At 71.1% G+C, this 57,671-nt stretch carries 46 protein-coding genes (1 of these 46 running past the window's edge); 14 read left to right on the forward strand and 32 right to left on the reverse strand.

Features of this window, described 5'->3' with window-relative positions:
• Positions 1-255: 255 nt before the first annotated feature.
• From ACZ5Y0_RS23115 to thyX, 3 genes are all read right to left on the reverse strand, one after another.
• Positions 256-1,941: a ribonuclease J gene (locus ACZ5Y0_RS23115; protein ID WP_469130582.1), complete on the reverse strand. Its 1,686-nt coding sequence runs from the start codon at positions 1,939-1,941 to the stop codon at positions 256-258.
• Between the two features lie 127 nt (positions 1,942-2,068).
• Positions 2,069-2,968 carry a 4-hydroxy-tetrahydrodipicolinate synthase gene (gene dapA / locus ACZ5Y0_RS23120; RefSeq protein ID WP_469130583.1) on the reverse strand — a complete coding sequence of 300 codons (900 nt, stop codon included), beginning with the start codon at positions 2,966-2,968 and terminating at the stop codon, positions 2,069-2,071.
• A 192-nt stretch (positions 2,969-3,160) separates the two neighbouring features.
• Positions 3,161-3,901, reverse strand: coding sequence for an FAD-dependent thymidylate synthase (gene thyX / locus ACZ5Y0_RS23125; RefSeq protein ID WP_469130584.1), 741 nt, complete (start codon positions 3,899-3,901; stop codon positions 3,161-3,163).
• A 229-nt stretch (positions 3,902-4,130) separates the two neighbouring features.
• Between thyX and ACZ5Y0_RS23130 the strand changes: the two genes are divergently transcribed.
• Both ACZ5Y0_RS23130 and ACZ5Y0_RS23135 read left to right on the forward strand, forming a co-directional pair.
• Positions 4,131-4,367 carry a hypothetical protein gene (locus ACZ5Y0_RS23130; RefSeq protein ID WP_469130728.1) on the forward strand — a complete coding sequence of 79 codons (237 nt, stop codon included), beginning with the start codon at positions 4,131-4,133 and terminating at the stop codon, positions 4,365-4,367.
• Positions 4,368-4,456: 89 nt separating this feature from the next.
• Entirely contained in the window at positions 4,457-5,011 is a 555-nt protein-coding gene (locus tag ACZ5Y0_RS23135; RefSeq protein WP_469130585.1) for a hypothetical protein, read from the forward strand.
• A 60-nt stretch (positions 5,012-5,071) separates the two neighbouring features.
• Here the strand turns inward: ACZ5Y0_RS23135 and ACZ5Y0_RS23140 are convergent, their stop codons facing one another.
• The 5 genes from ACZ5Y0_RS23140 to rpsO all read right to left on the reverse strand — a co-directional run bounded on the left by ACZ5Y0_RS23140 (position 5,072) and on the right by rpsO (position 10,496).
• Positions 5,072-5,530, reverse strand: coding sequence for a hypothetical protein (locus ACZ5Y0_RS23140; protein WP_469130586.1), 459 nt, complete (start codon positions 5,528-5,530; stop codon positions 5,072-5,074).
• 13 nt (positions 5,531-5,543) lie between these two features.
• Entirely contained in the window at positions 5,544-6,296 is a 753-nt protein-coding gene (gene dapB, locus ACZ5Y0_RS23145) for a 4-hydroxy-tetrahydrodipicolinate reductase (protein ID WP_469130587.1), read from the reverse strand.
• A 23-nt stretch (positions 6,297-6,319) separates the two neighbouring features.
• A complete protein-coding gene (locus ACZ5Y0_RS23150; protein ID WP_469130588.1) occupies positions 6,320-7,699 on the reverse strand; it encodes a M16 family metallopeptidase in 1,380 nt (459 codons plus the stop codon).
• Positions 7,696-9,915 (reverse strand): polyribonucleotide nucleotidyltransferase, encoded by a 2,220-nt coding sequence (locus ACZ5Y0_RS23155; RefSeq protein WP_469130589.1) that lies wholly within the window; start codon positions 9,913-9,915, stop codon positions 7,696-7,698. The genes ACZ5Y0_RS23150 and ACZ5Y0_RS23155 overlap by 4 nt, the downstream gene beginning before the upstream one ends.
• A gap of 293 nt (positions 9,916-10,208) precedes the next feature.
• On the reverse strand, positions 10,209-10,496 hold the full coding sequence (rpsO, locus tag ACZ5Y0_RS23160) for a 30S ribosomal protein S15 (RefSeq protein WP_055632174.1): 288 nt from the start codon (positions 10,494-10,496) through the stop codon (positions 10,209-10,211).
• Positions 10,497-10,818: 322 nt separating this feature from the next.
• On the opposite strand from rpsO, the gene ACZ5Y0_RS23165 reads away from it, so the two are divergent.
• Positions 10,819-11,112 (forward strand): DUF397 domain-containing protein, encoded by a 294-nt coding sequence (locus tag ACZ5Y0_RS23165; protein ID WP_356561790.1) that lies wholly within the window; start codon positions 10,819-10,821, stop codon positions 11,110-11,112.
• Between the two features lie 85 nt (positions 11,113-11,197).
• Here ACZ5Y0_RS23165 and ACZ5Y0_RS23170 read toward each other — a convergent pair whose 3' ends face one another.
• Positions 11,198-12,721, reverse strand: a complete 1,524-nt coding sequence (locus tag ACZ5Y0_RS23170) for an outer membrane protein assembly factor BamB family protein (protein WP_469130590.1) — start codon at positions 12,719-12,721, stop codon at positions 11,198-11,200.
• An 89-nt stretch (positions 12,722-12,810) separates the two neighbouring features.
• Positions 12,811-14,316 carry a type VII secretion integral membrane protein EccD gene (gene eccD, locus ACZ5Y0_RS23175; protein WP_469130591.1) on the reverse strand — a complete coding sequence of 502 codons (1,506 nt, stop codon included), beginning with the start codon at positions 14,314-14,316 and terminating at the stop codon, positions 12,811-12,813.
• A 317-nt stretch (positions 14,317-14,633) separates the two neighbouring features.
• On the opposite strand from eccD, the gene eccCa reads away from it, so the two are divergent.
• The 5 genes from eccCa to ACZ5Y0_RS23200 all read left to right on the forward strand — a co-directional run bounded on the left by eccCa (position 14,634) and on the right by ACZ5Y0_RS23200 (position 22,387).
• Positions 14,634-18,605, forward strand: a complete 3,972-nt coding sequence (eccCa, locus tag ACZ5Y0_RS23180; protein ID WP_469130592.1) for a type VII secretion protein EccCa — start codon at positions 14,634-14,636, stop codon at positions 18,603-18,605.
• Positions 18,606-18,655: 50 nt separating this feature from the next.
• On the forward strand, positions 18,656-18,913 hold the full coding sequence (locus tag ACZ5Y0_RS23185) for a DUF6199 family natural product biosynthesis protein (RefSeq protein WP_469130593.1): 258 nt from the start codon (positions 18,656-18,658) through the stop codon (positions 18,911-18,913).
• Between the two features lie 68 nt (positions 18,914-18,981).
• Positions 18,982-19,503 carry a hypothetical protein gene (locus ACZ5Y0_RS23190; protein WP_469130594.1) on the forward strand — a complete coding sequence of 174 codons (522 nt, stop codon included), beginning with the start codon at positions 18,982-18,984 and terminating at the stop codon, positions 19,501-19,503.
• Entirely contained in the window at positions 19,503-21,803 is a 2,301-nt protein-coding gene (locus ACZ5Y0_RS23195) for a DUF6571 family protein (protein WP_469130595.1), read from the forward strand. Before ACZ5Y0_RS23190 ends, ACZ5Y0_RS23195 begins: the two co-directional genes overlap by 1 nt.
• 65 nt (positions 21,804-21,868) lie before the next feature.
• On the forward strand, positions 21,869-22,387 hold the full coding sequence (locus ACZ5Y0_RS23200) for a hypothetical protein (protein ID WP_469130596.1): 519 nt from the start codon (positions 21,869-21,871) through the stop codon (positions 22,385-22,387).
• A gap of 75 nt (positions 22,388-22,462) precedes the next feature.
• Here the strand turns inward: ACZ5Y0_RS23200 and ACZ5Y0_RS23205 are convergent, their stop codons facing one another.
• The 7 genes from ACZ5Y0_RS23205 to eccB all read right to left on the reverse strand — a co-directional run bounded on the left by ACZ5Y0_RS23205 (position 22,463) and on the right by eccB (position 29,948).
• Entirely contained in the window at positions 22,463-22,765 is a 303-nt protein-coding gene (locus ACZ5Y0_RS23205) for a WXG100 family type VII secretion target (protein WP_356561804.1), read from the reverse strand.
• A 76-nt stretch (positions 22,766-22,841) separates the two neighbouring features.
• On the reverse strand, positions 22,842-23,180 hold the full coding sequence (locus ACZ5Y0_RS23210; protein WP_252547269.1) for a WXG100 family type VII secretion target: 339 nt from the start codon (positions 23,178-23,180) through the stop codon (positions 22,842-22,844).
• 93 nt (positions 23,181-23,273) lie between these two features.
• Entirely contained in the window at positions 23,274-24,455 is a 1,182-nt protein-coding gene (locus ACZ5Y0_RS23215) for a S8 family serine peptidase (protein WP_469130597.1), read from the reverse strand.
• 124 nt (positions 24,456-24,579) lie between these two features.
• Positions 24,580-26,289: a WXG100 family type VII secretion target gene (locus tag ACZ5Y0_RS23220; protein ID WP_469130598.1), complete on the reverse strand. Its 1,710-nt coding sequence runs from the start codon at positions 26,287-26,289 to the stop codon at positions 24,580-24,582.
• Positions 26,289-26,723, reverse strand: a complete 435-nt coding sequence (locus ACZ5Y0_RS23225) for a hypothetical protein (RefSeq protein WP_469130599.1) — start codon at positions 26,721-26,723, stop codon at positions 26,289-26,291. Before ACZ5Y0_RS23225 ends, ACZ5Y0_RS23220 begins: the two co-directional genes overlap by 1 nt.
• 445 nt (positions 26,724-27,168) lie before the next feature.
• Entirely contained in the window at positions 27,169-28,407 is a 1,239-nt protein-coding gene (gene mycP, locus ACZ5Y0_RS23230) for a type VII secretion-associated serine protease mycosin (protein ID WP_469130600.1), read from the reverse strand.
• Between the two features lie 14 nt (positions 28,408-28,421).
• Complete coding sequence (eccB, locus tag ACZ5Y0_RS23235; protein ID WP_469130601.1) at positions 28,422-29,948, reverse strand: type VII secretion protein EccB; 1,527 nt, start codon at positions 29,946-29,948, stop codon at positions 28,422-28,424.
• A gap of 198 nt (positions 29,949-30,146) precedes the next feature.
• On the opposite strand from eccB, the gene eccE reads away from it, so the two are divergent.
• The 3 genes from eccE to ACZ5Y0_RS23250 all read left to right on the forward strand — a co-directional run bounded on the left by eccE (position 30,147) and on the right by ACZ5Y0_RS23250 (position 35,843).
• Positions 30,147-31,481: a type VII secretion protein EccE gene (gene eccE / locus ACZ5Y0_RS23240; RefSeq protein WP_469130602.1), complete on the forward strand. Its 1,335-nt coding sequence runs from the start codon at positions 30,147-30,149 to the stop codon at positions 31,479-31,481.
• On the forward strand, positions 31,478-32,239 hold the full coding sequence (locus tag ACZ5Y0_RS23245; RefSeq protein WP_469130603.1) for a hypothetical protein: 762 nt from the start codon (positions 31,478-31,480) through the stop codon (positions 32,237-32,239). Before eccE ends, ACZ5Y0_RS23245 begins: the two co-directional genes overlap by 4 nt.
• A gap of 427 nt (positions 32,240-32,666) precedes the next feature.
• Entirely contained in the window at positions 32,667-35,843 is a 3,177-nt protein-coding gene (locus ACZ5Y0_RS23250; RefSeq protein WP_469130604.1) for an SCO5717 family growth-regulating ATPase, read from the forward strand.
• Between the two features lie 74 nt (positions 35,844-35,917).
• Here the strand turns inward: ACZ5Y0_RS23250 and ACZ5Y0_RS23255 are convergent, their stop codons facing one another.
• The 9 genes from ACZ5Y0_RS23255 to rimP all read right to left on the reverse strand — a co-directional run bounded on the left by ACZ5Y0_RS23255 (position 35,918) and on the right by rimP (position 47,807).
• On the reverse strand, positions 35,918-36,868 hold the full coding sequence (locus ACZ5Y0_RS23255; protein WP_469130605.1) for a bifunctional riboflavin kinase/FAD synthetase: 951 nt from the start codon (positions 36,866-36,868) through the stop codon (positions 35,918-35,920).
• Positions 36,869-37,038: 170 nt separating this feature from the next.
• Entirely contained in the window at positions 37,039-40,470 is a 3,432-nt protein-coding gene (locus tag ACZ5Y0_RS23260) for a trypsin-like peptidase domain-containing protein (protein ID WP_469130606.1), read from the reverse strand.
• Between the two features lie 268 nt (positions 40,471-40,738).
• On the reverse strand, positions 40,739-41,644 hold the full coding sequence (gene truB, locus ACZ5Y0_RS23265; protein ID WP_469130607.1) for a tRNA pseudouridine(55) synthase TruB: 906 nt from the start codon (positions 41,642-41,644) through the stop codon (positions 40,739-40,741).
• The gene (gene rbfA, locus ACZ5Y0_RS23270; protein WP_469130608.1) at positions 41,641-42,093 is read right to left on the reverse strand and encodes a 30S ribosome-binding factor RbfA; all 453 of its coding nucleotides are present in this window, start codon (positions 42,091-42,093) and stop codon (positions 41,641-41,643) included. Before rbfA ends, truB begins: the two co-directional genes overlap by 4 nt.
• A gap of 44 nt (positions 42,094-42,137) precedes the next feature.
• Positions 42,138-42,434: a DUF503 domain-containing protein gene (locus ACZ5Y0_RS23275; RefSeq protein ID WP_469130609.1), complete on the reverse strand. Its 297-nt coding sequence runs from the start codon at positions 42,432-42,434 to the stop codon at positions 42,138-42,140.
• Positions 42,435-42,616: 182 nt separating this feature from the next.
• Complete coding sequence (gene infB, locus ACZ5Y0_RS23280; RefSeq protein WP_469130610.1) at positions 42,617-45,727, reverse strand: translation initiation factor IF-2; 3,111 nt, start codon at positions 45,725-45,727, stop codon at positions 42,617-42,619.
• A 147-nt stretch (positions 45,728-45,874) separates the two neighbouring features.
• Complete coding sequence (locus tag ACZ5Y0_RS23285) at positions 45,875-46,171, reverse strand: YlxR family protein (protein WP_469130611.1); 297 nt, start codon at positions 46,169-46,171, stop codon at positions 45,875-45,877.
• Between the two features lie 128 nt (positions 46,172-46,299).
• Positions 46,300-47,286, reverse strand: a complete 987-nt coding sequence (gene nusA, locus ACZ5Y0_RS23290; RefSeq protein WP_469130612.1) for a transcription termination factor NusA — start codon at positions 47,284-47,286, stop codon at positions 46,300-46,302.
• 2 nt (positions 47,287-47,288) lie between these two features.
• The gene (gene rimP, locus ACZ5Y0_RS23295) at positions 47,289-47,807 is read right to left on the reverse strand and encodes a ribosome maturation factor RimP (protein WP_469130613.1); all 519 of its coding nucleotides are present in this window, start codon (positions 47,805-47,807) and stop codon (positions 47,289-47,291) included.
• Between the two features lie 450 nt (positions 47,808-48,257).
• On the opposite strand from rimP, the gene ACZ5Y0_RS23300 reads away from it, so the two are divergent.
• The 3 genes from ACZ5Y0_RS23300 to ACZ5Y0_RS23310 are packed head-to-tail and all read left to right on the forward strand — an operon-like array spanning position 48,258 to position 50,143.
• Positions 48,258-48,689 carry a hypothetical protein gene (locus tag ACZ5Y0_RS23300; RefSeq protein ID WP_469130614.1) on the forward strand — a complete coding sequence of 144 codons (432 nt, stop codon included), beginning with the start codon at positions 48,258-48,260 and terminating at the stop codon, positions 48,687-48,689.
• The gene (locus ACZ5Y0_RS23305) at positions 48,686-49,222 is read left to right on the forward strand and encodes a ferritin-like domain-containing protein (RefSeq protein ID WP_469130615.1); all 537 of its coding nucleotides are present in this window, start codon (positions 48,686-48,688) and stop codon (positions 49,220-49,222) included. Before ACZ5Y0_RS23300 ends, ACZ5Y0_RS23305 begins: the two co-directional genes overlap by 4 nt.
• 27 nt (positions 49,223-49,249) lie before the next feature.
• On the forward strand, positions 49,250-50,143 hold the full coding sequence (locus ACZ5Y0_RS23310) for an aminoglycoside phosphotransferase family protein (protein ID WP_469130616.1): 894 nt from the start codon (positions 49,250-49,252) through the stop codon (positions 50,141-50,143).
• 179 nt (positions 50,144-50,322) lie between these two features.
• On the opposite strand, the gene ACZ5Y0_RS23315 is transcribed toward ACZ5Y0_RS23310, so the two are convergent.
• The 6 genes from ACZ5Y0_RS23315 to dxr form a co-directional block, all read right to left on the reverse strand.
• Entirely contained in the window at positions 50,323-52,026 is a 1,704-nt protein-coding gene (locus ACZ5Y0_RS23315) for a proline--tRNA ligase (RefSeq protein WP_469130617.1), read from the reverse strand.
• A gap of 107 nt (positions 52,027-52,133) precedes the next feature.
• Positions 52,134-52,664 (reverse strand): GNAT family N-acetyltransferase, encoded by a 531-nt coding sequence (locus ACZ5Y0_RS23320; RefSeq protein ID WP_469130618.1) that lies wholly within the window; start codon positions 52,662-52,664, stop codon positions 52,134-52,136.
• Positions 52,665-52,743: 79 nt separating this feature from the next.
• Positions 52,744-53,592: a GNAT family N-acetyltransferase gene (locus tag ACZ5Y0_RS23325; protein WP_469130619.1), complete on the reverse strand. Its 849-nt coding sequence runs from the start codon at positions 53,590-53,592 to the stop codon at positions 52,744-52,746.
• 289 nt (positions 53,593-53,881) lie between these two features.
• Positions 53,882-55,039 carry a flavodoxin-dependent (E)-4-hydroxy-3-methylbut-2-enyl-diphosphate synthase gene (ispG, locus tag ACZ5Y0_RS23330; RefSeq protein ID WP_469130620.1) on the reverse strand — a complete coding sequence of 386 codons (1,158 nt, stop codon included), beginning with the start codon at positions 55,037-55,039 and terminating at the stop codon, positions 53,882-53,884.
• Between the two features lie 207 nt (positions 55,040-55,246).
• Positions 55,247-56,551: a M50 family metallopeptidase gene (locus ACZ5Y0_RS23335; RefSeq protein ID WP_469130621.1), complete on the reverse strand. Its 1,305-nt coding sequence runs from the start codon at positions 56,549-56,551 to the stop codon at positions 55,247-55,249.
• Positions 56,548-57,671, reverse strand: the 3' portion of a protein-coding gene (dxr, locus tag ACZ5Y0_RS23340; RefSeq protein WP_469130729.1) for a 1-deoxy-D-xylulose-5-phosphate reductoisomerase. Its footprint extends 58 nt past the window's final position; only the last 1,124 of its 1,182 coding nucleotides appear in the window; the start codon falls outside the window, past its right edge — the gene reads right to left on this strand; it ends in the stop codon at positions 56,548-56,550. Before dxr ends, ACZ5Y0_RS23335 begins: the two co-directional genes overlap by 4 nt.

The raw sequence follows: 57,671 nt of genomic DNA on the forward strand, positions 1-57,671 counted from the left end.
TCAGACCGTTTCCCGATCCGATTTCCTCGGTGCTTTCCAGGCCCCCGCTTTTGTTTCGCGGTTTCCTTTCCGGCGGTTCCGACTTTATCAGAAGTTCTGAGTCGGTTTTCCGGCCCCTCCCGGTCACCCCTCCGACACGCGAGGCGTTCGGTGGTTCCCGTTCACGCGGAGCCGTAAACGTACTGGAGCGGGGCGCCCCGATGCAAATCGAGGAGCCCCGCTCCAGGTCGACGCCCACGAGGGGCCGTCGGACGGTCAGACCTCCACGACCACCGGGAGGATCATCGGCCTGCGCCGATAGGTGTCGGAGACCCACTTGCCCAGGGTGCGGCGGATGAGTTGCTGCAACTGGTGGGGCTCGACGACCCCGTCCTGGGCCGAGCGTTCGAGGACCTCGTTGATCCTCGGTACGACGGCTTCGAAGGCGGAGTCGTCGATACCCGAACCGCGGGCCTGGATGTGCGGACCCGCGGTGATCTTGCCGGTCGAGGAGTCCACGACCAGGAAGACCGAGATGATGCCCTCGTCGCCGAGGATCTTCCGGTCCTTCAGTGCCGGCTCGCCGACATCGCCGACGGAGAGGCCGTCGACGTACACGTAACCGGCCTGGACCTTGCCGGAGATCTTGGCCTTGCCCTCGACGAGGTCGACGACGACACCGTCCTCGGCGATGACGATGCGGTCGTGGGGGACGCCGGTCAGGGCGCCCAACTCGGCGTTGGCCCGCAGGTGGCGCCATTCGCCGTGGACCGGCATCAGGTTCTTCGGCCGGCAGATGTTGTAGAAGTACAGAAGCTCGCCCGCGGACGCGTGGCCCGAGACGTGCACCTTGGCGTTGCCCTTGTGGACGACGTTCGCGCCCCAGCGGGTCAGACCGTTGATCACGCGGTAGACCGCGTTCTCGTTGCCGGGGATGAGCGAGGACGCCAGGATCACGGTGTCGCCGTCGACGATGCGGATCTGGTGGTCGCGGTTGGCCATGCGGGACAGGGCGGCCATCGGTTCGCCCTGGGAGCCCGTGCAGACCAGGACCACCTCGTGGTCCGGGAGGTCGTCGAGGGTACGGACGTCCACCACCAGGCCCGGCGGCACCTTCAGGTAGCCCAGGTCGCGGGCGATGCCCATGTTGCGGACCATCGAGCGGCCGACGAAGGCGACCCTGCGGCCGTACTCGTGGGCCGCGTCCAGGATCTGCTGGATGCGATGGACGTGGCTGGCGAAGCTCGCGACGATGATCCGCTTGCCGGCGTTGGCGAAGACCGTGCGCAGGACGTTGGAGATGTCCCGCTCGGGCGGGACGAAGCCCGGGACCTCGGCGTTCGTCGAGTCGGAGAGGAGAAGGTCGATGCCTTCCTCGCTGAGCCGGGCGAAGGCGTGGAGGTCCGTGAGGCGGTTGTCCAGCGGGAGCTGGTCCATCTTGAAGTCGCCCGTGTGGACCACCATGCCGGCCGGGGTGCGGATGGCGACCGCGAGAGCGTCCGGGATGGAGTGGTTGACCGCGACGAACTCGCAGTCGAACGGGCCCAGGCGCTCACGCTGTCCCTCCGCCACCTCGAGGGTGTACGGACGGATGCGGTGCTCCTGGAGCTTGGCCTCGATGAGAGCGAGGGTCAGCTTGGAACCGATCAGGGGGATGTCCGGCTTCTCCCGCAGGAGGTAGGGGACGCCACCGATGTGGTCCTCGTGGCCATGGGTGAGGACGATGCCCTCGATGTCGTCGAGGCGGTCCCGGACGGACGTGAAGTCCGGCAGGATCAGGTCGATGCCAGGCTGCTCCTCCTCGGGGAAGAGCACTCCGCAGTCGACGATCAGCAGGCGACCGCCGTGTTCGAAGACCGTCATGTTGCGGCCGATCTCGCCGAGGCCGCCGAGCGGGGTGACCCGCAGGCCTCCCTCGGGGAGCGGCGGCGGCGGACCCAGTTCAGGATGCGGATGACTCAAAAGACTCTCCTCAAACACGTGCGCCACGTACCGGTCGGGCACGTGGCGCTCGTGACGTTCGTGCAGAAGCAGTTGTCGATGTGCGCAGGCACCGGTGGCCTGCCGTATTCAGTTGTGAAGTCTGGTGTCAGAGCTGTACCCCGCCGGCGGCAAGATCGCTCTTGAGCTGGGTGATCTCCTCCACGGTGAGCTCCACCATGGGCGGCCGCAGCGGGCCTGCGGGCAGGCCCTGCAAGGTGAGTGCGGCCTTGGTGGTCATGACGCCCTGGGTGCGGAACATGCCCGTGTAGACCGGGAGCAGCTTCTGGTGGATCTCCGTGGCCTTCTGGACGTCACCGGCGGTGAACGCGTCCACGAGGGCGCGCAGGTCCGGGGTGACGACATGACCGACGACGGAGACGAAGCCGACCGCTCCCACGGAGAGCAGCGGCAGGTTCAGCATGTCGTCGCCGGAGTACCAGGCCAGGCGCGAGCGGGCGATGGCCCAGCTCGCGCGGCCGAGGTCGCCCTTGGCGTCCTTGTTGGCGACGATCCGCGGGTGCTCGGACAGGCGGACCAGCGTCTCGGTGCTGATCGGGACGCCGCTGCGGCCGGGGATGTCGTAGAGCATGACCGGCAGCTCGGTGGCGTCGGCGACGGCCGTGAAGTGCCGGTACAAACCCTCCTGCGGGGGCTTGTTGTAGTACGGGGTGACGACGAGCAGGCCGTGCGCGCCGGTCCGCTGCGCCGCGCGCGCCAGCTCGATGCTGTGGTGGGTGTCGTTGGTGCCGACCCCGGCCACGACATGGGCCCGGTCTCCGACGGCTTCCAGGACGGCTCGTACGAGGTCCGATTTCTCCGCGTCGCTGGTGGTGGGGGACTCGCCGGTGGTGCCGTTGACGATCAGGCCGTCGTTGCCTGCGTCCACCAGGTGGGTGGCGAGCCGCTGGGCGCCGTCGAGGTCGAGTGCGCCGTCCGCCGTGAAGGGCGTGACCATGGCGGTGAGGACCCGCCCGAAGGGGGTCTGCGGAGTGGAGATCGGAGCCATGGGGAACACGCTACTCGTTGCTCAGTGTGAGGTCTGCCCTCGGGGCAGGCGGCACATGGTGACAAATGCGGAGCCCGGCACTGCCTGCTCGGGGGTTCAAGCAGTGCCGGGTCCGTTTGATCAGGCTAGATGAACTTCTCCAAATGCCGCAATACGGACACTTCACGCGGATGATCCGTACATACGTCTCCGTTACGGGGCGACCCGGCCGTTGGCGTTGAAGGCCGCGTGCGTGAGGGGCATGAGCTTCGCCCACTCGGTCTCCATCTTCTCGCCGACCATTTCGATCTCCCGCTGCGGGAAGGACGGGACCTTGGCCAGTTCGTGCTGGGTGCGCAGGCCGAGGAAGTGCATCAGGGAGCGGGCGTTGCAGGTGGCGTACATCGAGGAGAACAGGCCGACCGGGAGGACCGCGCGGGCGACCTCGCGGGCGATGCCCGCGGCGAGCATCTCCTGATAGGCCGTGTAGGCCTGGCGGTAGGAATCCTCCATCGTGCGGCTGACCAGTTCCTGCTGGTCCTCGCTGCCTTCCACGAAGACGTACTTGCCGGGACGGCCCTGCTGCACGAGCTTGCGCGAGGCGTCCGGGACGTAGAAGACCGGCTGGAGCTCCCGGTAGCGGCCGGACTCCTCGTTGTACGACCAGCCGGCTCGGTGGCGCATGAACTCGCGGAAGACGAAGATCGGGGCGCTGACGAAGAAGGTCATCGAGTTGTGCTCGAAGGGGCTGCCGTGGCGGTCCCGCATCAGGAAGTTGATCAGGCCCTTGGAGCGCTCGGGGTCCTTCTTCAGCTCGTCCAGGGACTGCTCGCCGGCGGTCGAGACACGGGCGGCGAACAGCACGTCGGCGTCGGACGCGGTGTGCTTGACCAGCTCGACGGTGACGTCGCTCCGGAACTCGATCTTGGCCTCGTCATCGGGGGTGGGCGTCACGTTCGGGGGTCCTTCCATCGCGTCTTCGGAGCGGCGCCAACTTTACGGGGGACACGGCCGCGCAGGTGAACGGGGCGTCGCGAAAGTCGTGCGGGACGTCTGCTGACATGGGGCACGTTTTCGGGCGCTCACTCGTCTGTACCCGATGACGGGCGCACCGGTGACGGCCGCACCGGGCGCCGCTGTCGTGACCGCGTCCACCCGACGTCTCCAGGAGGAAGCACCCACCATGTTCCGCCGGCGCGAGCCCGTACCCTTCGCCTTCCTCGCCGAGGCCGACAGGTTCCGTGGCAATGTGACTCCCCCGCCCCCCGAGCCGCCCTCCCTCGGGCAGATGGCGGGGCGCTGGCTCCTGGGGCTCACCATCGTCGCCGCGCTGGTGGGCTCACTGGTCATCGGGATGCCGGCGCTGTCCCTGGATCCCTCCGCCCGGACCCAGCCGTCACAGGCCTCCCAGGGCCGCTGACCCCATCCGGACCCCCGAAGGTGGTGAGCGGGGACACAGGCGGATAGCCTCACCGGCACAGCCCACGCATGGACGAGTGAGGACCAGCCGTGCCCCTGCCCTTCCTGACGGCCGACCGCGCATTCGAGGCAGCGGACGACGTCGCGCTGCCCTTCGACGACCGTGAGCGCTGGCGGCGGCCCTACCGGCCCGGTCCGTGGCGGGTCGCGGCGGCCGCGGTGTGCCTGCTGCTCGCGTCGTACGTACTGTTCGCGGCTGTGGTCATCGCTTTGACCGGCTCGGTGTCCGAGGCCGCGGTGATCTTCGGTGTGTCGCTGCTGGTGATCGCCGGCGCGCTGCGGCTGCTGCGGATGGGGGTGTGGGTGAGTGCCCTCGGGGTGCGCCGGGTGAACTTCTTCCTCACGCGGACGGTGGCCTGGAACCGGGTCGTGGCGGTGCGGACCGTGCAGCAGCCGGTCCGCTGGATGGGGCTGCCGCGGACCGTGCAGGGCCAGGCGCTGACCGTCGTGCGGCAGGACCGGGCCACCGAGGGCGCTGTTCCGCTGCTGACCTCGCACGGGGCCGACTTCCTGGCGCGTCCGGAGGCGTTCGACCGGGCGGCGGACTCCGTGGAGGCGTGGGCGGACGAGTACCGCCGGGCCTGAGTGCACAGATGCGGGGGCCCGGTCCGGCGGTGCGCGGACCGGGCCCCGGCACGTGTGGCCTCAGGAAGAGGCCGGGTGCCGTGTGGTGCCGTGCAGCCTGATCGCGCGTTGCATCGCCTTGCGGGCGCGCGGGGTGTCCCGGGCGTCGTGGTAGGCGACGGCGAGGCGGAACCAGGCACGCCAGTCGTCGGGGGCGGCTTCCGTCTCGGCCTTGCGCCGGGCGAAGACCTCGTCGGCCGAGTCACGGTCGACACGGCCGCTCGGGGTGCGCTTGAGCTCGTCGACGGGCAGACCGCCCTCGGCGTCGAGTTCGGCGGCGAGCTGGTTGGCCCTGCGGACGAACTGGGTGTTCTTCCACAGGAACCAGACGCCGATGACCGGCAGGATCAGCACCGCGACGCCGAAGGTGACGGTGAGGAGCGTGCCGGACTGGATGAGCATGACGCCGCGGCTGCCGACCAGGAGGAAGTAGAAGACGAGGACGGCGGCCGTGAGGGCGTAGGAGAGCTTTGCGCGCATGGCTGTCAGGGGCTCAGTTCAGGTCCAGGAAGTGTTCCAGGCCGAAGGTCAGGCCCGGCGTCGTCACCACGCGGCGGGCGCCCAGCAGGATGCCCGGCATGAAACTGCTGTGGTGCAGGGAGTCATGGCGGACGGTGAGGGTCTCGCCCTCGCCGCCCAGCAGGACCTCCTGGTGGGCCAGCAGGCCCCGCAGGCGGATGGCGTGGACCGGCACGCCGTCGACGTTCGCGCCGCGCGCCCCGTCCAGGGCGGTCGTCGTGGCGTCCGGGGCCGGGGCGGAGCCGGCGGCGCGGCGGGCCTCGGCGATGAGCTGGGCGGTGCGCGTGGCGGTGCCTGAGGGGGCGTCCACCTTGTTGGGGTGGTGCAGCTCGACGACCTCGACCGACTCGAAGTACGGTGCCGCGATCTGCGCGAACTTCATGGTCAGTACGGCCCCGATGGAGAAGTTCGGCGCGATGAGGACGCCCGTCTCCGGGGACCGCTGAAGCCAGCCGGTCAGCTGCGCGAGGCGTTCCTCGGTCCAGCCGGTGGTGCCGACGACGGCGTGGATGCCGTGCCGCACGCAGTAGTCGAGGTTGTCCATCACCGAGGCCGGGGTGGTCAGTTCGACCGCGACCTGGGCGCCGGTCTCGGCCAGCGTCTCGAGCTTGTCCCCGCGGCCGAGGGCGGCCACCAGTTCCATGTCCTCGGCGGCCTCGACCGCCCGGACCGCCTCGGCACCGATGCGGCCCTTGGCGCCGAGAACCGCCACGCGCAGCTTGCTCATCTGTTGCTTCCTTAACGGGAGGGTTAGGCGACGGCCTCGTTCAACCGGGACGCCTGCTTGTCCTTGAGCGGGCCGATGACCGACAGCGACGGACGCTGCCCCAGGATGTCGCGGGCCACCTCGCGGACCTCGTCCGGGGTCACCGCCGCGATCCGGGTCAGCATGTCGTCGACCGACATCTGCTCGCCCCAGCACAGCTCGCTCTTGCCGATGCGGTTCATGAGCGCGCCGGTGTCCTCCAGGCCGAGGACCGTGGAGCCGCGGAGCTGGCCGATGGCGCGGCCGATCTCCTCGTCGGACAGGCCGTGCTCGGCGACGGTGTCGAGTTCGTCGCGGCAGATCTTCAGCACGTCGTGCACCTGGCTGGGCCGGCAGCCGGCGTACACGCCGAACAGGCCGCAGTCGGCGAAGCCGGAGGTGTACGAGTAGACGCTGTAGGCCAGACCGCGCTTCTCGCGGACCTCCTGGAAGAGCCGGGAGGACATCCCGCCGCCGAGAGCGGTGTTCAGGACCCCGAGAGCCCACCGGCGCTCGTCGGTGCGGGGCAGGCCCGGCATGCCGAGGACGACGTGCGCCTGTTCGGTCTTGCGGCCGATCAGTTCCACGCGGCCCGCGGTGCGGATGGTGCGCCGGCCGTCGCGCGGGGCGATGGGGGTGGCGTCGGTCTCCTTGAGCGCGCCGGCCTTCTCGAAGGCGGCGCGGACCTGCCGTACGACCTTGTTGTGGTCGATGTTGCCCGCGGCGGCGACCACCAGATGGGTGGGGTCGTAGTGCTTCTTGTAGAAGCGCCGGATGCGGTCGGCGGTGAGGGCGTTGACCGTGTCGACCGTGCCGAGGACCGGGCGGCCGAGGGCGTTGTCGCCGAACATGGTGTGCGCGAACAGGTCGTGCACGCAGTCGCCGGGGTCGTCCTCCGTCATCGCGATCTCCTCGAGGATCGCGCCGCGCTCGACGTCGACGTCCTCCTCGCGGATCAGGGAGCCGGTCAGCATGTCGCTGACGACGTCGATGGCGAGCGGCAGGTCGGCGTCGAGCACGCGCGCGTAGTAGCACGTGTACTCCTTCGCCGTGAAGGCGTTCATCTCGCCACCGACCGCGTCGAGGGCGGAGGAGATGTCCAGCGCGGACCTGCGTCGGGTGCCCTTGAAGAGCAGGTGCTCGAGGTAGTGGGTGGCGCCGTTCAGCGCCGGGGTCTCGTCGCGGGAGCCGACGTGTGCCCAGATGCCGAAGGTCGCGGACCGGACCGAGGGGAGCGTCTCGGTGACGATGCGCAGGCCGCCCGGGAGGGTGGTCTTGCGGACCGTGCCGATGCCGTTCTCGCCCTTGATGAGGGTTTGGGTACGGGCGACGGCCCGCGCCTCCGAAGAGGGGCGGGCCGTCACCTTGGAGCTACGGGGTGTCACTGCTCGGCGTCGTCCTTCTTGTCGTCGTCGGACGCTTCGCCCTCGACCACGGGGATCAGGGACAGCTTGCCGCGGGAGTCGATCTCGGCGATCTCGACCTGGACCTTGGAGCCCACGGCGAGGACGTCCTCGACGTTCTCCACGCGCTTGCCGCCGGCGAGCTTGCGGATCTGCGAGATGTGCAGCAGACCGTCCTTGCCGGGCAGCAGCGACACGAACGCGCCGAAGGTGGTCGTCTTCACGACCGTACCCAGGTAGCGCTCGCCGACCTCGGGCATCGTCGGGTTGGCGATGCCGTTGATCGTGGCGCGGGCGGCCTCGGCGGACGGGCCGTCGACGGCGCCGATGTAGATCGTGCCGTCGTCCTCGATCGTGATGTCGGCGCCGGTGTCCTCCTGGATCTGGTTGATCATCTTGCCCTTGGGGCCGATGACCTCGCCGATCTTGTCCACGGGGATCTTGACGGTGATGATCCGCGGGGCGTTGGGGGACATCTCGTCCGGCGTGTCGATCGCTTCCATCATCACGTCGAGGATGTGGAGGCGGGCGTCACGGGCCTGCTTGAGGGCCGCGGCCAGGACGGAGGCGGGGATGCCGTCCAGCTTGGTGTCGAGCTGGAGGGCGGTGACGAACTCCTTGGTGCCGGCGACCTTGAAGTCCATGTCGCCGAAGGCGTCCTCCGCACCGAGGATGTCGGTGAGGGCGACGTAGTGCGTCTCGCCGTTGATCTCCTGGGAGATCAGGCCCATGGCGATACCGGCGACGGGGGCCTTGAGGGGCACACCGGCGTTCAGCAGGGACATGGTGGAGGCGCAGACCGAGCCCATGGAGGTCGAGCCGTTGGAGCCGAGGGCCTCGGACACCTGACGGATCGCGTAGGGGAACTCCTCGCGGGTCGGCAGGACCGGCACGATGGCGCGCTCGGCGAGAGCTCCGTGACCGATCTCGCGGCGCTTCGGGGAGCCCACGCGGCCGGTCTCGCCGACGGAGTACGGCGGGAAGTTGTAGTTGTGCATGTAGCGCTTGCGGGTCACCGGGGAGAGGGTGTCCAGCTGCTGCTCCATGCGGAGCATGTTGAGGGTGGTGACGCCCAGGATCTGGGTCTCGCCACGCTCGAACAGCGCGGAACCGTGCACGCGCGGGATGGCCTCGACCTCGGCGGCGAGCGTACGGATGTCCGTGACGCCACGGCCGTCGATGCGCTTCTTCTCCTTGATCACGCGCTCGCGGACCAGCTGCTTGGTGAGCGAGCGGTACGCGGCGGAGATCTCCTTCTCGCGACCCTCGAACTCCGGCAGGAGCTTCTCGGCGGCGAGCGCCTTGACGCGGTCCAGCTCGGCCTCGCGCTCCTGCTTGCCCGCGATGGTCAGCGCGGCGGACAGCTCCGGGCGGACGGCGGCGGACAGCGCCTCCAGGACGTCGTCCTGGTAGTCGAGGAAGATCGGGAACTCGCCGGTCGGCTTGGCGGCCTTGGCGGCGAGGTCGGCCTGGGCCCGGCAGAGCACCTTGATGAAGGGCTTCGCGGCGTCCAGACCGGAGGCGACCACTTCCTCGGTCGGCGCCTCGGCGCCGCCCTCGATCAGCTTGATGGTCTTCTCGGTGGCCTCGGCCTCGACCATCATGATCGCGACGTCACCGTCCTCGAGGACACGACCGGCGACGACCATGTCGAAGACGGCGTCCTCCAGCTCGGTGTGCGTCGGGAACGCGACCCACTGGCCGCGGATCAGCGCGACGCGGACGCCGCCGATCGGGCCGGAGAAGGGCAGACCGGCCAGCTGCGTGGACGCGGACGCGGCGTTGATCGCCACGACGTCGTACAGGTGGTCGGGGTTGAGCGCCATGATCGTGGCGACGACCTGGATCTCGTTGCGGAGGCCCTTCCGGAAGGACGGACGCAGCGGGCGGTCGATCAGGCGGCAGGTGAGCACGGCGTCCTCGGAGGGACGGCCCTCACGGCGGAAGAAGCTGCCGGGGATCTTGCCGGCGGCGTACATCCGCTCCTCGACGTCCACCGTCAGGGGGAAGAAGTCGAGCTGGTCCTTGGGGTTCTTGGAGGCGGTGGTGGCCGACAGCACCATGGTGTCGTCGTCCAGGTACGCCACGGCCGAGCCGGCGGCCTGGCGGGCCAGACGGCCCGTCTCGAAGCGGATGGTGCGGGTGCCGAAAGTGCCGTTGTCGATGACGGCTTCGGCGTAGTGGGTCTCGTTCTCCACTAGTGTTTTCTCCTCGTCTTCGTCCCCTGGGCTGCCCGTGTGGCAGGGGGACGGTGGCGGAGAGGCGCTCCGTGCGGTGCGGGCCGGTCTTCGATCGAAGCACCCGGGGATCGCTTACCCCCGGGGGCCACTACCGAGGACCGGCGGCGGCTACGTGCGCCTCTCCTCGTCTTGTCGTGCGTATTGCGTTCTGCTACCACACTACAAAGCGTGGGCGGCACTCCGCACGTTTGCGTACGTACGGCAAAGGGAGCGGTCCCCGATCATGACGGGAACCGCTCCCTTCAGGCGTGCTACTTGGCGCCGGCCGCACCGCGGCGGATGCCGAGGCGGTCGACCAGGGCGCGGAAGCGCTGGATGTCCTTCTTGGCCAGGTACTGCAGCAGCCGGCGGCGCTGACCGACCAGGATGAGCAGACCACGACGGGAGTGGTGGTCGTGCTTGTGGGTCTTGAGGTGCTCGGTCAGGTCGGAGATCCGACGGGAGAGCATGGCGACCTGGACCTCGGGGGAGCCGGTGTCGCCCTCCTTCTGGCCGAACTCGGCGATGATCTGCTTCTTCGTAGCGGCGTCGAGCGACACGCGTACTCCTCGTAGTCTGTGGTGGCCGCCGAGTGCCCCCGGTCTGTGTCTCGGGGGAGCTTCCGTTACTCGGGAGGCGGGGATCCGCTGGGCGCGGCCTCCAGGGCCATCAGGCTCTCCTGAGGGCGATCCGGGGGTGCGTACACAAACGGCCGTCCATCAGGGTACCAGGAGTCGGCGGGCGCCCTCGCCGCGGGCCGCGAACCGCTGAGGCGACGCCGAGGGGGCCACTAGGGTGAGCGGATCGTTCTTTGACGGAAGCAACGTTGTTCGCCCGGGAACGGGCGTTGTTCTTCCTTACGTCGGAAGGGGTCGCTGCGACATGGCGGAGACGGCAGAGGAGACCAAGGCGCGCAAGGAGCGGGAGAGGGACGAGCTGTACGCCCTCGACATCTCCGGCGTCGAGTGGCACAGCGCGCCCGGCACGGAGGAGCACGAGGAGCGCGTGGAGATCGCCTATCTCCCCGCCGGGGCCGTGGCGATGCGGTCGTCGCTCGACCCGGACACCGTGCTGCGCTACACGGAGGCGGAGTGGCGGGCCTTCGTCCTGGGCGCCCGGGACGGCGAGTTCGACCTGGAGCCGGCGCCGCACAACGGCGGGCTGGCGGCGCAGTAGGCGGTGCGGGGGCGGCTGGCGGCCGGCCGTTGCCGGCCGCCAGCCGCGCGTGGTCAGTTCCGGGCGTGGTCGGTTCCGGGCGCGGTCACTTCTTGGCCGCGACGCTCTGGAGGCCGAGGACGAGGTACGTCCACTTCGGCGTGCCGGCGGCGGGGCCCTCGGCCTTCTTGACGCCGAAGAAGAGGCGGCCGTTCTGGACGACGACGTCGTTGTGTTCCGTCATCGTCATCAGCTCGGCCTCCACCGGCAGGTCGAAGTAGAAGTAGGGCGTCTCCCGGCCGGTCCTGGGGTCCAGGGCGACCAACGCGTTGGGCGCGATGTGGTCGTCGCTCACGCGTACGGCGAGGAGTCGGCCACCGCTGGTCCGCACCGGGTACAGCAGGGAGCCGGGGCCCGACTCGAACTTCCGCGTGGTGTTCCCGGTGGCCAGGCCGAAGCCGATGACCCAGTTGGAGTTGGCCTGCTCGCCCGTCTCCTTGCTGCGCAGGAAGACCTGGCCCGCTCCGACGGCGATGGTCGGGCAGTCGTCGACGACCAGATAGTCCTCGTACGAGCACTCCCCCACATAGGCGCCGTTCTCGAGGCGGATCGTGGCGCGGTTCTCGCCCTTGTCGTCGAGGGACAGCATCTCCGAGATGCCGATCTCGCCGGCCTGGACGGCCAGGAGGGCCGGCTCGGCGGAGGGGATGTCCAGGTCCCGGATGCCTTTGGCGGCGGAGTAGGTCCACAGCACCTCACCCGTTCTCGGGTCCACCTTGCGCGCCTTGTAGGCGACCCGCTCCAGTGAGTCGATGGGCAGGCTGTCGTCGTCGTTCCAGCATTCCTGGCGGACGATCAGCGCGTCTCCGCCGGCGGCGCCCATGTCCTGGCACGCTCCGGTGGACGTCGTACGCCACAGGCGCTTGCCGGTGTCCATGCTGTACGCGTCGGTGCCGCCGCCCCAGGTCACGACGACGGTGCCGTGGGTGAGGGTCACGCTCGGGGTGTCCTGCTCGTCACCGTCCGCGGGGACGCCCGGTGAGTCGAAGTACTTGGAGTAGGGGAAGGCGCTCTCCCAGACCTGGCGGCCGTCGTCGAGGTCGAAGAAGGCCACGTGGTTGCAGTAGGCGCCGCCGCGGTCGTTCGCGCGGAACAGGACGGCGGTGCGGTTCTCGCCGGTGACGTGACGGGTGTAACCGCAGACCGGGCCGTCGAGGGGGAGCTTCCACTTCTCGTCGCCGGGGGCGGCGTCGGTGCCGATGGGCAGGCCGACGAGGGTCTTGTTGATGCCCTTGGCCAGGATTTTGTCCGTGGCCCACATGCCGGGCATCTCGTAGTGCTCGCCGGGTCCCATGTCGTCCACCGAGAAGCGGAAGGCCATGGTGCCCACGGTGCTCGCGGGCGGCTTCTCCACCGTCTCACGGACGTCGAGGCGGCTCGGGGCGGCGGTCCCCGCCCCGTCGGCCTCGCCGCCGTCGTCCGCGAGGAGGAGCCGGCCGCCGATGCCGAGCGCCACGACGAGAACGACGGCCAGGGGCCACAGCAGCAGCTTGCGGCGGCGCCTGGTCCGGACGGCCTGCGCCGTCACGGTGGACTGGGTGTACACGGACGGGGGCGGGCCGAAGCTCACGCTCGACGTTCCTTTCCTGCGACGTCCTGTGGCGCGTCCTGTGGCGCTCTGGGGCGTCCTGTCGTCTCGGTCCGGTCGGGTCGGGCCGGTCAGCTCGTCATCGCCCGGGCGGCCGCGTAGACGTCGAAGACGGCCAGCGCCAGGGGCACCAGGGTGAGCAGGACGAAGCCTTCGGCGATCTCCATGAACCGCCCCCAGAACGGCGTGAGGCCGCCGCGCGAACCGATCAGACCGATGGCGGTGACGAGCGCGGACGCCGCCGCGATCGCCGCGACCAGCCAGATCGTCCGGATGTCGAGGTCGGTGCGGTCGCCCGTGAGGGCGTCGCGGAACACCGACAGGGGCGGGTTGAGAGCCAGGCCGAGGCCGAGCAGCACGAGGGCGGCGAGGCCGGCGGCGAGGACGGGGGCGACCTGAGCGGTGTAGCGGAAGAGATGGGCGCGCATCAACAGGGCGATGCCCACGGCCAGGGCGAGCAGCTGGGCCCAGATGTCGTCGGAGAAGCCGAGGACCGCGCAGGCGCCGACCGCGACGAGGGCGCAGCCGCCGACCAGTCCCACGAGGAGTTCGTGGCCGCGGCGGGCCTGGGCGGTGATCCGCTCGACGTCGACCGGCTCCTGCGGGGCGGGATCGGCGCCGTACGCGCTGCGCGAGGTGGTGTCGGGGGTGTCGAAGCCGATCGGCAGCCGGGCGAAGCGCATGGACAGTCCGGGCAGGAAGGCCAGGGCGCCCACGGCGACGGGAGCGCACAGAGCCGCGGTCTCGGACGCCGTCCAGTGCGCGAGGATCGCCGCGAACACCGCCGCGAGGCCGACGCCGGACGCCGCGACGAAGGCGACGAACGGGCCGTCACCGCCCGGCGAGCACAGGGTGAGGAGCACCGCGGCCAGCAGTACCGCCGCGCAGGCCAGGAGGAACTGGAGCTTGCCGATGCCCTGGCCGTCGGCGAGCGGGAGGAGTCCCGAGCCGGCCACGCCGACGTTGGGCAGCGCGCCGAGCCCGAGGGCGACGGCCGAGGGCCGGTCGTCGTAGACGCGGGCGCGGACGCAGGCGAGGGCGACCAGCAGGACGCCGACGACGGCGGCGAGGACACCGGGCAGTGAGTGCATGTCGTGGCGCGGGTCGCCCGTCCAGGCCACGAAGGCCAGCAGGACCGGCAGGACGCCTCCCCCGACGAGGCCCGCGGCGCGGGTCAGGTCGCCGCCCCACAGGGCGTGCTCGCGGGTCACGGCCGCGGCGACCGCCTCGGAGACGTCGTCGAAGACGGCGGGCGGCAGCGACTCGGAGAAGGGGCGCAGGGTGAGGAGTTCGCCGTCGAGGATGTGCTGGGCCGCGAACGAGCGGGAGCCGTCGAGGACGGTGCCGTCCCGGCGCACGAGGTGGTAGCCGACCGGGGCGCCCTCGGCGGGGCTCTGCCGGGACAGCCGGAGGATCTCCGGATAGATGTCGACGACCGGGATGTCGTCGGGCAGCGCCACGTCGATCCGGCTGTCGGGCGCGACGATCGTGACCCGGCAGAAGCCGAGGCCCGTCCCGGAGGCCGCGCCCGATCCCTGCCCTCCTCCAGTGGCTGCCGCGGAGGCCGTGATGCTCACCTGCTGCTCCCCCTCAGTGATGGTTCCGCGTCGGCGGTGTGAAAATTTGTGGGCCCGCTCGTGCCGCTTGGGACCGATGGGCCCTGTCGGGCGGCGAAACGGACGCCGCCGGGCGGCCGGAGAGCGCCGAACCGTTCCGGATCTCACGGAATGTCCCGGCATTCCCGGACCAACTCGCATGTGCTCACGCGAACATCCGGCACCCTACCGCCCCCTCGTCGCACGAGAAGTCAGTAGGATCACGCGGCGGCCTGCGTCCGCCTGACACGGGGTGGCGGACGGTACTTACCCGGGGCCGGCAAGGGAATTGGTGAGCAGTGAGCCACATCGTCGTGAAGCGCCCTCCCCGGGCCCTGCCCTCCGAGGTGCCCACGGGCGAGATCGCCGTGCAGCCTCCGCCCGAGCTGCCGCGGGGGCATCAGGAGAGCGTGCTGATGCAGCTGCTGCCCACGCTGGGCATGGGCGGTTCGGTCGTCTTCTTCTTCACGAGCGGTCAGCCGTTCATGAGGATCATGGGCATGGTCATGATCGCCTCGACGGTGGCCATGTCCATCGCCATGGTGATCCGCTTCCGCCGCGGCTCCCAGGGACAGTTGGCGGACCTGCGCCGCGACTATCTCAGCTACCTGGCGCAGACCAGGCTGACCACGATCGCCACCGCGAAGGCGCAGCGGGACGCGCAGTACTACCTGCACCCCTCCCCCGAGCAGCTGTGGGCCCTGGTCGCCGAGGGCAGCCGGGTGTGGGAACGGCGGCCCGGCGACGAGGACTTCGCCCAGGTCCGCATCGGCCTCGGCGCCCAGACGCTGGCCACCCCGCTCGTCACCCCCGAGACCGCTCCCGTGGAGCAGTTGGAGCCGCTGACCGCGGGCGCGTTCCAACGTTTCCTCGCCGTCCACAGCACCCTGGACGCCCTGCCGATGGCCGTCTCGCTGCGCGCCTTCTACCACGTCACGGTCAGCGGCGATCCGCAGTCGGTACGGTCCTCCGCCCGCGCCATGGCCGGTTCGCTGGCCGCGCTGCACTCGCCCGAGGACCTGGTCCTCGTGGTGGCGGCGGGCCGGGAGGAACTCGCCCACTGGGAGTGGGCCAAGTGGCTGCCGCACGTGCAGGCGCCGGGCACCGTGGACGGCGCGGGCAGCCGCCGGCTGATCGGCGGTGACACGCGTGAACTGGAGAACCTGATCGCCTCCCGCCTCTCCGGCCGTCCGCGGTTCCACCCGAACGCGGCCCCGCTGTCGGAGGAACCGCACATCGTCGTCGTCCTCGACGGCGTCTCGCTGCCGCCCGACTCGTTCCTCGCCAACCCCGAGGGCCTCCAGGGCGTGACGGTCCTGGAGGTCGTCCCCGGCGAGCTGACCGGGCCCGGCGGCGAGCTGTCCATCGTGGTGGAACCCGGGGCGCTGCACCTGGAGTCGGGGCACGGGGCGGTCTACGAGGGCACGCCCGACGAGCTGTCGTACGAGTCCGCGGAGGTGCTCGCCCGGCAGTTGGCGCCGCTGCGGATGGCCTCCGGCGGCGACGACGACGAACCGCTCCTGGCCAACCTGGAGTTCACCGATCTGCTGAATCTCGGTGACGCGGCGTCCGTCGACCCCAAGCGCACCTGGCGGCCGCGTTCGCTGGCGGAGCGGCTGCGCGTGCCGATCGGCGTCGGCGAGGACGGCCGCCCGGTGATGCTGGACCTCAAGGAGGCGGCACAGGAGGGCATGGGACCGCACGGTCTGTGCGTCGGCGCCACCGGTTCCGGCAAGTCCGAACTGCTGCGCACCCTCGTGCTGGGCCTCGCCGTCACCCACTCCTCGGAGACCCTGAACTTCGTCCTCGCCGACTTCAAGGGCGGCGCGACCTTCGCGGGCATGGCGCAGATGCCGCACGTCGCGGCCGTGATCACCAACCTGGCGGACGACCTGACGCTCGTCGACCGCATGGGCGACTCCATCCGCGGCGAACTGAACCGCCGTCAGGAGATGCTGCGCGACGCGGGCAACTACGCCAACATCCACGACTACGAGAAGGCGCGGGCGGCCGGCGCCCCGCTCCAGCCGATCCCCTCCCTGGTGCTGGTGATCGACGAGTTCAGCGAACTGCTCACCGCCAAGCCCGACTTCATCGAGATGTTCGTGCAGATCGGCCGCATCGGCCGCTCGCTCGGGGTGCACCTGCTGCTGGCCTCGCAGCGCCTGGAGGAGGGTCGGCTGCGCGGCCTGGAGACGTACCTGTCGTACCGCATCGGTCTGCGCACCTTCTCGGCCGCGGAGTCGCGGGCGGCACTGGGCGTGCCCGACGCCTACTCGCTGCCCAACGTGCCGGGGTCCGGCTTCCTGAAGTTCGGCACGGACGAGATGCTGCGGTTCAAGGCGGCGTACGTCTCCGGCGTCTACCGCTCCGGCCCGCAGCGGGCGGCGCTGGGCGGCGGTCAGCTGCCGGTGGACCGGCAGCCGGTGCTGTTCACTGCGGCCGAGGTGCCCGTGCGGTACGCGCCGGTGCCCCAGCAGCGCCCCTCCGGAGACGATCCCGAGATCGACGAGGCACTCGCCGACACCGTCCTCGACGTCATCGTGCGCAGGCTGGAGGCGCAGGGCCCGGCGGCCCACCAGGTGTGGCTGCCGCCGCTGGACAGTCCGCCCTCGCTCGACGCGCTGCTGCCGGGCCTCACGGCCGTTCCGGGCCGGGGGCTCACCCAGCCCGGCTACGAGGGCGCGGGCCGCCTGGTCGTCCCGGTCGGGCTGGTGGACAAGCCGTTCGAGCAGCGCCGCGACGCCCTCTGGGTGGACTTCTCCGGCGCGGCGGGCCACATGCAGATCCTCGGCGGCCCGCAGTCCGGAAAGTCGACGCTGCTGCGCTCGCTGATCTGCTCCTTCGCCCTCACCCACACCCCGCACGAGGTCCAGTTCTACGGCCTCGACTTCGGCGGCGGCGGCATGGCCTCACTGGCCGGTCTGCCGCACGTCGGCGGGGTGGCCTCGCGGCTGGACCCGGAGCGGGTGCGGCGCACGGTGGCCGAGGTGTACGGCGTACTGACCCGCCGCGAGGAGTACTTCCGCTCCGCGGGCATCCCGTCGATCACCGATTTCCGGACCCGGCGGGCCAGGGGCGAGATCTCGGTCACCGACCAGCCGTGGGGCGACGTCTTCCTGGTCATCGACGGCTGGGGCAACTTCCGCTCCGACTACGAGGCACTCGACCAGGTGATCCACGAGATCGCCGCGCGCGGTCTCGGCTACGGCATCCACCTGATCCTGACGGCCTCCCGCTCGATGGAGGTCAGGGCCGCGCTCAAGGACCACCTGATGAACCGCCTGGAGCTGCGGCTCGGCGACACGATGGACTCCGAGATCGACCGCAAGGCCGCCGCGAACGTCCCGACGGGCGTCCCCGGCCGGGGACTGTCGCCGCAGAAGCTGCACTTCATGGCGGCGGTGCCGCGCATCGACGGGCTCGCCTCGGACACCGACCTCGCCGACGCCACCCAGGCGCTGTCCGCGGAGGTCTCCCGCCACTGGGAGGCGCCCGGCGCTCCCGGCGTACGGCTGCTGCCGCGCGAGTTCCCGGCCGAGCAGCTGCCTCCGGGCGACCGGTTCCCGCGTCAGGGTGTGGCCTTCGCGCTCGACGAGAACAACCTCGAGCCGGTCTTCCTCGACTTCGAGCAGGACCCGTTCTTCCTCGTCTTCGGCGAGAGCGAGTCGGGCAAGTCGAACCTGCTGCGCCTGCTGATCAAACAGCTCTCGGAGCGTTACGCGGGCGACCAGTGCAAGTTCTTCGTGGTCGACAACAGGCGCTCCCTGCTGGACGCGACCCCGGCCTCGCACCTGGCCGAGTACATCCCCATGTCCAACGCGATGGACCACCACATGTCCGCGCTGGCGGACCTGATGAAGCGCCGCTCGCCCACGGCCGACGTGACGGCCCAGCAACTCCGGGACCGCAGCTGGTGGCGCGGACCCACGGTGTTCGTCGTCATCGACGACTACGACCTCGTCGCCACGTCCAGCGGCAACCCGCTGGCGGGACTCACCGAACTGCTGCCCTTCGCGCGGGACGTCGGCGTCCGCTTCATCGTCGCGCGCTCGACGGCCGGCGCCGGCCGTGCCTCGTACGAGGCGTTCATGCAGCGCATCAAGGAACTCGGCGCGCAGGGCGTGGTGCTGGCCGGCGACCCGGGCGAGGGTGACCTCCTCGGCGGGGTTCGGCCCCGGCCGATGCCCGCGGGGCGGGGAATCTTCGTGTCCCGGCGGCGGGGGAAGCCGTTGGTTCAGGTGGGGTTGGTGCCGGATGAGACGCGCTGAGGCGTCTGACCGGGCGAGCTAGTGGTCGTCCCGGGCGCGACGGAGGTGTCGTGCGCGACGTCGAGAGGGAGGTTCCGTTGGTCGGGGTGGGGATTTTCGTGCTTCTGCTGGCTCTGGTGCTGGTCGGGCTCGGCTCGACCGACCAGCGGGCGCTGTGGTGGCGTTTCCAGGCCAAGCGGTTCCGGGATCCGGCGGCGAACGAGCCGTCCGACTCGGCGTACAGGTCGCAGCGGGTCGTGGCCTTCCTGTGCGCGGCGCTCTTGGTAGGCATGGCCATATGGACGTTCTCGCTGGCGTCTGAGATGTGAGACGGCGCCTACGGCACCACGGGCCACCCGCCCCCGTCAGAACCGACTACCGCGAGAGGTGTTCACACATGGCGTGGGACGAATGGGAGCAACTGAAGGCGGAGGCGACCGCGGGTGGCGCACCCCACATGCGGCTGAACCAACTGGACCCCGGCAGCGGCCCGGTACGTCCTGCGCCGGACCCCGGCCAGTACGGCGAGCTGAGGACGAGCCAGACCGACCTGGCGAACATCGGCAGCCACGCGTTCGATCTGTACAACGACCTTTGGAACAAGGGGCGTCGAGCGGTTCCCACCAGTGAGCAGGCCGCGGGCAGACTCACCGGTGGCGGGTTCGCGCTGGGCAGCGCGCTCCAACACGTCGCGCTCCGCTGGGACGAGCAGTTGGGGTCCCTCAGGGACGCCTGCGCCCACATCTCGAACCACATGTCCGTCACCAAGAAGCTGCACACCGACGACGACCACTACATCCGCCGCCAGATGAGCAGCATCGACCTGTTGGACGCGGGGTTCGACGAACGCGTCGGTGCACCCGGAGCACCGAACCCGGTGTACGGCGAGAAGGATGACAAGAAGGGCACGAAGGACTGATGGATCTCGACGCGCTTCGCAACGCCGACTTCGGTCCGCTCGACGACGCCGTCGACGACTGGTCGAAGATGGTCGACGACCTGGAAACACTGATGGACGCCGCTGAGAAGGGTCTCCACGTCGCCGCGAACAAGGCCGACTGGGCAGGCTACAACGCCACCGTGTCGAAGGAGTTCATCGGCAAGACGGCCGGTGAGTTCGCGGACGCGCACAGCCAGGCCTCGTCCATCCACAAGATCCTCGCGGACACCCGGGACGAGTTGAAGCGCTACAAGGGGCGGCTGACCGATGCCATCGAACGAGGTAGGCAGAAGAACCTGACGGTGATCGGCTACGAGGGCGGCTTCACCGTCACCACGAACGTACCGCCCGAGGGCCGGGCCGCGCAGGACCAGGACCACAAGGGCGACATCACCTCACTGCGCGACGAGATCCAGGGCATCCTGGACAAGGCGACCGAGAGCGACACCACCGCCGGCACCGTACTGATGGCGATCGCCGACCAGAGCAAGCTGGGGTTCTCGGACATCGACTACTCCGACCGGGACTCCGCGGCCGAGGCGCTCAAGGACGCAGAGGAACTGGCGGACCTGGCGAAGCAGAAGCCCGAGGAACTGTCGCCCGAGGAGTTCGACCGGCTCGACAAGGGTCTGAAGGACCACGCCGGGGAGGCGTTGTTCGCGGAGCGCTTCGCCAGCCGCCTGGGAGCGCAGGGGACGTTGGACTTCTGGACGGGCATCAACGACCCGCACAGCGCCTGGAAGGTCGGGCAGGCGCGGGTCGACCAGTACGACGACCTCCAGAAGAATCTCAGCCTCACGCTTGCCGCCGCCACGCAGAGCGACAACGCCGACATGACGACGTGGAAGTCGAACATGATCGACCTCGTCGACAAGCCGGTCGGCCGCAGCGGCGGCTTCCCGCTCGGCGGCCAGGTCATGTCCAACCTCATGCGGTGGGGTGACTACGACGACCGTTTCCTCGTCGACTACGGCGGCAAGCTGATCGACACGGAGAAGAAGTTCACGAGCAACGGCCGTCACGGCGCCCGGGGCCGCACGGGTGGCGACCCGCTGCTCAATCGCACGGGCACCGACTCGGGCTGGGACCCGATGACCGGCTACCTCAAATCCCTCTCCAACAGCCCGGACGCGGCAACGGAGTTCTTCAACGGCACCTTCGTCACCAAGGACGAGGACCACGACTTCACCCACGACACCGGCGACGGCAAGCAGGGCCGGCGGGCCCTGAGCAACTTCGACTACCTCTTCGAAGAGCGGGACTGGCCCCGGGATCGGGACAGCAAGGGCGAGGACAGCATCGCCGGACGGAACTATTTGGCTGCGGCCCTGGAGGCGGCCACGACGGGGCATCCGGCAGGGGAGATGCCTACGGTGGACACGCCTGCCCACAGCGCGGGGCAGGCGAGGCTGTTCGAGAGCCTCGTGTCCTCGATCTCGGACGACACCGGACGGCTCACCGATCACGGATACATGTCCGACAGCATCGGTCAGATCACGTCCGAATATCTCCCGGACATCAATCGGGCGATGACTAACGTACCCAGGGACTCCGACTCGGAGGGGAAGTGGCACAACATTGAGACGCTGTTCCCACTCGCTGGTTCCGAGGCCAAGCTCCAGCACACCGAGGTAACCAAGCTCCTCTTCGCGGTCGGTCAGAACGAGGAAGGGTACGCCGCCGTTGAGGTTGGCCAAAAAGCCTACATGGCGCAACTGATGGATTACCACTTGGATCCCGATCTTCCCGAAAGTCGGCGTGCCTCCGATGACAGCAAGTTGGTGATCGAACACATTGCATCAAACTCAGGCGAGGTTTCCGGCACCTTAAATCTAGGTGTTCGAGAGGCCATCGGTTCCGAGGCCTCCAACAAGGACAAGGCGTATGAACAATCGGTAGCTCAGAAAAAGAACTGGATCTCCGGCGGGCTCGGAACCATGGTCGGGGTGGGCACCTCCTTCGTCGCGACACCGTGGGTCGGAGCACTCGCTGGCGGGACAGCGGGCACTGTCACCAGCGTCGTCCTGGAATCCGTCTTCCAAGATGCCGAGGGTCACGCCTTGCAGGAAGCCAGAAAGAATGGGGGCGAGTTCTGGCAGGAGGGCCAAGTGAGAAATGGGGCAATTGCGGAGGACGGAGCCCGAACAGCGGCAGAGAAGTACCATTCGATAGATGTTGGCGATGCAGGAATGATCGCACGCAAGGCCGCAGAGCAGGGTTATCTGAATTCTCGGGGGATCGTGGAAGGAGCAGCCCCGGGCAGCATGACGGCCTTCTGATTCCGCCGGGCACCGACAGAAAGAAGCCGATGAATCCTCACCGAGCGACTTCAGGAAGACCGTTCTTGTTTTCCACTGCTGCCCTGACGGCACTTTCCCTTCTACTCATGGGGTGCGGTGAGGGAAAGCGGAAACGCGACTATGTAATTCCGCAAGCCCTGTGCGGCACGGCTGTTGACAGTGAGGGTCTCGCCCCCTTCCTCCCGGAAGGCCGGGAAATCGTCGTCAAAGACCGGTCCTACCCAGGTACCAAAGGCTGCCAGGTCATCGTTGACGGCAAGCTGATCGTGACCACAGTTCAGATGTGGATTGAAGAGGGCAGAACAGCTGCCTTCGTTGCAGCCCGCCAGTCCTTCGACACTCCCGACCGATCGGCAGGCAACGGAAGGTTCCAGTACTCGGGGTATGAGGCATTCGGCAAGACCCGCGACTGCGTCGATACGAAGTACAAGCAGGAGCTTTACACAGTGATCCAAGCTTCGGGCTCTAAACACCGCGACCCAGAAGCGATGCGGCGCCTCATCGTCTCCTACACCAAAGAGGTTGAACAGTCAGGTGAGTGCCAAACGGGTGCCGCACGGTAAGGGTCAGTGCCGCAGGAACACACAGAGGGTGGGCACCTCCCGTGCGTGCCCACCCTGGTTGCATGTGTACCCGATCTACTGGAAGTAGCTGGCGCCCTTCAGGTCGCCGCCGCGGTAGTCGCCGCCGGCGGTGTGGACCTTCTGCGAGATCTGGACCAGCGCCGCGTGGATGCCCCGCGCGTGCTTGTTCCACTCTTCGCTCTTGCCCTGGAACGCCTGGAACGCCTCGCCGCCCCAGCCCGAGGACACGTTGAGAACGGCCTGCCTCAGGGCCTCGAGGTCCTCCTCGAGCTTCTTCGCCTGGTCCCCGAGCTCGGTGGCGAGCGCGTCCATGGTGCCGTACGTGACGGCAAGCTCGTCGTAGTGGACTCCGGACATGTTTCCTCGTTTCCTTGAGATTTCAGCCGGACTGCGCAGCCCGACAACGGTGTGTGTCAGTACCGCCGATGAGCCGTCAGTAGCTGTTCAGCGCCGACGTCTTCCCACCGAGGTCCTCTACCGAGATCTGCTTGAGGTCGGCCTCGATCTGGTCTTCGAGGTTGCGCTTGTCGGTCTTGTTCATGTGGATGCCCTCAAGGAAGTCATCGAGCATCTTGCCGATCGCGACCATGTGGCCGTTGATCTCCGTCTGCTTGACGTTGAACGCGTTGGCACCCTGGCCCGTCCAGGCCTTCTCGATCATGTCGATCGTGCCCTGAAGCTTCGCCAGCGACCCGCGGATGTTGTCGTACCGGTCGATGACTTCTGTCTGGAGCTTCTGTACGTCGCCGTCATTAAGCTTGCGGTCGACCATTTCGGCACCCCTTTTCGTGAGAGCTGTGGTTCGTTTCTGCGTGCGTTACCGCACCAGAAGGGTTGTGTGAGACTGGCCGTGGTACGTCGCTCGTCATGCGCTCCGCCGTGAACGAACCACCGCGAAGGCGCCACCGCCGATCACCAACACGGCCGCCGCGGCTCCGAGCGTCACCCACATCGTGGTGTTGTCGTCGGAGGAGTCCGAGCTTGATCCTGCCGCCGAAGTCCGGCCGCCAGAAGGGTTTTTCGGCGGCTGTGACGAGGTTGATGCGGAGGCGGAGGGCGACGTGTTCGTGTCGCCGGTGACACCCACCGTGTTTTCCTTGGCGAGGGGGTCGGTGTTCGCCGCGCCGGGGTTGAAGTTCCTGTTCTCCAGCACCTTGCGAGGGCGGATCAGCCCGTATCCGAGGTAGGCACTCGGATCGTTCCTGTCCCAGTCGCGGCCGGCGGTGTCGATGAGGCTGGCGAGGACCTGGTTCGCCGTCCAGTCGGGGTGGGCGGACCAGATGAGGGCGGCGGAGGCGGAGGCGATGGCTGTGGCTTGGCTGGTGCCCTGGCCTGTGCAGTACGAGCGGAAGGTGTTGTCACACCACGTAGGAACGTTCAGTCCGGGCGAGGCCAGATCTACGTAGTTGCCGTACTCGGAGAATTTTCCGACTGTTCCCTTTTCGTCCGAGGCTGCGATTCCGACGACGTAGGGATAGGCAGCCGGATATCCGATACGATTCTTCCCTTCCGCATTGTTACCGGTGCCAGCAATCATCAACTTCCCCTTGGATTGGGCATACTTGATGGCGCCAAGTACATCCGGCCTTTCAATGTACTCACCGAAGGACATATTGATGATCTTGACGTCGCTGTCAGCGATCTCCCTAATCACCGCAGGAAGGGACGGAGACTTCGCCTTCTCGCTTCCGGCCTTCATGTCCATCATGCCGATTCGATAAGGAACGATCTTCGCCCCCGGAGCGAGCCCTTTCAGACTGCCTTGGGCGCCGGTTCCGGCAATTAGTTCCGCCATGCTCGTACCGTGGCCGTCGTAATCCTCAGTGGCCTTATAACCGACCGCCCGCGATACCTCGCCCGCGAGCACCTGCCCCTTAAGGGAGGCCGTGTCAGGGTTGACGCCCGTATCGACAACCGCAACCTTGACGCCCTTGCCCGTGCTCACCTTCCACATCTCTTCGGCCTTCATCGCCGACAGGTACCACTGCTGGGACTGGACGTCGGCGGCCGAAGCGCTCGGAGCCAAACCTGCCGAGAGGACTGCCAAGGCGCCGAGCGTTGAACAGACGGCGGAAACCCGCCTCCCGTACCGCCCCACAAAAGACGCGCTCCGCCCGCCGCGCCGGCTGATCCCTGCCACCATGCCTCTGCCTGTCCTAACTTTCATGCGGTCAGTCGGTCGACGACGCGCCATCACGCCGCTCGTCGCGGCGCGAACGCGTCTCGCCGGAACCCTTGTTACGCGCGGCACCACGCCGCCCGCTCGGAGCACCGGGCGTGTTTCCACCGTTCTTGCTTGTGGAAGCTCGGCCCTTCGGTGTTCCGATCACACCTTCAGTGCTACTGACAGGGCGGCGAACCGCTTGTCCCGCGCCTGTACCCGTCGTCGGGCCGGATTTCCCGATGACCCCACGCTGGCCGGGCCTCTCGCCCGTAGCGCGCGAGTTAGGTGCGCCCTCACCACCGACGACCGTGCCACGCGGCACTCGGGAACTGTTGGTGCCGGAGACGCCACCGGTGACCGGCCTCCCGCCGACCACGCCATCGCCGGTACGCCCGGCACCAGTGCGCCCAGCGCCCGTGCGCCCGGAGTTCATGGCGCCCATGCCCCCGACCGGGCCCCGAGGGGCGCCCCCGGTGCGTCCGGCCGCCTCTCCTCCAGCTTTGGGTACCCCGCCGACCACTCCTCGACCCAGAGGGCCGACGCCACGGCCACCCGCCTGGCCTGCCGTGGAGGCACGCCCAGTCGGTCCCATGGGACCGGTTCCCGCGCGCCCTGGCGCCGTACCGCCCGGCACCCCACCGACTCGCCCCTGCGCCGAAGCAGGAAGCTTGCCTGTCGGCATGCCGCGAAGCCCTGCGGTTCGGCCGGCCTGCCCTCGAAGGGCGGGAGGTACGCCGGTGGCAAAGGGAGGCACCGTTCCCACTGGACTCGTGCTGGGGCCTGCCGTCGACGGCGGTGCCCCGGTCGTCGGCTTCATGGTGTCTTGGGGCGGCAACGTACCGACGCTGTCGATCTCCGTGCCCACGTGCTGTTCGGGCAGCCTGACGGTGTCGTCTCCGCTCTTGGGGGAAGACGGCAAGTCCTCGGCACGCGGTCTATCCGTTCCGGTCGCCAAGGAGTGCTCGCGCGTGGTTCCCGAATCACTTGCGGCCGAGAGGGCGACCTGGCTCCGCGGCTTTCCAAACTTCCCATAACCCGGCGGAGGCGGCGGCACCCCCACATCCGGCATCTTGGGAAACACCGGCTCCTCGGCCAGCTGCATCATTCCGCTCGACACTGTGTAGAACGACGCCAGCCGGTACATCTGGTTGATCGCCTCTTGGCGGTCCTTTTCCGCCTTGACCGCCGCCGCGTAGTCCTTGTTGGAGTCGACCTGCGCAGGCGTAGGGATGTCGTCGACCGTCTTGCGGTCGGCGCGGGTGTCGCGCGGCGGCATGGACTTGCGTACGGAGGCGAGGCCCGAGCTCGCGGCCAGGACCTGCGTGCCCACCTCGTCGGCGTAGCTGGCGAGGGCCAGGGCGCTGGTGGTCAGGTCCATGCCCCAGTTGTAGAAGGCGGTGTGGGCCTCGCCCTCCCAGTCGACGGCACCCAGGTTGCGGCTGAGTTCGTCGGCGGCCTCGTTGATGGCGTCCCGGGCGTCGACGAGGGCGGTGGCCGCGGTCTCCAGTGTCTCCGGGCTCGCCGACTCCACGATGTCGATCATCTCGTTGAGGTCGTAGCCCTCGAAGCTGGTCTTGCCGAAGTTCACGTGGCCGCCGCTGTAGAACGGGCTGACCGCGGCGGCCACGTTCCGGACGGTGTCCACGCTGGAGTTCTGCTGGGTCGCGTCCTGGCGTTCCGCCTCGTAGTGGTCCGGCTTCTTGTTGCCGCCGCTCATCAGTACCCCGCGTCCGTGTGGTCGGCGTTGTTGTCGCGCTTGAGGTGCTCGTTCAGCATCTCGGTACGGTCCTGGTTGACTTCGGTGCGGATCTCGTGGAACCGGTACCGAAGGTCGTCTTCGAGGTTGTCGAAGGTGACGTCCACGCCGTGGACGGCGATCTGCATCGCCTCGAGTTGGAGGCCGAGCGACTTGGACAGCGTCGTGATGCGCTCGTGGACGCGCTCGTACTCCAGGTGGAGCGTCTTCGCTTCCGGGAAGTTGCCCGTCCCGAACGCGTTTTCCGACAGGCTGTGCGCCGCGACCTTGGACGAGCCGCCCGCCGATTCCTCGAAGGCGGTCAGCAGGTCGTCCACGCGCTTCTTGAACGTCGAGAGCGCCATCAGGCCACGCCGTACGTCGGCGGCACCACCGCCCATGTCTGCAGGAAGCACGAAGCTTTCCCTCCCCGTTGTCCGCGGCCTCCTGAGCAGCCCGCGCTCCTCAGGTGTTCATGACCGCAACATGACCACTGTAGTGACTTCCCGCTACAGCCCCAACTGTCATATGAAACAGCTCTGCTACTACCGGCCGCGGCTTTACCGATTCTTCACAGGAGGCAACGACGGTCGTCCGACCCGGCGTTGTCGCGTCCGGCGTCGGGCTCCGCGACCAGCAGCGGGAGGACGACGGGGCGGGGCGGCCGCCCCGCTTCACGCTGCCCCGGTGCTCTCGCCCGCCTTCGAGCGGCCCACCCACCACAACCTGCCGCACGGCAGCGCGCGACGGTGGGTGGTGCTGGTCGGTCCGGGCCGGCGAACGTGCCCGACGCCGCCCGCGGTGACCTACGCCCTCGGCGGCATCCCGCGAGGAGCCTCGGAGATGAGCGCCGGCAGCCGCCTATTGCGCTCCCGCGACCCTCCGCGCCCGCCGTCGCGCGTCCCGGATCGCCACCGCCGTGCCGCCGAGGCCCGCCACCAGGACCGCCGCGGCCACGGTCACGTACGTGGCGAGGCGGGCGTTGCGTTCGTCGGGGGTCTCGCCCACCTGGAACTTCGCGGCCGTCGGGGCCTGGGCGCGGGTGAGGCCCTCCTGGGGGGTGGGGGACTCGATCGGGTGGTCGTCCTCCGTGAGGGCGCGGACCGGGTCGACGACGCCCCAGCCGACCAGGCGGTCGTGGCCGGCGATCGTGCGCTCCGCGGTCTGCTCGATCTGGGCGACGACCTGGCGGGCGGTCCAGTGGGGGTGCTTGGCCTTGATCAGGGCCGCCACGCCCGCGACGTACGGCGCCGAGAAACTCGTACCGTTGTCGGAGCAGTGGCCGCCCTGGGGGACCGTGGAGATCATGTCGACGCCGGGGGCAGCCACGCCGACGAAGTCGCCGGACTGGGAGAACGAGGCGCGTTCGTTGTTGCGGTCGGAGGCGGCGACCGCGAGGACGCCCTCGTAGGACGCCGGGAAGGTCTCCTTGACGTTGCCGCCGACGCCGTCGTTGCCGGCCGAGGCCACCACCACGATCTTCCGGGCGAGCGCCTCGTCGATCGCCTTCTCCAGGTCGGAGTCGGGTCTGAGCGCCTTCGAGGTGTCCTGGGAGATGTTGATGACCTGGGCCTTGGCCTGGATGGCGTAGCGGATCGCCGCTGACAGGCTGGCGGTGTCGCCGTGGCCCTCCGCGTCGTTCTGCTGGATCGGGATGATGGTCGCCTCGGGTGCGAGGCCCACGAAACCGGTGCCGCTGACGGGGCGGGCCGCGATGATGCCGGCGACCTTGGTGCCGTGGCCGACGGTGTCGGTCGTGCCGTTCTCCTTGCCCCGTTCGATGGGGTCGCCGTCCTCGTCCTTGAGGTTCTTCGGCAGGAGGTTGCGGCCGCTCTTGGCATCGACCGCGCCGGTGAGCTGCGGGTTCTTCACGTCGACGCCGGTGTCGATGACCGCCACCCGCACTCCCTCGCCCTTGGACTGGCTCCACAGCTCGTCCAGGAGGACGCGCTGGAGGGACCAGGGGCGGCCCGGGTAGAGGCCGTTGGGGAAGCTGCACTGGTCCGAGTAGGGCAGCTTGTCGGCCGCCTCCGCGGGGGGTGCGAGGACCGTCGCCGTCGTCAGCAGCGTCGCGGCCGCCGCGAGCGTCGTACGAAGCACTGTCGCCCGCCTCCTCACGAGCCCTGCGGCTGACGTGCCGCCGCCGTCGACAGACGCGGGCCCGTCGGCAGGAACTCCGACCAGGCGGCGGGGATCGGCGCCGGGTCCACGTCCTTGTAGCCGAGCCGGTTCTGGGCCTGCTGCGCCTCCCGCTGGAGCTGCTCGCGTTCCTTGGCCGTGGTGCCGATGCCGGCGTCGTCCGTGGCGCTGTCGGCGTTGGACTGCAAGACGTAGCGCAGGCCCGTGTCGGTCACGAGGAAGACCGGGCCGGTCTTGGTCTGCTCACCCTGGAACTGGCGGTAGAGCTGGCCGGAGCCGGGGGTGACGTAGGCGCTGGAGGCTCCGGTGGGCAGCTTGGCCGGGTAGTCCGTGCCCACCCAGGTGCTCAGGGTGGTGGCGCCCGAGCCGGAGTCGACGTCGCGCAGGACGTTGCAGATCGTGCTGCGGCTGCCGGGAGCGGCCGAGGCCTCGTTGACGGGCGCGGGGTCCCCGGTCGGCCAGTTGTGCTCGGTGCCGAAGGCCTGACCCGGCACGATCGCGCCGGGGCTGACCTCATGGGCCTGTCCGGCCTGGTCGAGCGGAGCCAGCTCCTCGCTGAACAGCAGCAGTTGGGCGATGAAGGCGGAGACCGGGGCGACCCGGCCGGGCAGCACCACGTAGTACTGCTCCGTGTTGTTGTCGAACGCCTTGAGCACCATGCCGACCTTGTTGACCGACGCCTCCAGCTGCCCCGGCGCGTCGGCCGCCGTGCCCGGCTGGCCGGTGATCGCCGGGAAGGTGATCGCGTCGCCGAGGTGCAGGGTGGCCAGCCACTCGGCGGAGACCCGCTGGGGCTCCCGGCCGGAGCCGACGACGGCGCGCAGCAGCAGCTCGTCGCTCTTGTCGACGGGGTATACGGCGCCGCTCGCGTCCACGACGTACCGCTTGCCCTCCGGGTCCGCGACGTACAGCAGTTGGCCGCCGTGCAGGCGTCCCTTGTCGTCGGTCACCTTCATGTCGCGCGAGGAGAGCACCAGGGCGGCCTTCTGGACGGAGCCGTCGCCGCCCGCGCCCGGACGCTCGCAGACCGCCCAGAGCTTCCCGGTGCCCGCCTCGGACGCCGGGGGCAGCCGGTCGGGCGCGTACGGGATGCCGATGGTGACGCCGTGCGGGATCTTGCCGTTGTCGAGGACGGATTCGGCGACGGTGACGACGTCGCCCTGTCCGTCGGCGAGGAGCAGTTTCGCGGAGGCCATGTTGAGGACGGGGTGGAGCTGGACCTGGCCGTCGGTCTTCAGGACGACGTACCGCGTCGTCGACTTGCTGGCCACGATCACCTTGGCGTTGGGTTCGTCCCAACCCTTGGGCGCGGTCGGCTTGAACATGCCCCACGCCCCGAAGACCGCCATGACGATCACTCCGACGACGATGCCGGGCAGCACCGAGCGCAGCGGCCGGGGCGCTCCCTCCTCAGACCCGTCGGGCGACGACTGAAGAAAGGCCGCGAGCATGCGGCGCTTCGCGAAGGTGTAGGCATTGAGCTGATCGCGCCGGGATGCCATCTGTCTGTGTCTCTCCCCGTTTTCCGTCCGGGCCGCACGCGCGGGTGACGCGGTCCCCCGCCCCCGATGTCGGAGCGGCCCCCTACTATGCCTGGTATCCGCGGGGAGTTGGGGAGCGGGTAGGGTTCCCGGGCCGTCAAGTGCCCTGTGGGGTGCTGGAACACGGGCGGGTCGTGAGCAGAACGGGGAGATGGAGTGATGGCTTCGGGCACGCGCGTGCGCTCCGGTGGCCGGTCGCGGACGCGGGGCTCCTCGGCGTCCGGATCGCAGCCACCGCGGTCACCGCGGACGTCACAGGGGTCGGCCGCGTCGGGGGCGCTCCATCTCAGGGTGCGTTCGGGGCACGCCGGGGCATTCCGGTTGCAACGCCTGGTCCTGTGGCAGATCGCGGCCGCCGCCCTGCTGGTCGGCTGGGCGATCGGCCCGCTGGCCCTGGGGGCGGCCGGTGTCGTCGCGGCGCTGCTCGTGGCGCTCTCCGTGGCGCGCCGCCGGGGCCGTTCCCTGCCGGAGTGGCTGGCCACCGCGCGGGCGCTGAAGGTACGACGGCGTCAGGCCGCCAAGCTGGAGATACCGCCGGGAACCGAGCCGGGGTTCGCCCCGGCCCTGGAATGCGACCCGAGCCTGCGCACCTACGAGTACGGCAGCCGTGACCGGCGGCCCGTCGGGATCGTCGGCGACGGCACGTTCATGACCGCCGTCCTCCAGGTCGAGGCGGACGCGACCGCGTTGCGGGCCGAGCGCAGCCGGCAGCCGCTGCCGCTCGCCCTGGTGCACGACGCCCTCGACGTGGACGGCATCCGCCTGGAGTCCGCGCAGATCGTGCTGCACACCCAGCCCGCGCCCGCCCTGCACCTGCCGCGCCAGTCCGTGGCCGTCGCCAACTACGCGCCGCTCCAGGAGCAGACCGGCGCGCCGGCCGTGCGCATCACGTGGATCGCGCTGAAGCTGGACCCGGAGCTGTGCCCGGAGGCCGTGGCCGCCCGCGGCGGCGGCCTGGTCGGCGCGCAGAAGTGTGTCGTACGGGCCGCCGACCATCTGGCCAGTCGGCTCACCGGCGCCGGGTTCCGGGCCACCGTGCTCGACGAGGAGGGCCTGACGGCCGCCCTCGCCACCTCGGTCTGCGCCAACCCGCTGGTGACGGCGGAGGCCGGGCGGACCGGGGCGGTGGACCGGCGCACCGAGGAGTCCGGCCGGAGCTGGCGGTGCGACAACCGGCGGCACACGACGTACTGGGTGCGCCGGTGGCCCGCGCTGGGCGGCGGCAGCGGTCCGTCGCTGCCGCAGTTCGTCGCCCTGATCACCGCCGTCCCCGCGCTCGCGACGACCTTCAGTCTCACCCTCGCGCGCGGCGAGCGGCAGGAGGTGTCCCTGAGCGGGCACGTCCGGGTGACGGGACGCAGTGACGACGAACTCGTGGCGGCGCGGCGCGCGGTGCAGGGCGCGGCCCGCCACACCGGCGCGGGCCTCGCCCGCCTCGACCGCGAACAGGTGCCGGGCATCCTGGCCACGCTGCCCCTCGGAGGTGTTCGATGACGGCGACGACACGGGCCGGTACGCCGGAGCCGTCTTCCGGCACGCCGGGTCGCCGGTCGCCGCGCGCCGGCTTCGGGCTGATCGGTCCGCGGCACGGACGGCACTCGGTGTCCGTGGAACAACTGGGCTCGCTCGCGCTGCCCATCGGGGACGACGGCGTCGTCATCGGCGTGGACACCGAGGGGCGGCCCGCCGTCCTGGGACTCAACCGGCCCACGCCGTACGACGTCGTTCTCATCGGTGGCCTGTGGACGGCGCAGGTGCTCGCGCTCAGAGCGGCGGCGACCGGGGCCCGTGTGGCCGTGGAGACGGGCCGGCCGCAGGCGTGGGCGCAGATGGTGCACGCCATGGGCGGCGGGCAGAACGGCCTGGCCGTGTACGAGGTCGGCCGGGTGCCCCCGCAGGGCGCGTCGGCGGGCACACCGGTGCTGGTGGTGCGGGACTGCGGAATGCGGCCGCCGCGCGGACGCGTCGCGTCCGGGCCCTGGCAGGCCGTACTGACGTTGCTGCCGTATCTGTCCCCGGTCGCGCCTCGGCTGCTGCGGCAGGCCCGCCTCGTCGGCGTGCAGCGGATCTCGCCGGACGAGTCGGCGGAACTGGGCCGCGCGTTGGCGCTCCCGCGCGCGGACGTGGAGGCCCTGCCCACACTCGCCGACGGCTTCACCCTGTGGTGCGCCGACCGCGACCGGCAGTACGTGATGACACAGCCCACGGACGCGGAGATCGGGTTGCTGGGTACGCCACGGCGCATGGACTGATCCGGTCTCCGGTTTCTCGGCTTCCCGGCTTTCCGGCTTGCCGGCTTCCCGGCTTCCCGGTTTCCGGTGTTCCAGGTTGCCGGCTTCCCGGGTCGCCGTTGCGCGTTCTTCCGCTCTTCCGGCCTCTCCTGTACGGCACTTGTGGCGTTTGGGTCGGTTTGTTGGGTGGCGTGACGCCCGCGCGTCACTCGTCGGGGAGCCGGTGACGTGATGGACTGGTGCCGAGGATGGGCGGGCCTGCCTGGGCGGGGCATCTGATGATTAGGCTGGTGCCGGGCGCGATGCCGGAAACCGTGGGGTGGGCGTCGGCGTCCTGGGGGAGGGCCGGCGCTTCGGACGACCCCAGACGGCCTCGAACCACCGCGTACGACGAGAAAATGGTCGCCCCGGCACGGCTTGAGGGTGCTCGACCACATCAGGAGGAACTGTGAGCAGCGATCGGGACGGGATCCGCGGGGGCTGGGCCACACCCGGCGATGACCAGCCCGACGCGGAGTCCGCCATCGAGACGACGGGCGAGTTCACCATCGACTACGCCCCGCCCGCTTGGTACACGCAGAACGCGGCGGGCGATTCCGGGACCGGGTCGGACGCCGGAACCGGCTCGGATGCCGGTGCGTCGGCTCCGTCGCCCGGGACGAACACGACCCCCTCGACGCCGTACGCCCCTCCGGCTCCCCCGGCGCCCGGCGCACCGTTCGCCCCGCCCGCGGCCGGGCCGGGGGCGCCGTACCCGCCGCCCGTGGGTCCGGGGACTCCTGGTGCTCCGGCTGCTCCCATTGCTCCGGCGGCTCCGGTCGGTGAACCGGTCGCCGTGCCCGGGTTGCCGGCGGACGGCGGTTTCGAGCCGCAGCTGCCGCGGTCCGCGGCGCCGGCCGCTGAGGAAGAGGACGGTTCCGGGAACGGCGATCTGGAGAGCGGCGCGACCATGCGCTTCTCGGCGGTCGCCCTGAAGCGGCAGATCGTGGAGCGGGCCGCGGCGGCGGACACGACGGCCGGCAGCGATGCCGAGGCGGACGCCACCACCCGTGAGGGTGACGCCGGGAACGTGAGCGACGAGGTGGGCGAGGGCTCCCCTTCCGGGGCGGAGGCCGAGGGGGCCGACGCCGAGGCCGTGTCCGGCGAAGCGAAGCCCGAGCCGGAGCCGGAGGCCGAGACGACCGTCGGGGGGAGCGCGACTCCGGCAGCCGTACCCGCGGTCGCCGTACCCGCGGTCGCCGGGACCGCCGTCGCCGGAACGGCCGTCGCCGAGACCGCGGAGGAGAATTCGACGGACGGAGACCCGTCGGACGACGTGCCGGTCGCCGACGCCCCGGCGCGGACCGAGCCGTCGGCCGCCGCGGGCGCGGCACCGGTCACCGAGCCGCCGAACGCCGACCCCGAGGCCGTCCCGCAGGACGCCGCGCCGGCCGCTCCCCCCGCCTGGACTCCCCCGCCGGCCCCGCAGAGCGGGCTGCCGCCGCTGCCGCCGTCGTACCAGCCCGCCGCGCCCGCGGCGGCGGCCGAGTGGCCGGCTCAGCCGCAGCAGGCAGCCCCCTCACCGGCCGCGGCGGCTCCACAACCACCCGCCCACCCGCAGGCTCCGCCGCCCGCGCCGGCGACCTGGAACCCACCGCCGCCCACCGCACCGACAGCGGAGCCCGCGCCCCAGCCTGCGTACGGCTTCCCGCAACCGCCCGCCGCCCAGCAGCCGGGCCCCCCGCCCCCACCCGACGCGCGGCCCGGCTACGGCTTCCCCCAGCCTCCGGCACCCGCGAGCAACCCCCCGGCCGGCTACGGCTTCCCGCAGCCCCCGGCGGCCGCTCCGGCTGCCCAGCCGCATCCCGGCCCCGCGCCCGCTCCCAACTCCCAGCCCGGCTACGGCTTCCCGCAGCCCCCGGCGCCCAACAGCCCCGGCGGCCAAGGCTTCCCGCAGGCCCCTGCCCCCACGCCCCCCGCCGCCCCCGGCGGCTACGGCTTCCCCCAGCAGGCTCAGGCCGCCCCGGCCGCACCCGCGCCCAACCCGCAGCAGAGCCCTGCCCCTTCGGCCCCGCAGCCCCCCGCCGCGCCCACCGGCTACGGCTTCCCGCAGCCCTCGGACCCGCAGGTGCCATACGCTCCCCGGTCCGCGCAGGCCCACCCCGGCGTCCCCCACCAGGCGGACGGACGGCCCCAGGCTGCCCCGCCCCAGGGCGCCCCGCAGGACTCCCCCGGCCAGCCCCCGCAGGCGGCGCAGACCCCTCAGCCGCCGCAGAGCGCCCACACCCCCCAGCCGCCCCAGGCCCCCGCCGACCCCCGCGTGGGTGCCGCCTGGCCGCAGCCGATTCAGCATGATCACCGGCAGCCGGTCAACCCCGGTGCCGCGCCGCTGGGTTACACCGCTGCCGTGGAGCTGTCCTCGGACCGTCTGCTCAACAACAAGAAGCAGAAGGCGAAGAGCAGCCGCCCGACGGCCGGCGGCGGTCGCTTCAGGATCGGCGGAAAGAAGGAGGAGGCCGAGCGGCAGCGGAAGTTGGAGCTGATCCGGACCCCGGTGCTCTCCTGCTACCGCATCGCCGTCATCAGTCTCAAGGGCGGCGTCGGCAAGACGACCACGACCACCGCGCTGGGGTCCACCCTCGCCACGGAGCGCCAGGACAAGATCCTCGCGATCGACGCGAACCCGGACGCCGGTACGCTCGGCCGCCGGGTGCGGCGCGAGACCGGGGCCACGATCCGTGACCTCGTCCAGGCGATCCCGTACCTCAACTCGTACATGGACATCCGGCGGTTCACCTCGCAGGCCGCCTCCGGTCTGGAGATCATCGCCAACGACGTCGACCCGGCCGTCTCCACGACGTTCAACGACGAGGACTACCGGCGCGCGATCGACGTGCTCGGCAAGCAGTACCCGATCATCCTCACCGACTCGGGCACCGGTCTGCTCTACAGCGCGATGCGCGGCGTGCTCGACCTCGCCGACCAGCTCATCATCATCTCGACGCCGTCGGTGGACGGCGCGAGCAGCGCGAGCACGACGCTGGACTGGCTGTCCGCGCACGGGTACGCCGAACTGGTCTCGCGTTCCCTCACCGTCATCTCCGGTGTCCGTGAGACCGGCAAGATGATCAAGGTGGAGGACATCGTCAGCCACTTCGAGACGCGGTGCCGGGGTGTCGTCGTCGTGCCGTTCGACGAGCACCTCTCCGCCGGTGCCGAGGTCGACCTCGACATGATGCGGCCGAAGGTGCGGGAGTCGTACTTCAACCTCGCGGCGATGGTCGCGGAGGACTTCGTCCGGCACCAGCAGATGCACGGCCTGTGGACCAGCGACGGCAACCCGCCGCCGGTCGCCGCCCCACCCCTGCCGGGCCAACCCGGTCAGCCGGGTCAGCCCCAGCCGTACCAGTACCAACCCCAACCTCAGTACCAACCGCAACCCCAGCCCGGGCAGCCCTACCCCGCCGCCCCCCAGCCCTACCCCCCGCAGGGGCAGCCGCAGCAGCCCCACCCACAGATGCCGCAGCCCGGCCAGCCGTACCCGGAGCACGGCCGGCAGCCACAGCAGCACCAGCCCGCCTACCCGCCCCACCCTCAGGGCCCGGACGGCCAGACCCCTCCCCCACCGCCGCCCCCGCAGCCGTAGCCGTAGCGGAAGAAGGGCGGCCGGTGTCCGATGACACCGGCCGCCCTTCGCCGTCGTGGGTGCGGATCGGTCCGCTACCCGGCCGCCTCCGCCACCAGCTCCCGGCAGCGCTTCACGTCCACCGCCATCTGCTCCAGCAGCCCGTCCAGGGACTCGAACTTCGCCTGGCCGCGGACGAACGCCAGGAAGTCGACGGCCACATGGAGGCCGTACAGGTCGAGGCCGACGCGGTCGATGGCGTACGCCTCCACCGTGCGCTCGGTGCCGTCGAACTGGGGGTTGGTGCCGACCGAGATGGCGGCCGGCATCGCCTCGCCGGCCACGTGCAGCCAGCCGGCGTACACGCCGTCGGCCGGGATCGCGGTGTGCGGGAGCGTCTCCACGTTCGCCGTCGGGAAGCCGAGTTCGCGGCCGCGCTGAGCGCCCCGCACGACCACGCCCTCGACGCGGTGCGGTCGGCCCAGGATCTCCGCGGCACCCTCGACGTCGCCCCCGGCCACCAGGCGCCGGGTCAGGGTCGAGGAGAACGGCTCGCCGCCGCCCGCCTCGCCGGACACGAAGAGGTCGACGACCTCGACCTCGTAGTCGTAGACCCCGCCCTGCTCGACGAGGAACTCGACATTGCCCGCGGCCCTGTGGCCGAAGCGGAAGTTGGGGCCCTCGACGACCGCCTTGGCGTGCAGCTTGTCGACCAGGACCTTGACGACGAAGTCGGCGGGCGACAGCTTCGAGAACTCGGTGGTGAAGGGAAGGACGAGGACCGCGTCCACGCCCAGCTCCGCCATCAGTTCGGCGCGGCGGTGGTGCGGCGCGAGCAGCGGGGGGTGGCTGCCGGGGCGCACGACCTCGCTGGGGTGCGGGTCGAAGGTGACGACGACGCAGGGCACGCCCAGCTCGCGGGCCCGGTCCACGGCGTGCCGGATGATCAGCTGGTGTCCGCGGTGGACCCCGTCGTAAGAGCCGATGGTGACGACGCTGCGCCCCCAGTCCTGGGGGATGTCCTCCAAGCCACGCCAGCGCTGCACTGTGACCGCTCCTCGAACCTGTGTCCGTGTTTGTCGTGTGGTGATGTGTTCGTGTGTTCCGTTGACCGCGTACGCAGCTCTAAGGGTGCCATGCCTGGTGCCTCCGGCCCGCATCGGCATGGGCGCTGTGACTCGCTCCACTGTCCCAGGGCGTCCGGGCCGGCCCTCGATCAGACGGGAACCCGCGTACCCGCCAGGCTCTCGATGGTGCGGCGGGCGCTCGGGCCGACCAGTGCCGCCCACTCCCCCGGCTCCCCGGTGAGCCAGCCCGCGACCTGTGCGGCGAAGCCGGGAACGTGACGGGCCAGGTCGACCAGGCCGCGGTCGAAGCGGGCGGCGCCCTCCGGGGCGCGGCCGAGCAGAAGGCCGGTGCGGTGGACGAGGACGCGCAGATCCGGTCCGCCGAGCCGGCCGGCCGCGTGCAGCACGGCGTCCAGGACGGCGAGGTCGCGCTCGTGGGCCAGCAGGAAGTCGAGAAGTTCCCGGCGGAGGGCGCCGGGTCCGGCCACGACACCCGCCAGAGCGGCCCGTACGGTCTCGCATCCACCGTCCAGTAGCCCGGTGACCAGGGGAAACAGCGCGGCGGGGGTGGGGTGGCCGACGTCGAGGCGGCCGTCGAGATACGCGGCGAGGTCGCCGGCGGCCTCCGGGCGCCGTTCCAGAACCTCGCGCAGCAACAGGGCCACCGGGCGGGCCACGGCGGGGGTGGCGGCGTCGACGAGGGCGCGCAGCAGGGGCCCGGCGTCGATGCCGAGGCCGTCCAGCCGGGCACGGCAGGCTTCGAGGACCGGTTCCGGGTGGGTGGCGAGGGCGGTGAGCAGCGCCCCCGGCGGCAGCTTCGGGTCGCCCGCGGCGAACGCTTCGAGCGCCCGCGGAAGGTACCGGTCGCGGGTGTCGGGGTCACGGACGAGGAGGGCGAGCGCGCCGCCGTGCAGAGTCCGGTCGGCGGGGCGGGCGAGGACGGCGAGGGCCGCGTACCGCAGCAGCTCGCGGTCGGCGCGGGTGCGCGCGTGCGCCGCCGCGAGCGGTCCGTACGTCGTCGCGGCGGCCCGCCGCTGCGGTCGCTCGTCGTGCGCCCACCGGTCCACGGCCCGGCACAGCGCGGAGGGTTCCTCCTCGGCCAGCACCGCGAGGAGTTCGTCCGCGCGCGGGTGCGCGCGGTCCACGAGGACGTCGGTCAGGTCGTCCAGGCCCCGGTGCCGGTGGGTGTGCAGCAAGGCCTGGGCGGCCGTCGCCACGGTGGCGTGCGGCGTCGCCGGCAGCGGCCGCTCGTCGTCGAACCAGAGCGTGAGCAGTGGTTGCACGGTGGCGGCGTCGGCGGCGAGCAGCCGGGCGACGGCGTCGAGGTGGCGGGGCACGTCCCCGGCGGCCGGAGCCGGGTCCGCGAGGACCAGCCGGCGCAGGAGGTCGAGGCGGATGCCGGCCGGGAGCGGCAGGGCGGTCCAGAAGCCGGGGCCGAACCCGGCGGGCCCGGCCGGTCGGTCGCGACGGGCCGCGACGAGGTCGGCCAGGAGCCGCAGGACACCGGCGTACGGGGTCGCGTCCGGGACGCGGGGCAGGGTCTCGGCGAGCAGCCGGGCGGCCCACCAGGACTGCGGGTCGGCTTCCAGTGCCTGGACCAGTTCCTCCAGCCGGACGGCGAGGGGGGTGGCTCCTCGCTGCCGGCCGAGGTGCAGCAGGGCCTGCGCCACGGGGCCGACGCGATGGCGCGGGACGGGCGGCGCGTGGCTGCCTTCGGGGGCGGGTGGGCGGTGGACGAGGACGCGCAGGGCTTCGTCCAGGTCGAGGTGGAGGCCCTGGAGCCAGTCGGCGACTTCTTCGCGGGCGAAGCGGTAGCCGCCCCCGGCGGGCACCAGGAGCCCTTCGGCGAGGACGGCGGAGGCCCAGCCGGTGCCGCCGCCGAGCCGGGCGGGGGCGGGCCCCCACGGGAACACCGCCTCGAACGACGTCCGGTCCAGCTCACCCTGCCCCGGCCCGAGGCTGCGCCGGGCGGCCTCGTGGACCTGTCCGGACACCTTGGCGGCGAGCCGTCGTACGGCGGCGCCGCGCACGCCGTTCTCCGCGGCCAGCCGGACCGCGATCCGCAGGCACACCAGGTCGAGGTGGGCGGCGAAGACGTCGTCGCGCCCGACGGGGCTGTCGCCGTCGGTGCCGGGGAGGGCGGCGCGGACCTCGGCGTGCAGCCGGAGGGTGAGCGGATGCCGCGCGTCGGGGCCCGCGAGTGCGGTGTCCGGGAGGCCCAGCCGGGCGCGGGCCTCCTCGGCCTCTGTGTCGGTGAGGTCGCCGAGGGGGACACGGGGCGGCAGGTCCGGGCCCGTACGGCCGTACAGCATGCCCGCCGGGAAGTGCGGGCCCGCCTGCTCCCAGTACTCCGCCCGGCATGCCACAACCAGCCGGGCTCCGGTCTCCCGCAGCCAGCCCACCGTGCCCTCGGTCCACTCGGGGAGGCGGTGGGCGAGGGCGGGCGGCATCTCCTCGGGGCCGTCGAGGAGGAGGAGCAGCGGTCGGCCCGCGGCGCGGGCGAGGTGGGCGAACCGCTCCGGGGCGGGCGCGTCGAGGGCGGGGAGCGGGCGCGACGTGGCGACGATCCGGGTGGCGCGGGTCAGTGCGCGGTGGGCCGCGTCGGCGACCGAGTCGTCCGTGTCGCGCAGGTCGGCGCCGCGCACGTACAGCGTGGGCGCCGGTTCCGGACCCCGGGCGCGCCGGTCGGCGAGGGCGGCGAGTTCGGTCGTACGGCCGCTGCCGGGGGCGCCGACGAGGGCGAGGACGGCGGCCGGACTCTTGGCGAACGCGGCGAACGCCCCCGCCGGTACGGCCCGTTCGACCGGATTGTGGCAAGGGGCGGGTGGCCCGTCGGTGCCGAGCGAGGTGGCCGCGAGTTCGAGGAGGCCCGCCAGGTTGAGGTCGGCGCCGTAGGCGGGGACGGTGGCCGCGTTGCGGGCCAGCAGATCACGGAGGGGGCCGTCCTGCGGGCCGGGGCGCAGCGGGACGGCGAAGCCGGTGTCGTGGTGGTCGGAGCGCAGGGCGGTGCCCAGGACGGCGACGACGGCACCGGTCTCCGCGTCGAGCACGGGCCCGCCGGCCGCGCCCCCGCCGAGCCGCAGCGCGTCCCGCCCGGCCGTGCCGATGGCCAGTTCCAGGCAGCCCGCGAGGCGGTGGAAGCGATCGGTGGCCGTGTAGGTCACGGAGGTCGCCGTCAGCACCCGCGCCTCACGCCAGCAGCCGGCGGGCAGCCGGACATAGGTGCCGCTTCCGACGCCCTCGCGCACGGTGACCGGCAGGGGGTCCGCGTCGAGGCCCTGGGTGCGGACGAGGGCGAGGTCCAGTTCCGGCAGCGGGGTGACCGCGTCGGCGGTGACGACACGGCCGCGGCCGCCGGCGTCGTACAGGACGAGGCGGGACAAGCCGTCGACGGCCTCGTGGCTGGTGATGACGGTGCCGTGGTGGTCGGCCAGGAAGCCGGCGCCGCGCGGGCGGCCGGCGAGGTCCTCGACGCGGACCAGGGAGGGTTCGGGGATGAGGCGCGTGTCGTCCTCGTGCGGCCGGGGGTCGTGCCGCGGTGTGCCGCGGCCGCCGCCGGTGCGCGGGCCCCGTCCCGCCATCGCCGTACCTCCCCGCCGCGCCCGCGTGCCTGCGTCGACGGTAGGCGCGCGCTGATCGGCGGGACAGGGGGCGTGACGAACGCGCCCCCGTGCACTCCCTCGGTTCACTCCGAGCGCCCGTCCGGACGGGTGAATGAACGGGGTGCGTTGGACACACCCTAGGGGTGGGGGAACCGAGGGGGGACCGTGGAGCGGCGGCGGAGCAGGACTCCGTGCTCGCCGCTCCACGGGCGAAGCGAAGGCGGAACAAAGGCGAAGCGGAGGGGCCTCAGCCGAAGACGGCCAGGCTCTTGGCCTTGCCCTTCTGCTCCTCCACCAGGGCCAGGAAGCGGCCCTGCGGGTCGAAGACGCCGACCGCGCCGGCGCCCGCGTACTCCTCGGGCATCTCCAGGCGCACACCGTTGAGGAGCAGCCGGGCCCGCCGTTCGTCCACGTCCCAGCGGGGGAAGGCGGCCGTGGCGGCCTCCGCGATCGGCATCACCGTCAGCTCCTCCTGGAGCTGGTCCAGCGTGCGGGCGGAGTCCAGCTTGTAGGGGCCGACGCGGGTGCGGCGCAGCACCGTGAGGTGACCGCCGACGCCCAGGTCGGCACCCAGGTCGCGGGCGAGAGCGCGGATGTAGGTGCCGGAGGAGCAGACCACCGAGACGATCAGGTCCAGGACGGGGGTGCCGTCCTCCGCGACGGCGTCCCGGACGTCGTAGACCGTGAACGAGGAGATGGTGACCGGGCGGGCCGGGATCTCGAAGTCCTCGCCGTCGCGGGCCCGCTTGTAGGAGCGCACGCCGCCGATCTTGATGGCGCTGACCTTGGACGGGACCTGCATGATCCGGCCCGTCAGCTTGGCGATCCCGGCGTCGACGGCATCGCGGGAGACCCCGGAGGCGTCGGTGGAGGAGGTGATCTCCCCCTCGGCGTCGTCCGTCAGGGTGTTCTGGCCCAGCCGGATCGTCCCCAGGTACTCCTTCTCGGTGAGTGCGAGGTGCCCGAGGAGCTTGGTGGCCTTCTCGACGCCGAGGACGAGGACGCCCGTCGCCATCGGGTCGAGGGTGCCCGCGTGCCCGACGCGGCGGGTCTTGGCGATCCCGCGCATCTTGGCCACGACGTCGTGCGAAGTGAAGCCCGACGGCTTGTCGACGATGACAAGGCCGTCGGGCGGGGTCTGCTTCGGGTTCATTCGGCGGCGTCGTCCGTCTCGTCGTCCTCGTCGGGCTTCTTGTACGGGTCGGCGCCGGCGGCGTACCCGGCGCCCGCGGACGCCTCGCGCACCTTCTCGTCGGACTGTCGCGCCCGGTCGAGGAGGTCCTCGATGGTGCGGGCGTTGTCCGGGAGGGCGTCGGCGACGAAGCTCAGCGAGGGCGTGAACTTCACCCCCGCGGCGCGGCCGACCTCGGAGCGCAGGACACCCTTGGCGCTCTCCAGGCCCGCGGCGGCGGCGGCCCGCTCCTCGTCGTCCCCGTACACGGTGTAGAAGACGGTCGCCTCCCTGAGGTCACCCGTGACGCGGGTGTCCGTGATGGTGACGTGGGAGCCGAGCCTCGGGTCCTTGATCCCACGCTGTAGCTTCTGGGCCACCACCTCTCGGATGAGGTCCGCCAGCCTCTTGGCGCGCGCGTTGTCGGCCACTGGTCCGTCTCCCGTTCTTTCTTCTCTTGCGTTCTCTGGTGTGGTCAGTCGTCGTGTTCGCCGTGGAGACGGCGTCGGACCGACAGCAGCTCCACCTCGGGGCGGCCGGCGACCAGCCGTTCGCACCGGTCCAGTACATCGGTCAGATGCTCCGTGTCCCCGGACACCATGGCCAGGCCGATGACCGCCCTGCGGTGCAGGTCCTGGTGGTCCACCTCGGCCACGCTCACCGCGTACTTGCGCTGGAGCTCGGCGACGATCGGGCGGACGACGGAGCGCTTCTCCTTCAGCGAACGTATGTCGCCGAGGAGGAGGTCGAAGGACAGCGTCCCCACATACATGTGTAACCGGTTCACCCGCCGGTACGGGATCGATGGCCCTGCTCTGGACGAACAGGGGCATCAAGAACGGTACAACGATCCCGGTCGCGGCTCGACGGGGTTTTCTTCCCCGCTCACCGCCGCCGGAACGCCGTACCGGCCGGCGGGGACAGCGCCCCGCCGGCCGGTACGAACCGTGGGTGTCACACCCGCGGCTTCTCCCGCATCTCGTACGTCGCGATGACGTCGTCGATCTTGATGTCGTTGAAGTTTCCGAGGTTGATACCGCCCTCGTAGCCTTCGCGGATCTCGGTGACGTCGTCCTTGAAACGACGCAGGCCCTCGATGTTGAGGTTCTCCGCGATGACCTTGCCGTCGCGGATGAGGCGCGCCTTGGTGTTGCGCTTGACCTCGCCCGAGCGGACCAGGACACCGGCGATGTTGCCCAGCTTGGACGACTTGAAGACCTCGCGGATCTCCGCCGTGCCCAGCTCGAACTCCTCGTACTCCGGCTTCAGCATGCCCTTCAGGGCCGCCTCGATCTCCTCGATCGCCTGGTAGATGACCGAGTAGTACCGGACATCCACACCCTCGCGCTCGGCCATCTGCGCCGCGCGGCCGGCCGCGCGGACGTTGAAGCCGATCACGATGGCGTCCGAGCCCATCGCGAGGTCCACGTCGGACTCCGTGACGGCACCGACGCCGCGGTGCAGGACGCGGATGTCGACCTCTTCGCCGACGTCCAGCTGGAGCAGCGAGGACTCGAGGGCCTCGACCGATCCGGACGCGTCACCCTTGATGATCAGGTTCAGCTGCTGGACCTCGCCGGCCTTCAGGGCCGCGTCCAGGTTCTCCAGGGAGAACCTGCGCGTGCGCTTGGCGAAGGCCGCGTTGCGCTCGCGAGCCGCACGCTTCTCGGCGATCTGACGGGCCGTACGGTCCTCGTCGACCACCAGGAAGTTGTCGCCGGCGCCCGGGACGTTGGTGAGACCCAACACCTGGACCGGGGTCGACGGACCCGCCTCGGCGACGTTGTTGCCGTTGTCGTCGAGCATGGCGCGCACGCGGCCGTAGGCGTCGCCCACGACCATCGTGTCGCCGACCCGCAGGGTGCCTCGCTGGACGAGGACCGTCGACACGGCACCACGGCCGCGGTCGAGACGGGACTCGATCGAGATGCCCTGCGCGTCCTGGCTCGGGTTCGCCCGCAGGTCGAGCGAGGCGTCGGCCGTGAGGATCACGGCCTCCAGCAGGGAGTCGATGTTCAGACCCTGCTTGGCGGAGATGTCGACGAACATCGTGTCGCCGCCGTACTCCTCGGCCACCAGACCGAACTCGGTGAGCTGACCGCGCACCTTGGTCGGGTCGGCACCCTCGACGTCGATCTTGTTGACCGCGACGACGATCGGGACGTCGGCCGCCTTCGCGTGGTTGAGCGCCTCGACCGTCTGCGGCATGACGCCGTCGTTGGCCGCGACGACCAGGATCGCGATGTCGGTCGACCGGGCACCACGGGCACGCATGGCGGTGAACGCCTCGTGACCCGGGGTGTCGATGAAGGTGATCTTGCGCTCTTCGTCGTTGACCTCGGTCGACACCTGGTAGGCACCGATGTGCTGCGTGATGCCGCCGGCCTCGCCCGCGATGACGTTCGTCTTGCGGATGGCGTCGAGCAGTCGGGTCTTACCGTGGTCGACGTGACCCATGACGGTGACGACCGGGGGACGGACCACCAGGTCGTCCTCGTCGCCCTCGTCCTCGCCGAACTCGATGTCGAAGGACTCGAGCAGCTCGCGGTCCTCCTCCTCCGGGCTGACGATCTGAACCAGGTAGTTCATCTCGCCCGCGAGGAGCTGGAGCGTCTCGTCGGAGACGGACTGCGTGGCCGTGACCATCTCGCCGAGGTTCATCATGACCGCGACGAGCGACGCCGGGTTGGCGTTGATCTTCTCCGCGAAGTCGGTGAGCGACGCACCGCGCGACAGGCGAATGGTCTCGCCGTTGCCGCGAGGCAGCATCACGCCGCCGACCGACGGGGCCTGCATGGCCTCGTACTCCTGGCGCCTCTGCCGCTTCGACTTGCGACCGCGACGCGCGGGACCGCCGGGACGACCGAAGGCGCCCTGCGTGCCACCACGGGCACCGGGACCGCCGGGACGGCCACCGAAGCCGGGACGACCGCCGCCGCCACCGCCGGGACCGCCGGGACGACCGGCGAAACCGCCGCCACCGGCACCGGGAGCACCGGGACGACCGGCGAAGCCGCCGCCGCCGCCACCGGGACGACCGGCGAAGCCGCCGCCACCGGGACGACCGCCGCCGCCACCACCGGGACGACCGCCGCCGCCGGGGCCGCGACCGCCGGGACCGCCGCCACCGGGGCGGGGACCGGCAGCGGGACGCTGCGGCATCATGCCGGGGTTGGGACGCGGGCCACCGGGACGCGGGGCGCCGCCCTGCGGGCGGGGCATACCGGCCGGGGACGGACGCGCGCCGCCCGGGGACTGCGGACGGGGGCCGCCGCCCTGGGCGCCGGGCGCCTGGGGACGCGGACCGGCGCCGGGGGCACCGGCACCGCCGGGACGCGGACCGCCGGGGCCGCCCTGCGGGCGCGGGGCCTGCGGACGGGCCATGCCGGCGTTGCCGCCGGAGGTGAAGGGGTTGTTGCCCGGACGCGGACCGGACGGACGGGAGCCGCCCGGACGCGGAGCGCCGCCACCGGGACGCTGGCCCTGCGCGGCGGCCGGGCGCTGGCCCTGACCGCCCTGCTGACCCTGGCCGGCGGCCGGACGGCCGGCGGGACGGGGTGCGCCGGGACGCGGGCCCTGGGAGGCCGGCTTCTGGGCGGCCGGGGCGGCCGGAGGCGCCGGCGGAGCGGTGAACTCCGGGGCGGCGGGAGCCGGACGCGGCGCGGGCCTGGGGCCCGGACGCGGGCCGGAAGCCGAGGGTGAGGCCGACGGCGCGGGGGCCGACGGAGCCGACGAGGCGGCCGGAGCCACGGGCGCGGCGGGCGCCTCGGGCTGCTGAGCCGTCGGCGGCTTGGGGGAGGCCGGCCGAGGTGCGGCCGGACCCGGACGGGCCGACTGCGCCGGTGAGGGCGCCGCGGGCCTGGGGGCAGCCTTGCGCGGGGCGGGCTTCGCGGACTTGCCGCTGCCACCACCCTGGAAGGCGTCAGTCAGTTTGCGTACAACGGGCGCTTCGATGGTCGAAGACGCCGAACGGACGAATTCACCGAGTTCTTGGAGCTTGGCCATGACGACCTTGCTCTCGACCCCGAACTCCTTGGCGAGTTCGTATACCCGGACCTTAGCCACTTCGCTCCTTTTAGGTCCGGGTGTGTCCGGACCGTCGCTACTTCATGGGCGTACTCATCGCGTGCTCATCGAGTGCTCATCGCAATCTCGACCTACTTCCAACTCGCGGGGTACCAGAGCCGCACGGGGGTTCCGTGCGACGCCTTCTTACGGTGTTGCCTGCTCGGCAACGATCGTCTGCCCGACGTACTGGCGCAACGCCTTTGTGTCGAGCGCTCCCGGGGCTCGCAACGCCCTCGTGAACGCCCGGCGGCGTACCGCCTGGTCGAGACAGACCTGGGCGGGATGCAGATACGCACCCCGGCCGGGCAGCGTACCGCGAGGATCGGGGACGCATGCGTCCTTGATCGCCACGATACGCAGCAGTTCCGTCTTGGCCGCCCGCTCCCGGCACCCCAGACAGGTGCGCTCGGGGCGTGCTCGGGCGTGCGTCCGGCCAGACACAGTTAAGTCTACCTCCCCGCGGCGACCTCACCCCAATGGGGCGGCGGTCGAACGGTTGCCGCGCGTATAACTGACGTGATCTGAGCGTGCGGCGGCCGGGATCTGTTCCCCGGGCCCGCCGCACTGGGTCATTCGGCGGGCTGCTCGGTGTCCGGCCGGATGTCGATCCGCCAGCCGGTCAGACGGGCGGCCAGGCGGGCGTTCTGGCCCTCCTTGCCGATCGCCAGCGACAGCTGGTAGTCCGGCACGGTCACGCGCGCGGAGCGGGCCGCCATGTCGACGACCTCCACCTTGGAGACCCGGGCGGGCGACAGGGCGTTCGCCACCATCTCGGCCGGGTCGTCCGACCAGTCGACGATGTCGATCTTCTCACCGTTCAGCTCGCCCATGACATTGCGCACCCGGCCGCCCATCGGGCCGATGCAGGCGCCCTTGGCGTTCAGGCCCGAACGGGTGGACCGTACGGCGATCTTGGTGCGGTGGCCGGCCTCGCGGGCGATGGCGGAGATCTCGACGGATCCGTCGGCGATCTCCGGCACCTCGAGCGCGAACAGCTTCTTCACCAGGTTGGGGTGCGTCCGCGAGAGCGTCACGGAAGGACCGCGCACACCCTTCGCCACCCGGACGACGTACGACCGCAGCCGCAGGCCGTGCGGATACGACTCGCCCGGGACCTGCTCCTGCACCGGCAGGATGGCCTCGAGCTTGCCGATGTCGACGAGCACGTTCTTCGGGTCGCGGCCCTGCTGGACCACGCCGGTGACGATGTCGCCCTCACGGCCCGCGTACTCGCCCAGCGTCGCGTCGTCCTCGGCGTCCCGCAGGCGCTGGAGGATCACCTGCTTGGCCGTGCTGGCGGCGATACGGCCGAAGTCGGACGGGGTGTCGTCGAACTCGCGGGGCTCCTGGCCCTCCTCGAGGTCCTCGGGGTCCTCCTTCGCCCACACGGTCACATGACCGGATTCCCGGTCGAGCCGCACGCGCGCGTGGCGGCGGCTTCCCTCGGTGCGGTGGTAGGCGATGAGGAGGGCCGACTCGATCGCCTCGACCAGCAGGTCGAAGGAGATCTCCTTCTCCCGCACCAAGCCCCTCAGGGCACTCATGTCGATGTCCACGGCTACGCCTCCTCCTCTTCCTTCATGTCCTTCTCGTCCTGCTTGTCCTTGCGGTTGAACTCGACCTGGACGCGGGCCTTCTCGATGTCGGCGAAGGCGAGCCTGCGGGTGGTGGCCTTGCGGCCCTTCACACCCGGCACCTCGACGTCGAGGCCGTCGTCGTCCACGTCGATGATGCGGGCGACGATCTCGCCGCCCTCGTGGAGCTGGAACCTCACCAGGCGGTCCGTGGCACGGACGTAGTGGCGGTGCTCGGTGAGGGCGCGCTCCGCGCCCGGGGTGCCGACCTCGAGGGTGTACTCGCCCTCGCCCATCGCGTCCGTCTCGTCGAGCTTCGCCGAGAGCGCGCGGCTCACATCGGCGATCTCGTCCAGGTCCGCTCCGGTGTCGGAGTCGACGACCACGCTCAGCACTCTCTTGCGACCGACGGAGTCCACGGTGATCTCTTCGAGGTCCAACCCCTGGGAGGTGACGAGCGGTTCGAGCAGTTCTCGCAGCCTCTCGCTCTGGGTGGTGCTCATCCGGGTGACTCCTCGGCCGCGTGTGCTGTTGTGGGATGGGGCGCGTGTCTGGTCAAAGGGTATCCGGTCGCGGGGTGTGTTGCCGTCCACCGAGTGGCCCACCGGCGCCGGACGACACCCGTCGGCGCCCGGCGGGCCACCGACGGTGCCGGTGACGGGCGCCGGGCCGACGCGCGGGTACGGTGATCACGGGTCTGCCCGCGCGTGAGCGGCCCGTGATCGGTTCCTTTCGTACGAGATTCCCCGAGGACGTCTGCCGTGCCGTTCCCGCCGCCTGTGCGCACCCCCTCCGGGCCGCGCCGAAGAACTCTGCTCGCCTCGGCCGCCGGGGCCGCCCTGCTGGCCGGGTGCTCCGGCGAGGGGGACGCCGGGAAGAGGGCCCCGGGCGGCCGGTCGGACTCGGCGGAACATCGTGCACGCGCGCGTGCGGCGGCGGACAGCGCGGGACTGGTGGAGCGCTACGACGCCGTCCTCGCCGTCCATCCGGCGCTGGCGGCGCGGCTGGCACCGCTGCGGGCGGAGGTCGTGCGCCACGTGACGGCGTTCGGCGGTGCCGAGGGTGTCGCCACGGCGTCACCTTCGCCCTCGTCTGAGTCGTCGGCTTCGGCGTCGGCGCGGCCATCGGCGTCACCGTCGCCGTCGGCGCCGGCAGGGGCGCCGTCCGCGCCCGCGGCTTCCGGGGGTGTCCCGCCCGCGCCGTCCGTCGCCGTTCCGGCGGATGCCGGGGACGCGCTCGCCGGCCTGGCCGGGGCCGAGCGGACCCTCGCGGACCGCAGGGTCGCCGCGCTGGTCGACGTGCCGGGTGAACTCGCCCGGCTGCTGGCCTCGGTGGCGGCGGCCGGGGCGGCACACGCGTACCTGCTGACGGAGGGGGCCCGATGAGCGAGCGGGACACGGGGGTGGTGACGGCCCTCCAGGCCGCGCTGGCCGCCGAGCACGCGGCGGTGTACGGCTACGGTGTGGTCGGCGGCCGGATCCGTGAGGGTCGGCGCACGGAGGCTCGGGCGGCGTACGACGCGCATCGGGCGCGCCGGGACGCGCTGGCTCGCGACGTGCGCGACCTGGGGGCAGAGCCCATCGCCGCGAGCGCCGGGTACGCCCTGCCGTTCGCCGTGCCGGACTCCGCCGCCGCGGTCCGGCTCGCCGCCGAGCTGGAGGAACGCGTCGCCGGGGTCTACTCCGACCTGGTCCGGGCGGCCACCGGTGCGCGGCGCCGGGCGGCCGCCGGTGCGCTGCGGGAGGCCGCGGTCCGTGCGGTGCGCTGGCGCGGCGGGAGCGTAGCCTTCCCTGGTCTCGCCGAGCGGGCCGGTGCGGGGACCGACCCGGCCGCCACCGGGGCCGGGGCCTCGGCGACGAAGGCGGGTTCGGTGACCCGGACCCCCACATCGATCCCGACCCCCACCCGGACGGCGTAGGCCGAAGCAGGAGAGGACGACTCGCGTATGGCTTTCGAACCGCCGCAGCGTCTGGTCAGGGCGCTGGCCGAGAGCGCGCCGGACGGTGACGACTGGTTGGAGAGACTGCCGGAGACGGTCCGACAGGCCGCCTCGCGACGCGAGTTGACCGTGGAGCGGGTGCAGGTGCCCGGTGGCCGCAGCAGCCTGGTGGTGCTGGTGCGGTACGCCGACGGGACGCCGGCCGTGCTGAAGCTCGCCCCGGCCCGCTTCCGGCCGGAGGCGGAGCGGACCGCTCTCGCCCACTGGGACGGTCTGGGCGCGGTGCAGCTGGTGGAGGGCCCGGTGAGCGAAGGGGTGCTGCTGCTGGAGCGGCTGCACCCCGATGTGTCGGTACGGTCGCTGCCGGAGGCGAAGGCGCTGCTGGAGGCGGCGGGGACGTTGCGGCGACTGTGGGTGGAACCGCCGGCCGGGCACTCCTTCGAGACGGTGGCCGAGCGGACCGGGCGACAGGCCGAGGTGATGCGCGCGCGTGCCGACGCGGAGGTGGCAGCGCTGGTCGACGCGGCGCTCGCGGCCCGCGAGGAGCTGGTGGCCGCGCCGCCCGAGCACCGGCTGCTGCACGGCACGTTCCGGCAGAGCAAGGTGCTCGCGGGTGAGCGGATGCCGTGGCTGGCCGTGGGGCCGGATCCGGTGGTCGGCGAGTGCGCCTTCGACCTGGCGCGGCTGGTCCGGGACCGGGTGGAGGACCTGATCGCCTCCCCGTCCGGGGCGGCGACGACCCGGCGGCGGGTGAAGCGGCTGGCGGAGTCGCTGGAGGTGGACCAGGAGCGGCTGCGGGGGTGGACGCTGTTCCGGGCGGTGGAGTCGGGCGTACGGGCACTGCGCGTGGGGCGGCCGAAGGACGCGGAGTTGCTGCTGGAGTTCGCCGGGTGGGTTTGAGGGATCGTGGGGCTCAGGGTGGTGACGGTCGGCCGCCGCGAGGGCCGCAGTACCCCTCGCGCCCTCCGCGGACCGCGGCGGCGCCTCGTTCCCTGATGGCGATGACCCTTCCCCGACCGTAGGGACGTCGTGTCACGTCCTACGGTCGGGCGAACGGTCATGACGCCGTCAGGGGGCGGTTACGCGGTCGTGAGGCGGGCGATCGCCTCGTCCACCGTCAGCTCCTCGCGCTCGCCGGTCCTGCGGTCCTTCAGCTCCAGGACGCCCTCGGCCGAACGGCGGCCCGCGACGAGGATCTTCGGTACGCCGATCAGCTCGGAGTCGGTGAACTTCACGCCCGGCGAGACCCCGGCCCGGTCGTCGACCAGGACGCGCAGACCGGCCGCCCGCAGCTTCTCGGAGACGTCCAGGGCCAGTTCCGTCTGGAGGGCCTTGCCCGCGGCGACCACGTGCACATCGGCCGGGGCGACCTCGGCGGGCCAGCACAGGCCCTTGTCGTCGGCGCTCTGCTCGGCGAGGGCCGCCACCGCGCGGGAGACGCCGATGCCGTAGGAGCCCATGGTGACGCGGACCGGCTTGCCGTTCTGGCCGAGGACGTCGAGCTTGAGGGCGTCGGCGTACTTGCGGCCCAGCTGGAAGATGTGGCCGATCTCGATGGCACGGTCCAGCTTGAGGCCGGTGCCGCACTTCGGGCAGGGGTCGCCCTCCCGGACGACCACGACGTCGACGTATGCGTCGACCTCGAAGTCACGGCCCGCGACGACGTTCTTCGCGTGCGTGTGCTCCTTGTTGGCGCCCGTGATCCACGCGGTGCCGGGCGCCACGCGCGGGTCGGCGATGTAGGTGACCTTCTCCAGGCCCTGCGGGCCGACATAGCCGCGGACCAGGTCGGGGCGGCCCACGAAGTCCTCGGCGGTGACCAGCTCGACGGCCGCCGGCGCGAAGTGCGCCTCGACCTTGTCCATGTCGACCTCGCGGTCACCGGGCACGCCGACGGCGACGATCTCGCCGTCCACCTTGACCAGGAGGTTCTTCAGTGTGGCGGAGGCCGGTACGCCGAGGGAGGCGGCGAGGGTCTCGATGGTCGGGGTGTCCGGGGTCGGGATCTCCTCGGCCGCGGGCACGGCGGAACCGTCGACCGGCTTCGACTCGTACGTGATCGCCTCGGTGTTGGCCGCGAAGTCGCAGTTCGGGCAGTCGGCGAAGGTGTCCTCGCCGGCCTCGGCAGGGGCCAGGAACTCCTCCGACTTCGAGCCGCCCATGGCGCCCGCGGTCGCCGCACAGATGCGGTAGTCCAGACCGAGACGCTCGAACACCCGCTGGTACGCCTGGCGGTGCAGGGCGTAGGACTTGGCCAGGCCCTCGTCCTCGGTGTCGAAGGAGTAGGAGTCCTTCATCAGGAACTCGCGGCCGCGCAGGATGCCGGCGCGGGGGCGGGCCTCGTCGCGGAACTTGGTCTGGATCTGGTAGAGGATGACCGGCAGGTCCTTGTAGGAGGTGCACTGGTCCTTGACCAGCAGGGTGAAGATCTCCTCGTGGGTGGGGCCGAGGAGGTAGTCGCCGCCCTTGCGGTCCTTCAGGCGGAACAGCTCGGGGCCGTACTCGTCCCAGCGGCCGGTCGCCTCGTACGGCTCCTTCGGCAGCAGCGCGGGGAGCAGCACCTCCTGGGCGCCGATGGCGTCCATCTCCTCGCGGACGATGCGCTCCACGTTGGCGAGGACCTTCTTGCCGAGCGGCAGCCAGCTCCAGACGCCGGCGGCGGTGCGGCGGACGTAGCCGGCGCGGACGAGGAGCTTGTGGCTGAGGACCTCGGCGTCCGCCGGGTCGTCGCGCAGCGTCTTCGCCATCAACTGGGACATGCGCTGGACCGGTGCGTTGGCCATGGTGTACGAACTCCTGCCGATCGGGATCCCCCCGCTCGAACCGGGCCGAGAGTGGGGAGGGTACTGGCTAGGAGGTTAGCCGGGAGCCCCGCGCGGTCGGAAATCCGTTACCCGCGGCGCAGCGGGAGAGGGGCGCCCATCACGGCGTAGGGGCGGGGAGCGCTGGGGAAGAGGACGCGGCGGGCCAGGTCCCGGTAGCCGAGGGAGTGGTAGAGGGCCCGGGCGGGGCTGTCGACGTCGATCGCGGAGAGGATCGAGCGGGGTTCGGTCGCGGTGTCCGTGATCGTGGTGATCAGGGACCGGCCCGCACCGCGGTGCTGGTACTCCGGGTGGACGTGCAGCTCGGTGATGACGAAGGAGTCGTCGAGCCAGGCGTCGTCGCCGCCGGCACGGAGGTAGGGCTCGACGACGGTGGACCACCAGTGCGCGCGGTCGTTGGGCATGCCGTAGACGAAGCCGACGAGTCTGTCACCGACGGTCGCGCCGAACGCTCTCGCGCCGGGGTTGGTCATGTGGCGCAGGACGATCTGCCTGCGGACGGCCACCTCGTCCGGGCCCAGTCCGAAGGCCACGGCTTGGACTGCGAGGGCCTCGTCCACGTGCGCGGGAAGGTCCAAGGGGCCGATCACGAGGTCCATGGCGGGGAGCCTACAGGGGGGTCACGGTCGGCCGCCGGGTGCGGAGCGGATGTGCGTGGGGCGGCGTGCGGCGAGACGGTCAGAACAGGACGCTCATGAACGCGCCGACCTCCTGGAAGCCCACCCTCCGGTACGTCCGCCGTGCGGTCGTGTTGAAGTCGTTGACGTAGAGACTGACCGTCGGGGCGACGTCCGCGAGCGCGTAGCGCAGTACGGCCGCCATGCCGGGGGCGGCCAGGCCCCTCCCCCGGTATTCCGGGGCGACCCAGACGCCCTGGACCTGGCAGGCCTTGGGGGTGGCCGCGCCGATCTCCGCCTTGAAGACGACCCTGCCCCGGTCGTCGAGGCGGGCGAACGAGCGGCCGGCCCCGACGAGTTCGGCCACCCGGGCCTGGTAGAGCAGGCCGCCGTCACCGGCCATCGGGGAGACGCCGACCTCCTCGGTGAACATCGCCACGCACGCCGGCATGATCGCGTCCATCTCGTCCTTGCGGATGCGGCGCACGTACGGGTCCGGGGCGATGTCGTCGGGCATGCGGTCGGTGACCATCAGGGGCTGGCGGGCGCGGACCTCGCGGGCGGGGCCCCAGTGCGGTTCGAGCAGCCGCCACAGCAGGGCCGTCGCGTCGGCGGGGCCCACGATGGAGGAGCAGCGGCGGCCGGCCCGGCGGGCACGGTCGGCGAAGGCGCGGACGGCGCGTGGGCCGGCGCAGATGGGGACCAGGTTGGCGCCGGCGTAGCACAGGGACGTCAGCATGCCGTCCTCGTACCAGCCCCACATCTCGCCGCCGAGGCGCCACGGGTCCAGGCCCGCGACCTGTACCCGCGAGGTCACGAAGGCGTTGGTGACCGGCTCACGGTCGAGGACGGCGAGGGCGGCGTCCAGGTCGCTCGGTTCGAGGACCCGGGAGGTGGTCTGCGTCAACACGTGCGGGGCCTCACACTGGGGTCTGCCTGATCTCCGCACTGTACCCGCCGAAAATGTGCGGCGCCGCCCGTCGTGGGGGCCCTGTGTCACCGACGTCGCATGATCTTGCAGACCGAGAGAACCGACGCGCGTAGGTGGCCGCCACGGGAGCAGCCGGCGGAGGCAGCCGACACCGTGCGTGGTCCTCCCCCCCCCCACGGCGGGGGCAGCCCGTGGGGGCCGGTCGCGCCGTGCCCGCGGCCCTGGGACGCCTGCGGCGATCCAGGGCGCGCTGTCCGGCCTGTCTCGTTCAGCCCGCTACCGAGACCTGGGGCTCGCCCGAGGCGATGCCGTCGGATTCCATCTGTTCGGCCAGCTTCATGGCCTCTTCGATGAGGGTTTCCACGATCTTGGACTCGGGGACGGTCTTGATGACCTCGCCCTTGACGAAGATCTGCCCCTTGCCGTTGCCGGAGGCCACGCCGAGGTCGGCTTCCCGGGCCTCGCCGGGGCCGTTGACCACGCAGCCCATGACCGCGACGCGGAGCGGGACCTCCATGCCGGTCAGGCCCGCGGTGACCTCCTCCGCGAGCTTGTAGACGTCGACCTGGGCGCGGCCGCAGGACGGGCAGGAGACGATCTCCAGACCGCGCTGCTTGAGGTTGAGGGACTCCAGGATCTGGTTGCCGACCTTGACCTCCTCGACCGGCGGGGCCGAGAGGGAGACGCGGATGGTGTCGCCGATGCCCTGGGAGAGGAGGGCGCCGAAGGCCACGGCGGACTTGATCGTGCCCTGGAAGGCGGGACCCGCCTCCGTCACGCCGAGGTGAAGGGGGTAGTCGCACTGGGCGGCGAGCTGGCGGTAGGCCTCGATCATCACGACCGGGTCGTTGTGCTTGACGGAGATCTTGATGTCGCGGAAGTCGTGCTCCTCGAAGAGGGACGCCTCCCACAGGGCGGACTCCACGAGCGCCTCGGGGGTCGCCTTGCCGTACTTCTGGAGCAGGCGGCGGTCGAGGGAGCCGGCGTTCACGCCGATGCGGATCGGGGTGCCGTGCTCCTTGGCGGCCTTGGCGATCTCCTTGACCTTGTCGTCGAACTGCTTGATGTTGCCCGGGTTGACGCGGACCGCGGCGCACCCGGCCTCGATCGCGGCGAACACGTACTTGGGCTGGAAGTGGATGTCCGCGATCACCGGCAGCTGCGACTTGCGGGCGATGGTGGCGAGGGCGTCGGCGTCGTCCTGGGTCGGGCAGGCGACGCGGACGATCTGGCAGCCGGACGCGGTCAGCTCGGCGATCTGCTGGAGCGTGGCGCCGATGTCGGACGTACGGGTCGTGGTCATCGACTGCACGGACACGGGGGCGTCCCCGCCGACCGCCACGGACCCGACCTGGATCTGCCGGCTCTTCCGGCGCTCGGCGAGCTTGGTCGGAACGGACGGCATGCCGAGAGAAATCGCAGTCATCTGCTGTGCAACCCCAAGTCGTGGATCAAGGTCCAGGTCCCGTCGGTGGCGGGCTCCAGGCTTCGAGATTACGGCACGGGCCCCGGCGCGGGCACTCGCCCACCCGCGAAACACCCGGGCGGGGGCACCCCCCGACCCGTTGCCGAGCCCAGTCGCTGGAAGGCGGCCCGGCACAGATCGTGCCGGGCCGCCGTGAACGCCGTAGGGCTAGGAGATCTTCACCGGGTTGACGACGTCCGCGATCAGCACCAGGACGGTGAAGCAGACGAAGATCCCGGCCACCACGTAGGCCACCGGCATCAGCTTCGCCACGTCGAAGGGGCCGGGGTCGGGGCGGCGCAGCAGCCTGGCGAGGTTGCGGCGCAGCGACTCCCACAGGGCGCCCGCGATGTGCCCGCCGTCGAGAGGCAGCAGCGGGAGCATGTTGAAGAGGAACAGGGAGAGGTTGAAGCCGGCGAGCAGCATCACGAACATCGCGAGCTGTTGCGAGGCCGGGATGTCGAGGGTGGCGATCTCCCCGCCGACCCGGGCCGCGCCGACGACGCCCATCGGGGAGTCCGGTTCGCGGGGGCCGTCGCCGAAGGCCGCGTCCCACAGGGCGGGGATCTTGGAGGGCAGGGCGGCGAGGGAGTCGACGGCGTCACCGACCCGCTCGGTCATCCAGGTCGCGGACTCGCCGAAGTCCTGTTTGACGACTCCGGTGGCGGCGCTGAAGCCGAGGAAGCCCGCCTTGACGTACTCGCCCTGGACGTAGGTGCCGTTGGAGTCCTTCTTCGCGACCAGGTTGGTGGCGATCTTCGCGTCGAGGGTGACCTCTCGGCCGTCCCGGTCGACGACGATCGCGACTTCCTTGCCGGCGCTGACCCGGATGAGGTCGGAGAGGGTGTCCCAGTCGTCGGTGCGCTTGCCGGCGAAGGAGACGATCTTGTCGCCCTTCTCCATGCCGGCGGCGGCCGCCGGGGAGGCGGGGTCGGTCTTCCTGCACGTGTCGCGGTTCTCGCTCTGCGCGATGACACAGGGCGAGACGGAGGCGACGGAGGTGGTCTGCTGCTGGATACCGAAGCCCATCAGCACGGTGAGGAACAGGGCGACCGCGAGGATCAGGTTCATGAAGGGGCCCGCGAACATCACGATGACCCGCTTCCACGGCTTGCGCGTGTAGAACATGCGCGTTTCGTCGCCGGGCCTCAGCTCCTCGTACGCCGCCGAGCGGGCGTCCTCGATCATTCCGCGCCAGGGCGAGGTGGAGCGGGCGGTGACGCGGCCGTCGTCACCCGGCGGGAACATGCCGATCATGCGGATGTAGCCGCCGAACGGGATCGCCTTGACGCCGTACTCGGTCTCGCCCCGGTGCCGTGACCAGAGGGTCGGGCCGAAGCCGACCATGTACTGCGGCACGCGGATGCCGAAGAGCTTGGCGGTGGACAGGTGTCCCAGCTCGTGCCAGGCGATCGACACCAGCAGGCCGAACGCGAAGACCACTATGCCGAGGATGAACATCAGGGTCGTCATGCGCGGGCCTCCGCCGTCCGTACCGCCAGTTCCCGGGCCCGGGCGCGGGCCCAGGTCTCCGCTTCGAGGACGTCCGGCACGGTGAGCGAGGTTCCCGAGCGCGGGGTGCCGTGTTCCTCGACGACCCTCGTCACGGTCTCCATGATCCCGTTGAACGGCAGCGCGCCCTTGCGGAACGCCTCCACGCACTCCTCGTTGGCGGCATTGAACACCGCCGGGGCCGTCCCCGCGAGCCGGCCCACATGGCGGGCGAGGTTCACCGAGGGGAACGCCTCGTCGTCGAGCGGGAAGAACTCCCACGTCGACGCCTTGCCCCAGTCGAAGGCGGGCGCCGCGTCGGGCACCCGCTCGGGCCAGCCGAGGCCGATGGCGATGGGCCCGCGCATGTCGGGCGGCGTCGCCTGCGCCAGTGTCGATCCGTCCGTGAACTCAACCATCGAGTGGACATACGACTGGGGATGCACGACCACCTCAATGCGGGAGAAGGGAATGTCGTAGAGGAGGTGTGCCTCGATGACCTCCAGGCCCTTGTTGACGAGGGTCGCGGAGTTGATCGTGATGACCGGGCCCATGGCCCAGGTCGGGTGCGCGAGGGCGTCCTCGACGGTGACGTGCGCCAGCTGTTCCTTCGTACGGCCGCGGAAGGGGCCGCCGGAGGCGGTGACGACGAGCTTGCGGACATCGGCGCGGGTGCCGGCGGCGAGGGCCTGGAAGAGGGCCGCGTGCTCGGAGTCGACCGGAATGATCTGGCCGGGTTCGGCGAGCGCCTTCACCAGCGGCCCGCCGACGATGAGCGACTCCTTGTTGGCGAGCGCGAGGGTGCGGCCCGCCTCCAGGGCGGCGAGGGTGGGCGCGAGGCCGATGGAGCCGGTGATGCCGTTCAGCACGGTGTGGCAGTCGGAGGCGGCGAGCCAGGTGGCCGCCTCCGGTCCGGCGAGGATCTCGGGGAGCGGCTCGCCGGGGCCGTACGCGTCGGCCAGGGCCTCCCGCAGAGCCGGTACGACGTCCTCGCGGGCGACGGCGACGGTCCGCACCCGCAGTCGGCGGGCCTGCTCGGCGAGGAGGGCGACGCGGCCGCCGTTCGCGGACAGGCCGGTCACCCGGAAGCGGTCAGGGTTGC

It is taken from the genome of Streptomyces sp. NPDC033216, assembly GCF_055577115.1.

Coding starts and splice junctions, on each gene's coding strand:
- ACZ5Y0_RS23130 (WP_469130728.1), top strand. CDS start 4,131: ATGTTCCGCCGGCGCGAGCCCGTACCCTTCGCCTTCCTCGCCGAGGCC.
- dapA (WP_469130583.1), bottom strand. CDS start 2,968: ATGGCTCCGATCTCCACTCCGCAGACCCCCTTCGGGCGGGTCCTCACC.
- ACZ5Y0_RS23320 (WP_469130618.1), bottom strand. CDS start 52,664: ATGGACCTCGTGATCGGCCCCTTGGACCTTCCCGCGCACGTGGACGAG.
- eccB (WP_469130601.1), bottom strand. CDS start 29,948: ATGGCATCCCGGCGCGATCAGCTCAATGCCTACACCTTCGCGAAGCGC.
- ACZ5Y0_RS23310 (WP_469130616.1), top strand. CDS start 49,250: ATGGCTTTCGAACCGCCGCAGCGTCTGGTCAGGGCGCTGGCCGAGAGC.
- eccE (WP_469130602.1), top strand. CDS start 30,147: ATGGCTTCGGGCACGCGCGTGCGCTCCGGTGGCCGGTCGCGGACGCGG.
- truB (WP_469130607.1), bottom strand. CDS start 41,644: ATGAACCCGAAGCAGACCCCGCCCGACGGCCTTGTCATCGTCGACAAG.
- ACZ5Y0_RS23165 (WP_356561790.1), top strand. CDS start 10,819: ATGGCGGAGACGGCAGAGGAGACCAAGGCGCGCAAGGAGCGGGAGAGG.
- ACZ5Y0_RS23335 (WP_469130621.1), bottom strand. CDS start 56,551: ATGACGACCCTGATGTTCATCCTCGGCATAGTGGTCTTCGCGTTCGGC.
- dapB (WP_469130587.1), bottom strand. CDS start 6,296: ATGAGCAAGCTGCGCGTGGCGGTTCTCGGCGCCAAGGGCCGCATCGGT.
- ACZ5Y0_RS23205 (WP_356561804.1), bottom strand. CDS start 22,765: ATGTCCGGAGTCCACTACGACGAGCTTGCCGTCACGTACGGCACCATG.
- ACZ5Y0_RS23195 (WP_469130595.1), top strand. CDS start 19,503: ATGGATCTCGACGCGCTTCGCAACGCCGACTTCGGTCCGCTCGACGAC.
- ACZ5Y0_RS23220 (WP_469130598.1), bottom strand. CDS start 26,289: ATGAGCGGCGGCAACAAGAAGCCGGACCACTACGAGGCGGAACGCCAG.
- ACZ5Y0_RS23305 (WP_469130615.1), top strand. CDS start 48,686: ATGAGCGAGCGGGACACGGGGGTGGTGACGGCCCTCCAGGCCGCGCTG.
- ACZ5Y0_RS23210 (WP_252547269.1), bottom strand. CDS start 23,180: ATGGTCGACCGCAAGCTTAATGACGGCGACGTACAGAAGCTCCAGACA.
- ACZ5Y0_RS23190 (WP_469130594.1), top strand. CDS start 18,982: ATGGCGTGGGACGAATGGGAGCAACTGAAGGCGGAGGCGACCGCGGGT.
- ACZ5Y0_RS23260 (WP_469130606.1), bottom strand. CDS start 40,470: ATGGCGGGACGGGGCCCGCGCACCGGCGGCGGCCGCGGCACACCGCGG.
- ACZ5Y0_RS23245 (WP_469130603.1), top strand. CDS start 31,478: ATGACGGCGACGACACGGGCCGGTACGCCGGAGCCGTCTTCCGGCACG.
- ispG (WP_469130620.1), bottom strand. CDS start 55,039: ATGACTGCGATTTCTCTCGGCATGCCGTCCGTTCCGACCAAGCTCGCC.
- ACZ5Y0_RS23140 (WP_469130586.1), bottom strand. CDS start 5,530: ATGCGCGCAAAGCTCTCCTACGCCCTCACGGCCGCCGTCCTCGTCTTC.
- ACZ5Y0_RS23315 (WP_469130617.1), bottom strand. CDS start 52,026: ATGGCCAACGCACCGGTCCAGCGCATGTCCCAGTTGATGGCGAAGACG.
- ACZ5Y0_RS23275 (WP_469130609.1), bottom strand. CDS start 42,434: ATGTATGTGGGGACGCTGTCCTTCGACCTCCTCCTCGGCGACATACGT.
- rimP (WP_469130613.1), bottom strand. CDS start 47,807: ATGAGCACCACCCAGAGCGAGAGGCTGCGAGAACTGCTCGAACCGCTC.